Origin of the sequence: Amycolatopsis sp. NPDC006131 (assembly GCF_040614175.1) — a bacterium.
Taxonomy (GTDB): Bacteria; Actinomycetota; Actinomycetes; order Mycobacteriales; family Pseudonocardiaceae; genus Amycolatopsis_E; species Amycolatopsis_E tucumanensis.
Genome location: NZ_JBEXTX010000051.1, coordinates 1 through 51,782, shown reverse-complemented (window position 1 = coordinate 51,782; position 51,782 = coordinate 1). Strand labels below are relative to the sequence as shown.

The window sequence follows — 51,782 nt, the reverse complement described above, 5'->3', positions numbered from 1 at the left end:
AAGCCACCCAACGGGGCAAGAACCCATCAGCCACACCCCATCGCCCTGGGCATCCAGAACATCCCGTCCTGAACATCAACAATCTTATGGAGAACCCATGACCCAAAGCGCCATCCGAACAGGCGCGGCACTCAACAACGTGTCGGCCGGGTACGCACGACAAGTCGTCCTGCACGAGGTCTCCGCGGTCTTCCCCGCGGGCGCCGTCACCGCCCTGGTGGGCGCCAACGGCTCCGGCAAGTCGACCGCACTGAGCGTGCTGGCCGGGATCGTCCGGCCCGCCGCGGGCAGTGTCGAGCGGCCCGCCGGGCGCGCGGCGCTCGTGGTGCAGCACGACGCGGTGCCCGCGCTGCTGCCGGTGACCGTGCGGGAGACCGTCGAGATGGGGCGCTGGGCCGGCCACCCCTGGCGGCGGCTGTCGCGGCATGACCGGGCGGTCGCGGAGCGGTGCCTGACGAGGCTCGGCCTGGATCAAATCGCCGGTCGCCGGCTGTCCGCGCTCTCCGGCGGGCAGCGGCAGCGCGCCCTGGTCGCTCAGGCGCTCGCGCAGGAGACGGACCTTCTCCTGCTCGACGAACCCACCGCGGCGCTCGACGTGCCTGCCCGGGAGACGATTTCCCGGACACTGCGCGAGGTCGCCGACAGCGGTGTGACGGTCGTGCATGCCACGCACGACCTCACCGAGGCCCGAGCCGCCGACCACTGCGTGCTCCTGCGACAGGGGCGGGTTCTCGCCGAAGGGCCCCCGGAAACCGTCCTCAGCCAGGACAATCTGCTCGACGCGTGGCACTGACGACCAGGAAGGAGCAGCCATGAATCCCGAGGCAGCAGCCGGGGTCTTCACCGCGGCCAGATCGGAGTTCGCCGCCTGGTCAGGCCGCCTGTGGCGGCCGCTCGGCGAGATCCTCACCGCGCTGGCGCGGCCACGGCCGGGCGACCGCGTGCTCGACGCCTGCTGCGGCGCCGGCGCCTCCGCCATTCCGGCCGCCCGCGCGGTCGGACCCGACGGCGTGGTCGACGCGATCGACGTCGCCGAAGGGCTGCTCGACGAGGGGCGCCGGGAGGCGGCCGCTCACGGGCTGAGCAACCTGCGCTTCACGGCCGCCGACGTCCTCGCCTGGCCGCACGACGGCTACGACGTCGTGCAGAGCTCGTTCGGCGTGTTCTTCTTCCCGGACATGGACGCGGGCAGCCGCCGCCTCGCCGGGCTGCTCAAGCCCGGCGGCCGGTTCGCGGTGAGCACCTGGCGGGCCGACGGCATGTCCCGCATCGTCCCGATCGGACGCGCCGCCGCGCTGCCGGACCACCCGGAACTGGCGGACGCGCCGCCGCGGCCCAACCACAGCGCCCGCGTCGACACGGCGGACAAGCTCGCCGGCTGGCTGTCGTCGATCGGCCTGCGGGACGTCGAGGTGCGGGAGGTCGCCTACGTGCAGCCGCTGCACCCGGAGGACGCCTGGACGTTCTACCTCGGCTCGGCGATGCGCGGCTTCGTCACCGGCCTGCCCCCCGACGCGCTCGACCGGGTCCGCGCCCGCTTCTTCGACGGGCTGCGCGAAGCCGGGCTCGACACACTCGACGCGGGCACGCTGATCGGTGTCGGACGCCGGCCCTAAACCCCATCGCCGTCATCCCATCCGGTGAATCCGGGCCGAGACCCGTCCCAGGAGTGTTGAACTGTGTTCACACTGTCCGCGGAGGTGGGTGGCGTGGCGGACCGGGCCGAGGTGGAGATCCGGACGGCGGTCGTGGACGACGAGGTCGTGCGCGTGCACGTCTCCGGGGAGGTGGACCTGCTGACGGTCCCGTCGCTGGCCGAGGCGCTGGCCGCGGCCGGGCGGCTCTCGCCCCGGCTCATCGAGGTCGACCTGTCCGCTGTGGACTTCCTGTCGGTGTCCGGCGCCGCCGAGCTGGCCCAGACCGCGGCGCGGATCCCGGTCCAAGTCGGACCGGCCAGCCACGCCTCCAGGGTGGTGCTCGCCGCCGCGGGACTGGACCACCTGCTCGCCTGACAGGACTGTGCCGGTGACAGGACAGTGCCGGCCCCCCGAAGAGGGCCGGCACTCGAAGTGTGGTCCGGATCAGTACCAGTGTGCCCTGCCGCCGACCTTCCGGCCGGTGCCACCGAGGATCGCCAGTGCCGCACCCACGACCAGGAGCACGATCCCGATCGTCCAGATGATGTTGATGCCGGTCAGCAGACCGACGATGAGCAGGATGACGCCAAGAACGATCATGGCAACTCTTTCTGCCTGCAGGACGGGCCGCGCCGCCGGTCCTGCTCCGATGGGGACCGGCCAGCGATACCCGGACGGGTGATCGCGCAAACCCGGTACGCCCCGGTACGAGGCGAAGTTGCTGCGTCGCGACCACACCGTTGCGCCACGTAGACCAAGAGCGTTTGCGAACCGGTCAGTACCCTTCCGCTCCGCCGTTGCGGCGGGGGTCCGCACAGGACCGCAGCGACCCGCCGTCCAGCGTGACGCCCTCGAAGTTGCCGGTCAGCGAATGCCACGGCCCGAGATCACGCAGCCACAGCCCGCGTTCGGCGCAGCGGCGCCGGAACTCGCGGTCCACGCCGGGCGCGAACCCGTGCTCCAGCGTCACGCCCGGCAACCACCCGGCGGCCGGTTCGTGCGGCCGCACCCCGAAGCGCGGCGCCGCCACCGACTCCTCGATGGACATCCCGAAGTCCAGGAGGTTCACCAGGTTCTGCAGCACGCACGCCACCAGCGACACCGACGGCGACCCGGACGCGATGACCGGCACGCCGTCCCGCAGCACCAGGTTGGGCGCCAGGTAGACGGTGGCCCGCTCCCCCGGCCACGGCATGCCGCGCTGGAAGAACGACCCGCCGCCGGAGAGCTGGAACCCCTCCGCGAACAGCCCGTTCACCCACGGCGAGGCCATGTGGGAGTGCGTGACCGAGGCGATGTTGCGCTGCTCGTCCACCACGGTGACGTGGATCGTCCCGGGCACCGGCGTCGGCACGGACGGCGGCAGCGCGCCGAGCCGGTCCATCCGCCGGGCCGCGAAGTCCTTGGACAGCAGCGTTTCCACGTCGGCGGCGGCCGTGCGCGGTGGCGCGTAATACACCTCGTTGTGCACGGCGACCAGCAGGTCCAGCGTGTCCACGCAAGAGTGCGCGGGGCCCGGCAGGTCCACCAGCTCCAGCATGTTGAGCGCCTCGATGAGCTGGCACCCGCCGTCGTCCGGCGGCGCGGACGCCACGACCTCCACGTCCCGGTAGGTGCCACGCAGCGGCTCGGACCACTGCGCCTCGTACGCGGCGAAGTCCTCGGTCGTGATGGCCCCGCCGCCGCGGGCGCACTCGGCGGCGAAGGCCCGCGCGAAATCGCCCAGGTAGTAGTCCAGGTCCTCGTCCCGCAGCCGTTCCAGCGTGCGCGCGACCCGGTCCTGCCGCAGGGTGCCGCCGGGCGCGATCAGGGTGCCGCCCGGCAGGAACGCCTCCCGCGCCTGCTCGTGACACCCGAGTTCGGCGCGGTGCGCGTACATCTCGCCCAACAGGTAGGGGTTGACCGCGAACCCGTCCCGCGCGAGCTGGACGGCGTCCCGCAGCAGCCGATCCCGGGACAGCCTGCCGAACCGGTCATGCGCGGCGCGGAAGGCAGGCCACCAGCCGGGGACGGGGACGCCCCGGCCGGTGGTCAGGTCGGCCCCGGTGAACCCGGGCAGCGGCGCGAGGGGGGCGGCGACGTTGCCGTTGAGGTAGCTCGCCTCGCCGCTCGCGCCGTCCCAGTGCAGCATCTCCAGGCCGCCGGTCAGCGCCGTCATGTGTGGTTCGACCACCAGCTGGGTGGCCGCTGCCGCGAGCGCCGCGTCGGCGGCCGTGCCGCCGTCGCGGAGCACGTCGAGCCCGGCCCGCACCGCGAGCGGGTGCGAGGTGACCACCATGCCGCGCTCGGCCTCCACCGGCTCCTTCGGGCCGTAGGCGGCCGAGCGAGCCAGTTCGTCCGCAGTGCGGGCGTCCATCAGGCCTCCGCCAGCGACTTGCGGCGCTGCTCGTCGACCGCGGCGGGCATCGCGAACAGGGCGACCAGGATCGAGACGGCGCAGATCGCCGTCATGTACCAGCCGAACGCGGCGTTGGTGCCGGTGAGGTCGAACAGCCACACCGCGATCAGGCCCGCGGTCGAGCCCAGCGCGGTGGTGCCGATGTTGTAGTTCAGCGCCGACGCGCTGGCCCGCACCTCGGCCGGGAAACTCATCACGTAGGCCGTCGTCAGCGGTGCGCCGACGAAGTTGTTGATGAAGGTGAACGCGACCACCGCGACCACCGCCAGCCACAGCGAGCCGGACCCGATGGCGAGGAACGTCGGCACGGTCAGCACGACGAACAGGCCGTAGCCGACGACGAGCGGGATCCGCGCGCCGTGCTTGTCGGCGAGCTTGCCGCCCCAGATCGCCGGGATCGGGCCGATCGCGTACGTCAGCAGGGAGGCGAGCAACGCGTTGTTCTCGGCGAAACCGGCCTTCACCATCGCGGTGACGAAGTAGGCCTGGATGACGAACGAGCCGACCCGCTGCCCGGCGCCGAGGCCGATCGCCCGCAGCATCGCGCCCCAGTGCTCGCGCACGGCGGTGCGGAACGGCGTCTGCTTGACCTTGTTCTGCTCGGCCAGCTCCGCCATTTCCTTGAACTGGGGGGTTTCCTCGACGTGACGGCGGATGTAGATGCCGACCAGCGCCATCGGGATCGACAGCAGGAACGGGATGCGCCAGCCCCAGTCGTTGAACGCCTGCGCCGGCATCACCGAGATCACCAGGTAGGACACCAGGGTGGCGAGCAGCGGACCGACCGAAGTGGACGCCACGGACAGCCCGGCGAGGTAGTTGCGCCGGTTGCCGCGCTCGTGCTCGAAGATGAAGTTGGCGGCCGTGGTGTACTCCACGCTCGCCCCGATGCCCTGCAGGACCCGGCAGAACAACAGGATCATCGGCGCCGCGATCCCGATCGCCGCGTAGGTCGGCAGCAGCCCGATGCCCGCGGTGCCGACGCTCATCACCGCGATCGTCAGCAGCAGCACGAACCGGCGGCCCTTGATGTCGGCCAGCGGTCCCAGCACGATCGCCGCCAGCGGCCGCAGCGCGTAGGACAGCACCACGCCCGCGTAGGTCGACAGCAGCGCGGCGGTCGCGTTGCCCTCCGGGAAGAACTGGCGGGAGATGATCACGGCCAGCGTGCCGTAGAGGCCGAAGTCGTAGTACTCGACGACGTTGCCGAGCATCGCGGACATGATCACCTTGCGCCGCGAGCGCAGGTCCGTCGAGGCGGGCGCGGACGCCCGCGTGTCGTGGTCGGTCAACGGATCTCCTTGCGGGGGTTCAGGGCCGGAAGCGGTCCGGCCGGAAGGGCTCCAGCATCGGGTGGGGCTCGCCGGTGCGGATCTCGCCTGCCAGCAGCTCTCCGGCGATCAGGCCGAGCGTGGCGCCGGAGTGGGTGAAGGCGACGTGGCACCGCGGCACGGCGGACAGCTCGCCGAACACCGGCTCGCCGTCGCCGGGGATGGGCTTGCGTCCGAGCTTCCAGGACGCGGCGGTCAGCGTGACCCCGCCGTCCAGGAGCGCGGAGGCCTCGGCGGCGAGTTCCTTGACCACCGACTCGTCGATCGAGCACGTGCCGTCGGCCGCCTCGGTGATCCGGTCCTCGTACCAGTGGTGGTCCAGGGCGAACGTGCCGCCCGGGTTGGGCCGCAGCGCGACGCGCGGGGTGTTCAGCACGGACTTGACGCCGGTCTCGGCGGGTTCGGTGAGCACGAGCATCGACAGCGGGGACGCGTCCGGGATGGTCACGCCCAGCTCCGCGACGACGGCCGGGGTGGCGGCGCCGCAGGCCACCACGACGGCGTCGCCCTCGAACCGCTGTCCGCCCGCGGTGGTCACCCCGGTGGCCACTCCCCCGGCGGTCGTGACGCTCGCCCGGCCTGCGCCGGTGACGATCTCGCCACCGAGCGCGGTGAACTCCGCGGCCAGGTGCTCGATCAGGTGCGGCAGGGACACCCAGCCCTCGCCCGGGTTGTGCACGGCCACCTCGGGGAACGCGGCCGGGTCGAGGCCCGGGTGGCTCGACACCAGCTTGGAGTCGTAGCCGTGCGCGACCTCAGCGCGGTGCCGGTCCCGCATCGCGTCCTCGTCGAGGCTCCAGTGCAGGCCGCCGTCGAAGCGGAGCCACTCGCGGGCGGGGTCCTGCGCGGAGAGCGTCCGGTAGCGGTCGATGCCGGCCATCCGCAGCGCGTGGTAGGCCGCCGAGCGGGTTCCGGCGGAGTTGAGCCAGGACAGCGACCGGCCGGAGGCGCCGTCGGCCAGCTCGCCCTCGGTCACCAGCGTCACCGCCACGCCGTCGCGCTGCAGGTGCGTGGCCGTGGAGACGCCGAGAACGCCCCCGCCCACCACGACGACGTGCTTGCCTGCGGTCATCGGGAAAGATCCCCCTTCTGGGCGTGTGCCCGTTCGATGATGCGAAGGACGTCCACCGCGTCGCGCGGATCGACCGGTGGTTCGCCGCCGGTGGCGATCGCGGTGGCGAGCAGCCGGTAGAACTCGCCGTAGTCCCCGGGTTCCGGCTCGACCCGGCGGGTGTCGCCGCGGACGCCGAGCGTGCCCCAGTTGTCCCGCGGCTCGTGCCCGAACCCGTCGTCGCCGGGCCGGGCGCCGTTCTTCAGCGCGTCCTCCTGCGGGTCCAGGCCGTGTTTCGTGTAGCCGGCCCGGTCGCCGAGGACGTGGAACCGCGGGCCGGGCAGCGCGGCGAGACCGGTCATGAACAGCCGGGACCGGGTGCCGTTTTCGTGGGCCAGCACCAGGAACGTGTCGTCGTCGCCGTCGCCCGCGCCGCGGCGGAGGACGTCGGCGTGCACGTGCGCGACCGGGCCGAACAACTGGATCGCCTGGTCGATCAGGTGGGTGCCGAGGTCGTACAGGATGCCGCCGCCCACGGCCGGGCCCGCGTGCGCCTTCCAGTCGCGTGGCCCCTGCGGCTTCCACCACTCGAACCGGGACTCGAAGGTGTGCACCCGGCCCAGATCACCGTCGTCGATCAGGCGCCGCAGGGTCCGGAAGTCGCCGTCCCAGCGGCGGTTCTGGAACACCGTGAGCACGCGGCCGGCGAGGTCGGCCTGCTCGATCAGCGCCTCGCCCTGCTCGCTGGTCACCGCGAACGGCTTGTCCACCACCACGTGCAGGCCGTGGCCGAGCGCCTCCGCGGCGAGGCCGGCGTGTGTCGCGGGCGGGGTGCCGATCACGACCAGGTCGAGCTCGTGCGCGAACAGCTCGCCGGGGGTCGCCAGGACCGTCGCGTGTGGATACTCGGCGCGGGCTTGTGCTGCGCGCTCCGGGTTTCCGGTGACGATGTAGTCGAGCGAGTATTTCTCGTCGGCGGCGAGGAACGGAGCGTGGAAGATCCGCCCGGACACCCCGAAGCCGATCACGGCGGTGCGGATCACGACTCCACCCCGTACACGGTGCGGGCGCGCTCGGCGGAGATCCGGCCTTCGGCGACGTCCCGGCGCACCTGGTCCGGGTCACGCTCGGACGGCGGCCCGTAGCCGCCCGCCCCGGCGGTCCGGATCGACACGCGGTCGCCGGGCTGCAGGCGGGTGTAGCCGTGCTCGACCGGTTGCGCCCCTTCGGAGAGCTCGACCCCGGCGCTCGCGCCCGGCCCGCCGCCGAACAGGCCCCACGGCTGCGAGCGCTGCCGCGAGGTGTCCAGCCAGAAGTGCACGTCGGACTCCTCGACGCGGACCGTGCGCCGGATGCCCATGCCGCCGCGGGTGCGGCCGTCGCCGCCGGAGTCGTCGATCAGCGCGTACTCCTCGACCACCAGCGGGTACTCGGTCTCCAGGGCCTCCACCGGCAGGTTGCTGGTGTTGGTCATGTGCACCTGCACGCCGTCCATGCCGTCCTTGCCCAGCCGCGCGCCGCAGCCGCCGCCGATCGTCTCCAGGTAGACGAAGTAGCGGCCGGTGCGGCTGTCCACCCCGGAGAAGTGCACGCCGGTGTTGGCGCCATTGCTCGCCGCGGTCACGGTCTCCGGCACCGCATCGGCGAGTGCACCGTGGATCAGGTCGACCACGCGCTGGCAGGTCTCGCTGCGGCCGTTGACGGCGGCGGGTTCGGCGCAGTTGAGCACCGATCCACGCGGGGCGTTGATCGTGACCGGCCGGTGCAGGCCGGCGTTCGGGATGATGTCCGGGTCCACCAGCGTCTTGAGCGAGTAGTAGACCGCCGCGTACAGCGCGGTCCATACGACGTTGACGCTGGCCCGGACCTGCGGCGGCGCCGTGAAGTCGAACGTGACCTCGTCCCCGTGCACGGTGACGGTGACGCCCAGGTCGAGCTCCTCGTCCAGCTCGGGGCAGTCGAAGCGGTCCGCGAAGGTGTAGGTGCCGTCGGGAACCCTCGCGATGGCCGCGCGGGTGCGGCGCTCGGTGTAGTCGAGCAGCGCCGCGGCCGCCGCCACGAGCGTGTCGCGGCCGTACCGCGCGGCCAGCTCGGTGTAGCGGGTGACGGCGAGCCGGTTCGCGGCGATCTGGGCGCGCAGGTCCGCGCGGCGCTCGTGCGGCACCTGGCAGTTGAGCAGGATCAGCTCGAACAGGTCGTTCTGCAGCTCGCCCCGGCGCATCAGCCGCACCGGCGGGATGCGCAGGCCCTCCTGGAAGATGTGCGCGTGGCCGCGGTCGCCGAAGTCGGCGTGGTGGGCCAGGTTCGCCACCCACGCGGTGATCTCGCCGTCCAAGAACACCGGCGACACCAGCACGATGTCGGGCAGGTGCGAACCGCCGCCGGTGAACGGGTCGTTGCCGATGAAGGTGTCGCCCTCCTCGATCGTCCCGGCCGGGTAGCGGCGGGTGATCTCGTCGACGATGCCCATCAGCGAGCCCAGGTGCAGCGGCGAGCCGCCCTCGTCCTGGGCGAGCATCCGGCCCGCGGCGTCGAACAGCGACGCGGTGCAGTCGCGGCGTTCCTTGATGTTGGTCGAGTAGGCCGCGCGCACCAGCGTCTCGCCCATTTCCTCCACAATGGACGACAGCGCGGAGCCGATCACCTCGACCAGCACGGGGTCCTGCATGGTCTTCCCTTCCGTGTGGGTCATCGGCCCACCGTCACGACGAGGTTGCGCAGCTCGTCGACGACGGCGACGTCGCCGGGGAGCAGCAGCGTGGTGGTGTCCATCTGCTCGACGACCGCGGGGCCGTCGATGCGGTGGCCGGGTTCGAGGAGCCTGCGGTCGTACACCGGGCATTCGGTGAACCCGCCGCTTTCGGGCAGGTAGACCTCACGGGTGGCGCGGATCGCGACGCTCGCGTCGGCGTCGCCGAGCGGGGCGCGGTGCAGCTCGGCGCGGGACACCTCGCCGATCGCCCGCAGGCGGAAGGTGACCACCTGGACGGCGTCCTCGGCCGAGGAGTAGCCGTACATCCGCTCGTGCTCGGCGGCGAACCGCTTGGTCAGCTGCGCGACGGTGTCCGCGGTGATCACTCCCTCCGGGACGGGCACCGGCAGCTCGTGGTTCTGGCCCGCGTACCGCATTTCGGCGAACCGCTCGACGCGGCGGCGCTCGGCGGGGACGTTCTCCTCCGCCAGCCAGGCCGTCGCTTCGGCCTCCAGTTCGGCGAACACGCCGGCGACGGTGGTTTCGTCGGGCGGCGAGATGCGGGTGCGCAGGAAGTCGGCGCGGATGTCGGTCATCAGCAGGCCCGCGGCGCACTGCGCGCCCGGTGTCTCCGGCACCAGCACGGTGCGCATGCCCAGCTCGCGGGCCAGGCGCACCGCGTGCAGCGGGCCGGCGCCGCCGAAGGGCACCAGGACGTAGTCGCGCGGGTCGTAACCACGCTGCACGGAGATGACGCGGATGGCGCGGGCCATGTTGGCGGTGATGACGCGCACGATGCCCTGCGCCGCGTCGAGCACGTCCATCCCCAGTGGACCGGCCACTGTGGACACCGCTGCGCGGGCCGCCCCGGCGTCGATCTTCATCTGCCCGTCCAGCAGGTACTCCGGGTTGAGGACCCGCAGCACCACGTTGGCGTCGGTGACGGTCGGCTCGGTGCCGCGGCCGTAACACGCCGGGCCCGGATCGGCGCCCGCGCTGCCCGGGCCGACCTTCAGCGCGCCGCCCGCGTCGATCCACGCGATCGAGCCGCCACCGGCGCCGACGGTGTGGATGTCCAGCATCGGCGCGCGCACCGGCCTGCCGTCGATCTCGGTGCCGCTGGAGGACTTGGGCACGCCGTCCTGGACGAGCGAGACGTCGGAGGAGGTGCCGCCCACGTCGAAGGTGATGATGTCCGGGTAGCCTGCCGCGCGGGCGATCTCGGCCGCGCCGACCACGCCGGTGCTGGGTCCGGAGAGGACCATGCGGGAGGGCATCCGCTCGGCGGTCTCGAACGGGATGATGCCGCCGTTGGACTGCGTGACGTGCGGGGTGGCGCGCAGGCCGAGCTCGCCCAGCCGGGTGCGCAGTTTCGCGAGGTAACGGGCGACCACCGGGCCGAGGTAGGCGTTGACGACCACTGTGGACAGACGCTCGTACTCGCGGAACTCCGGCAGCACCGCCGAGGACACCGAGACGTGCACGCCGGGCAGTTCCTCGGCGAGGATGCGCTCGGCGGTCCGCTCGTGGCCGGGGTCGACGAAGCTGTAGAGGAAGCAGACGGCGACCGCTTCCACGTTCTGCTCACGCAGCTCGCGGGCGAGCGCGCGGACCTGCTCCTCGTCGAGGGGGCGCTCCACCCGGCCGTCGTGGCGGACCCGCTCGTCCACCTCGAGCCGCAGGTCGCGCGGCACCAGGGCGGCCGGCTTGTCGGCCTGCAGGTCGTAGAGCGACGGACGACGGCCGCGCCCCAGTTCCAGCAGGTCGCGGAAGCCGGCGGTGGTGAGCAGGCCGGTGCGCGCGCCGCGCTCGGTGAGCAGCGCGTTGGTGCCGACCGTGGTGCCGTGGGCGAAGTACCCGACGTCGCCGAGGTCGCGTCCGCCGATCTCGTCGAGCAGCTGGGACACGCCCGTCACGATCGCCCGGCCGGGGTCGTCCGGGGTGCTGGACACCTTGCGCACGTAGAGGCGCCCGGTCTGCTCGTCGAGGGCGCAGACGTCGGTGAACGTGCCACCGGTGTCGACGCCGATCCGAAGTGTCATGTGCTGGGCCTCGCTTGAGTGAGAACCTTCTCAGTACCTGTTGGGTGAGAACCTTCTCAGTCGGTAGTAGTCTCAGTCAAGACTTGATTCGCTGACGGCTCGTTACCGGGGGAGGCGCGCAGGTGACCACGCACGGAGCCTCGCTGATCGACGTGGCCCGCGCGGCCGGGGTGTCCACGGCGACCGCAGGGCGCGCGCTCGGCGGGTACGGGCAGGTCAGCGAGCGGACCCGGGAGCGGGTGCTGGCCGCGGCGGCCGAGCTGGGGTACCGGCCGAACGGGCTGGCGCGCAGCATGGTCACCGGCAGCACGCAGACGATCGGCGTCGTGGTGACGGACGTGGCGAACCCGTTCTTCGCCACCGCGTTGCGCGGGATCACCGACGTGACGTCGCCTGCCGGGTTCGAGGTGCTGCTGGCCAACACCGGTGGCGTGCTGGAAGCCGAGCAGCGGGCGGTCAGCGTGATGTCGGAGAAGCGGGTGGACGGCGTGATCGTCGCGGCGGCGCGACCGGGCGAGGGGGCGCACCTGCGGCGGGCGATGGACGCCGGGGTGCCGGTCGTGCTCATCGACCGGCAGGTCAGCGGGGTGCCGGAGGCCGACAGCATCACCGTGGACAACGACCACGCGGCGGCGGAGGCCGTCGGGCACCTGACGGAGCTGGGGCACCGGCGGATCGGGGTGATCACGGAGGCCGGGGACCAGCTGGCGCGGGTGCGCACGGGCAACCGGCGGCGCGGGCTGTTCCCGAGCGCGGTGCGGCTGCGGGGGTACGTGAGTGCGCTGGAGGCGGCGGGGTTGCCGGTGGACGCCGGGCTGGTGGCTTCGGCGCGGTACGACCGCGAGTCGGCCTACGACGCGATGAACCGGCTGCTGGACCTGCCGGAGCCGCCGACGGCCGTGTTGTGCACCGACAACGTGCTCGCGTCGGGCGCCTACCGGGCGGCGCAGGACCGCGGCCTGCGGATGCCGACGCAGCTGTCGCTGATCGGCTTCGACGACGAGCCGTGGACGACGCTGGTGCGGCCCGAGCTGACGATCGTGGAGCAGCCGACGTACGACCTGGGCGCCCGCGCCGGACGGCAACTGCTGGACCGCATCACGGACGGCAATGCGCCCCGGCGGCCGCAGCACATCCAGCTCCGGGCGAAGCTGGTCGCGCGCGGGTCGACGGTGCCGCAGTAGCGTTTCGCCACCCCGCTCCGCCGCCTCGCCGCGGATCGCGCACGCCTCCCGCCCGGTCACGCCCGGCAGCCCCGCATCCAGCTCCCGGCGAAGCTGGACGCGCACGGGTCGACCGAGCCGCAGTGGCCTTTCGCCACCCCGATTCGCCGCCTCGCTCCCGGGACCGCACACGTCCCGCCCGGTCACGCCCGCCGCCCCCCAGCGCATCCAGCTCCCGGCGAAGCTGGACGCGCACGGCTCGACCTAGCCGCAGTAGTCGCGCGGACTTCTCGGGGCTCGGCAGCGCGGGCAACGCTCCGGTCGCGGAGCCCGGGTGGCCGCGCCGCAGCCGCTCCCGACCAGTGGCGCGCCGGGGAGCGGCTTGTGAGCCAGCGTGGGTCAGGCCTCTTCGCCGGGGCCGCTCGGGGTGCGGTCCTCCGGCAGGGAGTTGTCCTCCTCACCGAGGCCCTCGTCCTGTTCGGTGGCGGGGCGGGCTTCCTCGTCCAGGTCTTCGCGGCGGGGGTCGGTCATCGTGGTCTCCTAACGTCCGAAGCGGCCCATGATGGTGCCGGTGCTGAGCACGTGCCCCTCGATGGCGGCGCGCACGTCCTGGCCGGTGGCGTCCTCACCGAGGCCGAGCTTGCGGTCCACCGCGTACAGCCGGAAGAAGTACCGGTGCGGCTCGTCCCCCACTGGCGGGCGCGGGCCGCCCCAGCCGCGCTCCCCGAAGTCGTTGCGGCCCTCCACACCGGAGTCCAGGCCGGTCGATGTCGGCGCGATGCCGGTGACCACCCAGTGGGTGAACGTTCCCGTGGGCGCGTCCGGGTCCTCGCACAGCAGCACGAGTTCCGCGGCGCCGTCGGGAATGCGCAGCCACTCCAGCGACGGCCGCTCGTTGCCGCCCTCGTAGGAGTACTGCTCGGGGATCAACGTGTTGTCGCTGAAGGAACTGGTGCGCAGCTCGAGCCCGCCGGCGAGCGGTCGCGGCGGCTCGCCGAGACCCGGGTCGCCCCGGCTCGTGCCGCGGTCGCCGGCCGGTCCGGCCGCGCGCTCTGGGTCCGGCATGGTGCCTCCTCGGGAGATCGGTCGCACCAGCCGACATACCCACTGGCCCGGCGGGTACCCACCGCGGCATGAACCCCGAACGACACCAGGCCCAGGACGACACCGAGGAGAACGCGGACAGCCGCACCTCGATCGCCGAGAGCACCGGCGAACCGTTCGAGCCGCCGCAGCCGGGCAAGACCGCCGTGTCGCGCAGCACCGAGGAGGCCGACACGACCGGCACCGTCGGGCAGGCCGAATACCCCCGGGACACCGAAGGCGGTTAGCACCGGCCGGGGCAAGGCACGCAGAACGCACGTTCTCGCCCCCAGCCCAGGGGGCAGAACCCCGGGGGTCACCCACTGGGCGCGCGTGCCACCCGCAAGGGCATGCTCCGCGCGGCTGAGCCGGCTCACCCCGCCGCCCGCCGCTCAGGAAACTGCCGCTCCGGAAGCGGAAACCCGCGCCGGTCAGTCGCGGTCCCGGCCGTGCCCGCGGCCGGGGCGGTGCTCACCGCGGTCGTCGTCGTGGCGGTCTCCCCGGTCGTCACCGGCGCGTGGGGGCTCGGCGGCGGGCGTCGGGGTGGGTGACGGTGGCGGCGGGGGCGGCGGCGTGCTCGTCTCGCTGGACAGCACGGCGTCGCTGTCGATCAGGGGGGCCGGGGCGGCCGGGATGAGCCCGAGCTGGTGCGTCTCGGTGACCACACGGCCGTCCTCGAAGGTGTACGCGATCGTCACCGACACGGTGTTGTCGGCGACTACAGCGGGTGGCGTGGTGACCGTCAGGGCCGTGATGCCCGCCCAGCGAGCGCGGTAGGCGTCCTGGCCCTGCGCCTGCATCTTCGGGCCGAGGCGGGTCCACGCGTTGTCCGGCCGGGCGGGCAGCAACGCGTAGTACTCGCGCACCGCCCCGGTGATCGCGGCGGCGTCGAGCGCCGCGGGCGGCGGGGCCGGCGCCGGGGCCGGTGGGTCGGGCGTGAGCTGCGTGAACAGGATGACGACCGCCAGCACCGCGAGCAACGCGCCCGCGACGGGCAGCAGGAACCGGCGCTTCGACGCGACGAGCCCGGCGACCCGCTTGTTCAGCCGTGTCCCGGCTCCGGCCGCCCCAGCCACCGGAGTGTTCAGCCGCGTCCCAGCGGCAACCGGCGCGTTCACTCGCGTGCCAGCGGCAACCGGCGCGTTCACCCGCGTCCCGGCACCGCCCGGCCCGGCAACCGGCGCCACCGGCACGGTCAGCGAAGACGGCGTCACCACCGGTTGCGTCCGCGCCCGCGCCGGGTTCAGCGTGCGCGGCGGCACCGGCTGCCCGTCGGCGACCGCCTGCAGCGCGGTCACCACCTGCACGGTGCTGGGCCGCTGGGCGGGGTCGGGCCGCAGCATCGCCATCAGCACCGGGGCGAGCGGGCCGGCGTACTGCGGTTCCGGCACCTCCCCGGCGGCGACGCGGTGCAGCAACGCGATCGGGTTCTCGTCGTCCCCGAAGGGCGGCACGCCCTCGACCGCGTCGTAGAGCGTGGCGCCCAGCGAGAACACGTCGGAGTCGGGCGTCGGCTCCTCGCCGCGGGCGATCTCCGGCGCGAGGAACATCGGCGTCCCGGAGACCAGGCCGCCCTGCGTCAGCGCCGAGTCGCCGGTCGCGCGCGAGATGCCGAAGTCCGCGATCTTGACCGTGCCGTCGTCGGCGACGAGCAGGTTGCCCGGTTTGACGTCGCGGTGCACGATCCCGGCCGCGTGGGCGGCGGCCAGCGCGCCGGCGGCCTGCAGCCCGATCCGCGCGACGGCCTCCGGCGTGAGCAGCCCCTGCTCGGCGACGACCTCGGCGAGGCTGCGGGACGGCACGTACTCCATCACCAGCACGGGCTGGCCGTTGTGCTCGGCGACGTCGTGCACGGTGACCACGTTGGGGTGGCGCAGCCGGGCGGCGTTGCGGCCTTCGCGCAGGATCCGCTGCCGCGCATGCTCGCTCTGCGCCGGGCCCGGCCACAGCTGCTTGACCGCGACCTGGCGCTCCAGACGCTCGTCACGAGCCAGCCAGACGACGCCTGTGCCGCCGGCCCCGACACGGCTCTCCAGCCGATACCGCCCGGCGAGGAGGTTGCCGGCGCCGTCCACGGTCAGTCCGTCCGTAGTCGTCACCCGGTCAGGTTACGGACCGGCCTGCTCCGGGACGAGAGCGGGCAGCCGCCACACCATCAACGCCGACCACACCACGTGCGTCACCAGCGGCGCCAGCACCCCGCCGCCCGACCGCCGCTGCCACGCGAACACCGTCCCCATCACGGCGGACGCCGCGACCAGCGCGGGGTTGCGGGTGGCGGTGGTGGTCAGGACGTACACGGCCGTCGACCCGGTCGCGCCCAGCGCGTTGTAGACCGGGCCGCGGAAGAAGAGCTCCTCGGCCGCGCCGTTGGCCAGCGTCGTGAGCAGCACGGCGCCGCCGTTGCCCGCGGTCGCGTAGCGCAGCACGCGCCGCAGCGCCCGCCGCAGCACCGGGATCCGCCGGGCCACCTCGGCACCGGCGCGGAACACCGCGAACGCGCCGACGCCGCAAGCAACCGGCCCGGCGCCGATCCGGCCGGCGGGCGTCCGGTCGAGCAGGCTCCCGGCGGCCCAGACCCCCGCCACCGCCGCGGTCGAGCGGACGAACTCCCGCGAACCCGGTTTCCGCGTCAAGGAGTACCCCAGCAGCCCGGCCCCAGCCGCCGTGACCAGCCCCAGCGCGGTCTTCACGCCCCGGCCCGCTCCCGCAACGCGGCCGCCACCGCGGCGTCGAAGCCCATCGGCTCGAACGGCACCACCTCACGCAGGCTGTGGTCCCGCACCACGACCTCGTTGATCATCGAGTCGACCAGCGACCGGCCGGTGCGGGCGTCCACGTCGGTGACCAGCGACAGCCACAGCGACGACAGCCTCGGCGACAGCAGCGGCACCGGCACGATGACCCGGAACCGGCCCTCGATCCCGGCGACGCGCTTCAGCATCTCGCCGTAGGCCAGGACGTCCGGGCCGCCTGCTTCGAAGACCCGCCCCGGCGGCACGTCCAGCAGCGCGACCAGGTAGCGGACGACGTCGGCCAGCGCGATCGGCTGGGTGCGCGTGCCGACCCACCGCGGGGTGACCATCGCGGGCAGGTGCTCGACCAGCTGGCGCGTGATCTCCCAGGAGATCCCGCCGTGGCCGATGACGATCCCGGCGCGCAGCACGGTCACCGGCACGCCCGCCTCCCCCAGCAGGCCCTCCACCTCGCGGCGGCTGCGCAAGTGCGGGGACAGGTCGTCGGCGTCGTCGCCGAGCCCGCCGAGGTAGACGATCCGGGACAGGCCGGCGTCCGCGGCGGCGCGGGCGAAGTTGCGCGCGGCGCGGGCGTCGCGGCGTTCGAAGTCCGGCTCGCCCAGCGAGTGCACCAGGTAGTAGGCCGCGGCGGCGCCGGCCAGTGCTTCGCGAACGGAACCGGCGTCGTGCACGTCGCCGTGGACCGGTTCGCCCGCCCCGGCGTAGTCGTCCGGGCGCCGGGTCATCGCGACGACGTCGTGGCCGGCTTCGACGAGCGCCGGGCACAACCGCCGTCCCACGAACCCGGACGCCCCCGCCACAGCCACCCGCATCGGCCGTCCTCCACGCTATCTTAGCGATGATATTCTTACGGTAGAAATGTTTTGAGGGGGATCCTATGCCGAAGCGCGACAAGCCGCAGCCGGACGCGGTCGATCTGATGCTCGCGGAGTGGCGCCGCGAGGCGCCGGAGATCGACGCGTCGCCGCTGGCGGTGTTCGGGCGGCTGCACCGCGCCTTCGACGGGTACACCGTGCAGCTCAACCGGGTGTTCGGGCGGTACGGGGTCAACATCTCCGCGTTCGGCATCCTGGCCGCGCTGCGGCGCGTGGGCGCACCGTACCGCCGGACGGCGGGCGAGCTGGCGGACGCGAACCTGCTCACCACGGGCGGTATCACGCAGCGGGTCGACAAGCTGGAGGCCGCCGGACTGGTCTACCGCGAGCGCGACGCCACCGACCGCCGCATCGTCTACATCGGACTCACCGACGAGGGCCTCGCGCTGACCGACAAGGTCGCGGAGGTCCACTTCGCCAACGAGAACCGGATGCTGGCGGGCCTGACGAAGACCGAGCGGACGCAGCTGGCGCAGCTGCTGAGCCGTCTGGAGCATTCGATCCGGCTGGCCGAGATGGCCGACCGCGCCGAATCCGAGGGGAACCGTTCCGGGCGCCGGTGAGTCGGACCGGGGAACGATCATCCCCCCGGAAGGCTGCCTGATGACCGACCCCGTGCCGAACCTCGGCAACGACGCCACGGCGACCCTGTTCGACGCGATCGACTTCGCGGTCGAAAACGCGGAAACGACCGAGTCCGGGTTCGTGCCCTTCGTGCTCGCCGTGATGCCTGACGGCGAGAAGGTCGCGACGCGCTACGTCGACTCCGAGGAGTACTTCACCGTCGAGGGCAGCGTCGCGCTGGCCCGCCAGGACCTCGCCGCGGCCGACCCGGTCCCCCGCCACGTCGCGCTGGCCTGGGACGGTTTCCTGACCCTGGACGAGGACCGGACCGAGGCCGTGTTCGTCGACGCCTACGAGCAGGGCAGGCCGGAGGGCGTGCGGTTCGCGCAGCGCTACTACCGCACCAGCGGCGGCCTGGAGATGATCGGGAACCCGTTGCTGCTCGGCCACCGCCCCGAGCCGATGCTGCCCCACCCGGCCGGACCCGGGCAGGCAGGCGACGGACGGGTCGCCGCGATCGCCCGGATCCAGGCCATGGTGGACGAGCGGAAGCGGCGCTAGCTGTTGTGACTCGTGAGGTTGTGGACGGCGTGCCGGGTTGATTGTGGGGAGGGCCTCCGGGCGGAGTGGGTGTTGCGACGCATCCACTACCAGCCCTGGAGGTCCTCGATGGGTCACGCTAACGGCATCACCGTGCTGCGAATCCTGACCGACAACGCCCTGGTCTACCGCCGAGGCACCTGCTGGGCCGCGGTCTGCACCGCCCTCGGGCTCCGCCGCCGCTACATCAAACCCGGCTGCCCCTGGACCAACGGCAAAGCCGAACGCTTCCACCGCACCCTGCTCACCGAATTCGCCTACGCCCAGCCCCGGACCCCCAACACCCACCGCCTGGCAACCTTGCCCACCGGGGTCCAGCACTACAACACTGAACGCCCACACTCCGCCCTGACAGGCTACCCACCCATCACCCGACTGCACTGACCCTCCACAACCTGCCAGGTCACAACACCTAGCCCGCCCAGGGCAGGGGCGCCTCGTCGAGGCCCCAGTACACGCTCTTCTGCCGCAGGTACCCGAGGATCCCCTCGCGGCCCTTGTCGACGCCCAGCCCGCTCTCCTTCCTGCCGGAGAACGGCGTCGAGATGCTGAACTGCTTGTACGTGTTGATCCACACCGTCCCGGCCTCGATCCGCCGCGCGAGGCGCCACGCGCGGCGGTAGTCGGCGGTCCAGATGCCGCACGCCAGGCCGTACACGGTGTCGTTCGCCTGCGCCACCAGGTCCTCTTCGTCGCGGTAGGGCAGCAGCACGCCGACCGGGCCGAAGATCTCCTCCTGGCACGTCTTCGACGAGTTCGACAGCCCCTCCAGCAGGGTCGGCGGGTAGTACGCGCCCGCCGACGGCGGCACCTCTCCCCCGCACAGCACCCGCGCCCCCTCCTCGCGCGCGCGGTCCACCAGCGCGGCCACCCGGTCGCGGTGCGCGAACGTCGCCAGCGGCGCCACCTGCGTGTCCGCCGCCGTGCCCGGGCCCATGCGCAGCCGGGACGCGCCCGCCACCAGCAGGTCCCGGAACTCGGCGTACCGCGACTCCGGCAGGAAGATGCGCGACCCGGCGATGCAGCTCTGGCCGCTGGAGGAGAAGATCCCGTACAGGATCCCGGCCACCGCCTGCTCGGCCGCCGCGTCCGGGCACACGATCGTCGGCGACTTGCCGCCCAGTTCCATCGTCACCGGCATGACCTTCTCCGCCGCGATCCGCCCGATCGCCCGCCCGGTCGACGTGCCCCCGGTGAAGGCGACCTTCCCGACCGCGGGATGCCGCACGATCGCGTCCCCCACCACCGAACCCGGGCCCGGCAGCACGGACAGCAACCGCGCCGGCACACCGGCCTCCAGCACCAGCCAGGCCAGCGCCAGCGACACCAGCGGCGTCGCCTCGGCCGGTTTGAGCAGCACACCGTTGCCCGCCGCGAGCGCGGGCGCGATCTTCTGCGCGTCGCTGGCGATCGGCGAGTTCCACGGGGTGATCGCGCCGACCACCCCGACCGGCTCGTACACCGACATCGTCAGCCACGGCCCGCGCTGCGGGGTCAGCGCGGTCTCCATCGTCTCCAGCGCCGCCGCGTAGAACCGGAACGTCGCCGCCGCGCTCGCCACCAGCGCGCGCGTCTCGCGCAGCGCCTTGCCGGTGTTGCGGGTCTGCAGCAGGGCCAGCGACTCCGCGTCCCGCTCGATCAGGTCGCCGACCCGGGTCAGGACCCGGGCCCGTTCGTGTGGGAGCAACGCCGCCCACTCGGCCACCCAGGCCGCGCTGGCCGCCTCGTCGACGTCCCTGACGGACGCGCCGTGCACGACCGCGATCGGCTCACCGGTCGCCGGGTCCACGCACTCCAGCGGCGCGCCACCGCCGCGCCGCCACCGCCCGGCCACCAGGATCTCGTCCGCGGGCACTGTCATCGAGCCACCTCCACAGGCCGTCCAGAATCGGGAGAATAACTTAGCTCTAAGCTAATTGGAAGCCGTTGACGCCATCGAAACCAACCTCCAGAAAACTTAGAGCTAAGGGTTGTCGTCGCCCGGGTCGCGGTGCTACAAACTCTTCCCAAGTTCCCTTAGAGCTAAGACATCCAAGGAGATCCCGTGACGACGACGCAAGCCGGCCTCGAGGAACTGATCGACTCCTGCATCGCCACCCGTGAATCCCGCTACGAGGACTGGGACACGCTCGGCTTCCAGGCCAAGGCGGGCGAGCAGTTCCGCCGCGCGCAGGTCCGCTACATCGGCTCCGGCGCCACCGGCAACCACGACACCGACAACCGCATTCTGCCCTCGGAGCACTTCACGTTCTCCAACATGCGGCTGCCCGCCGGCGCGATCGGCCCCGAGCACACCCACCACGACGTGGAGGAGGTCTTCTTCGTCCTGGAAGGCACCCTCGAAGTCACCGTGCACGACGTCGAGGACGGCACCAAGACCGCCAGCCGCGTGCTGGGCTACCGCGACCTGATCCGCGTCCCGGCCGGCGTGCCGCGCAGCCTGCGCAACATCGGCGACACCGACGCCCTGTTCGCGGTGATCATCGGCGCCCAGAAGCCGCAGCTGCCGACCTACCCGCCGACCTCGCCGATGCACGGCGTGACCCGCGACTGAAGCCATGACCCGGACGGTACGAGTTCACCAGAGCACCTGGCTGGCCGACGGGGTCGTGCGCGTCGAGCTGCGCGACCCCGCCGGGGCGGCCCTGCCGGCGTGGGAGCCGGGCGCGCACCTGTCGCTGCACCTGCCCAACGGGCTGGTCCGGGAGTACTCGCTGTGCGGCGACCCGGCGGACGGGCACAGCTGGACCGTGGCCGTCCTGCGCGAGCCGTCCTCCCGCGGCGGCAGCGCCTGGGTGCACGAGCGCCTCACCCCGGGCACGCTGATCGAGGTCGACGGGCCACGCAACAACTTCGCCCTCGAAGACGCGCCCCGGCACCTGCTGATCGCGGGCGGCATCGGCATCACTCCCCTGCTGGCGATGGCGAACCACCTGGAGCAGCGGGGTTCCGACTGGTCCATGCTCTACTGTGGACGCTCCCGGTCGAGCATGGCCTTCCTGGCCGACCTGCCCGCGGACCGGGTGCGCGTGCACGCCGACGACGAGCGCGGCGGACCGCCTGACCTGGCGGCCGAGCTGGCTGAACTCCGGCCGGGCACGCTCGTCTACTGCTGCGGCCCGGAACCGCTCATCGTCGCCGTCGAGGCCGCGCTGCCGGACGCCTCGATGCTGCGGGTGGAGCGGTTCCGCGCACCGGAACCCAAAGCCACCGGGCCGGACCACGGCTTCGACGTGGTGTGCGGCGGGTCGGGGCGCCGGGTTCCGGTTCCCGCCGGGGTGTCCATCTTGGACGCTCTCGCCGGGGCCGGGGTGTCCGTGCCCAACTCCTGCCGGGAAGGGGTGTGCGGCACCTGCGAGACCAAGGTGCTCGCCGGCGAGCCCGAGCACCGCGACTTCCTGCTGAGCGACGACGAGAAGGCGGCCGGCGGCACGATGCTGATCTGCGTGTCGCGCAGCCGGTCGGCCGAGCTCGTCCTGGACGTGGAGGACTGAGGACATGCCTTCCAGCTACGAGAACGCGTTCGGCGACGAACTCGAGGCGATCTACGGCCGCGGCGTGCACGACCTGCCCGGTGTCGTGGCCGCCCTCAACTCCTCCGGGGTGCGCCCCGCGGGCGGCGAGGACTGGACCGAGTCGTCGTTCACCGCCGAACTGGCCCGCCTGAGCGGAACGGAGAGCTAGACGTGAACCCCTTGCACACCCCCGAAGGTCTGCTGACGTTCGGGCTGCGGGACCGCTGGTACCCGCTGTGCCCGTCCGGGCACGTGCGTCCCGGTGAGCTGGTCCGGATCGAGCGCGCGGGCGAGCAGCTACTGCTGTGGCGCGACGGCGCCGGAGTCGTGCACGTCCAGGAGGACCGCTGCCCGCACCGCGCCGCCCGGCTGTCGCAGGGCGTGCACATGGGCGACCGGGTGGCCTGCAACTACCACGGCGTGCAGGTCGACGCCGAGGGCACGGTGGTGTCCGTGCCGGGCAGCCCGGGCTGCGCCCTGGAAGGCCGCCGCGTGCTGCGGACGTTCCCGGCGGAGGAGCACGCCGGAGCGGTCTTCGCCTGGTTCGGCCTCGACGAGTCGGCGCCACCGGCGCCGCTGGAGGTGCCGGAGCCGATCGCGGGCGGAGAGTGGTCGGAGTTCCTCTGCTACGTCGAGTGGGACGCGCCCTACCTGTACTCGCTGGACAACCTGCTCGACCCGATGCACGGCGCGTTCCTGCACCGCAACAGCCACACGATGTTCGCGGGCAAGCGCGAGGCGGTCTTCCAGATCCGCGCGACCGACAACGGTTTCGTGTTCGAGAAGACCGATCAGCGCGGCGTGAACTTCGACTGGGTCGAGCTGACCCACGGCGGCGCTGACTGGGTCACCCTCGACATCCCGTACCCGGACACCGCCGGCCCGGGCGGGCCGTTCACGATCGTCGCCGGGCTGTGCGCGATCTCGGCGAACCGGCACGCCGGGTTCTTCTGGCGCTGCCGCAAGGTGTCCGGCTGGGAGCGGGACAGCTGGCGCTTCCTCTACCGCAACCGGCTGGAGGCCCGGCACTACGCGGTGCTGGAGCAGGACCGCGAGATGGCCGAGGCGATGCCCGCCGACGCCTGGGACCGGGAGAACCTCTACCAGCACGACATCGCGCTCGTCCGGATGCGCCGCCTGCTGAAGGCGGAGGCCGCGAAACAGGCGGCCCGCCTGACCGAGCCCGCGACCGCAGCGCCGGTCCCGGTCGCCTGAACCCCTTGGAGGACACCATGTCCGAACCCGTCGTCCGGTTGCGGGCGCTGCGGTCGGTGACCCTGCGCTCCACCGCGTGCGCCGACGCGGGCGAGTTCTACCGCGAGGTGTGGGGCCTGCGGCAGGTCGAGCAGGACACCGGCGCGGTGTGGCTGCGCGGCACCAGCAGCGAGCACCACGTGCTGCAGTTGCAGCAGGCCGAGCAGAACGCGCTCGGCAAGGTGGCCTTCGCGGTGGCCACGCCACGCGAGATCGACGAGGCCGCGACACGCCTGGTCGCGCAGGGCATCCCGTTGGTCACCGAGCCCGGCAAGCTGGACCAGGTCGGCGGCGGCTACGGGCTGCGCTTCGCCGATCCGGAGGGACGGCTGATCGAGTTGTCCGCGGACGTGTTCGCCGTGACCCCGGACGATCCGGACGGCCACCCCGCGGTGCCGCGGAAACTCGCGCACGTCGTGCTCAACACCGCCGACATCGACGCGGCTTGCGAGTTCTACACCCGCGTGCTCGGCATGCGGATCTCCGACTGGTCGGAGCACCAGATGGCGTTCCTGCGCTGCAACGCCGACCACCACGTGATCGCGTTCAACCAGGCGCCGTTCGCGTCGGTCAACCACGTCGCCTACGAGATGGCCTCGATCGACCACTTCATGCGTGGCATCGGGCGGCTGCGGCACAACGGGATCACCCCGCTGTGGGGTCCGGGGCGGCACGGGCCGGGCAGCAACACGTTCGGCTACTTCGCCGACCCGGCCGGACTGGTGTGCGAGTACACGTCCGAGGTCGAGCAGGTCGTGGAGGACGCGTGGCTGTGCCGGGTGTGGCGGCGCACGCCCGAGCTGTCCGACCTGTGGGGCACCGCGGGCCCGCCGTCGAAGGACGTCCGCACCCACATGGCGGGCGTGCCCGACCCCGGCTACACGGCTTGGTGGCGGGGATGAGGGCCGGGGTGATCGGCGCGGGCTCGATCGGCGGCGTGGTCGCCCGCGCCCTGCGCGACGGAACCGTGCCGGGTGCGACGCTCGCCGGTGTCGTGGACCCGGCGGGTGCGGCGGACCTGCCGCTGGTGTCGCTGGACGAGCTGCTGTCCACTTCGGACCTGATCGTCGAGGCGGCCGGGCAGCGAGCACTGGCGGAGGTCGGGCCGCAGGTGCTGGCCGCCGGGCGGGACCTGCTGGTCGTGTCGGTCGGCGCGCTGGCCGACGACGCCCTGCTGGACAAGCTGCTGTCCGCGGGCCCCGGTGAGCTGCACCTGTCGACCGGCGCGATCGGCGGCCTGGATCTGCTGCGGGCGGCGGCCCGGATGGCGCCGCTGTCCCGGGTCACCATCGAGACCACGAAACTCGCCGCGAACCTGGTGCAGCCGTGGATGTCCGACGAGGAGGCCGCGCGGCTGCGGACCACGGCCGAGCCGGTCGAGCTGATGCGCGGCCCGGCACGCGAGGTGACGGCGGCGTTCCCGAAGTCGGCGAACGTGGCTGCCTCGGTGGCGCTGGCCGTGGGCGACTGGGACGTGGTCGAGGCGGCAGTGATCGCCGACCCGGCCGCCGAGCTGACCTCGCACGTCATCAGCGCGGACGGGCCGGCCGGGTCGTACCGGTTCGAGATCCGCAACCGGCCCTCGCCGCGGACGCCGACGAGCAGCGAGGTCGTGCCGCACGCGGTGCTCGCCGCGATCGCCGCGCTGGCGGAGCCGCGGGTGGTGTTCCGGTGACCCCCGTGTTGCTGCTGCACGGCATCGGCGGGTCCAGCGCGTCCTTCGAGTCGCAAGTGGACGTCCTGGCGGAGCGGCACCGGGTGGTGGCCTGGGACGCGCCCGGGTACGGGGACTCGCCGGACCCGGAACGCGCCGACATCGCCTGGTACGCCGAGCAGGCGGCGCGGATCTTCGACGAACCCGCCCACGTGGTGGGGGTGTCGTGGGGCGGGGTGATCGCGACCCGGCTCGCGCTGGAGCACCCCGTGCTGTCGCTGACCCTGGCCGACTCCACGCGCGGCTCCGGCACCAGCGCGGAGGCCGCCGCCCGGATGCGGGCGCGGGTGGACGAGCTGGCCGAAGTGGGTGCCGCGGAGTTCGCGCGACGGCGGGCACCGCGCCTGAGCTCCGATCCGGCGACCCGCGCCAAGGTCGAGGCGACGATGGCCCGGGTGCGCCTGGCCGGGTACCGCGCGGCCGCGGAGTCGATGGCCACCACCGACCACGGTCCGCTGCTGGGCCGGATCAGCGTGCCGACGCTGGTGGTCGTGGGCGCCGACGACCAGGTCACCGGCGTCGAGGAGAGCCGGCTGCTGGCGCGGGAGATCCCCGGAGCGCGGCTGCGGGTGATCGGCGGCGGGCACGCGGCCAACCAGGAGTGCCCCGGCGAGTTCAACGAGGTCCTGCTGAAGTTTTTGTCCGAGGTGGAGGCCGCGCGATGCGCCTGATCGTGGTGACCGGCGCCGGGCGCGGGCTCGGCTGGGCGATCGCCGACGCCCTCGGCGCGTCCGGGGCGCAGGTCGTGGTCGCCGAACGCGACCCGGAGCGCGCCGCCCGCGGGGTGGCGCAGCTCGAAGAGCGCGGGCGGACCGTGCACCGCATCGACACCGACGTCGCCGATCCCGATTCGGTGGCGCGGCTGGCGGAACAGGTCGCGAAGATCGGGCCGCTGCACGGTCTGGTCAACAACGCGGCGATGGCCGACGGCGTGGGCGGCAAGCACTTCGCCGACCTGGAGGTGGAGGCGTGGGACCGGCTGATGACGGTCAACGCGCGCGGCCCGTGGCTGGTCGCCCGCGCCCTGTACCCGCAGCTCGCGGCCACCGGCGGGCGGATCGTGAACATCGCCTCCGACGTCGCGTTGTTCGGGCCGCCCCGGCTGGTGCACTACGTGTCCTCGAAGGGCGCGGTGATCGCGATGACCCGCGCGATGGCCCGCGACGCCGGGCCGGACGGGGTGACGGTGAACGCGGTCGCGCCCGGCCTGACCGAGGTCGAGGCGACCGAGCGCGTGCCGCGCGAACGGCACCAGCTCTACGCGAACGGGCGGGCGCTGACCCGGGCGCAGCAACCGGGTGACGTGGTGGGCGCGGTGGAGTTCCTGCTCTCCGACGCCGCCTCGTTCATCACCGGGCAAACGTTGGTCGTCGACGGCGGATTCGTCTGCCACTAGGAGTTTTCATGGACCTGGGACTTTCCGGGCGGGCGGTCGTGGTGACCGGCGCCAGTTCCGGTGTCGGGCTGGCGACCGCCGCGATGCTGCTCGCCGAGGGCGCGCACGTCGCCGCGTGCGCGCGGGACGGCGTGCGGCTGGAGAAGGCACTCGCCGACTTGCCCCGCGCGGCCGGCGCGCGGCTGCACACCGCGGCGTGTGACGTCCTCGACGCCGGCGACGTGCGCCGGTTCGTCACCGGCGCCGGTGAGGAGTTCGGCGGGCTGGACGGCGTGGTCAACAACGCCGGGCGCTCGCTGATGGCGCGGCTGGCCGAGACCAGCGACGAGCAGTGGTGCGACGAGCTGCACCTGAAGATCTTCTCGGTGCTGCACGTCGTCCGCGCCGCGCAGCCGTGGCTGCGGCCGGGCGCGGCGGTGGTCAACGTCAACGCGATCCTGTCCCGCCAGCCCGAGCCGAAGCTCGCCGCGACGTCGGCGGCGCGGGCGGCGCTGCTGAACCTGTCCAAGACGCTGGCCGCCGAGCTGGCGCCGGAGGTGCGGGTCAACTCGGTGTGCCTCGGCCTGGTGGACACCGGGCAGTGGCGGCGCCGGTACGAGCAGTCCGGCACCGAGCTGTCCTGGGCGGAGTGGACGTCGGAGCTCGCCGCGGACCGGGGCATCCCGCTCGGCCGGCTCGGCACCGCCGAGGAGGTCGCCTTCCCGATAGTGGCACTGCTGTCGCCACGCGCTTCGTACGTGACCGGTTCCGCCCTCGACGTCGGTGGCGGCGTCGCCCGATACGTCTGAGGAGACACTCGTGACACACGGCAACGGCGGGGACCTGCTCGCCCAGATCCTGATCGACAACGGCGTCGACACCGCGTTCGGCATCGTGAGCGTGCACAACCTGCCGCTGGTGGAGGCGATCGCGGCGCGGCTGCGGTTCGTGCCGGTCCGGCACGAGGCGGCGGCGGTCAACGCGGCCGACGGGTACGCCCGAGCCCGCGGCGGGCTCGGGGTCGCGATCACCAGCACCGGCACCGGCGCGGGCAACGCGGCCGGCTCGCTCGTGGAGGCGCTGACCGCGGGCAGCCGGGTGCTGCACGTGACCGGACAGATCGACTCGCCCTACCTCGGCCAGGGGCGCGGGGTCATCCACGAGACCCGCGACCAGCTGGGCATGCTCACCGCGGTGTCCAAGCACGCCGCGACCATTTCTTCGGTGGCCGAGGCGGAGGACGTGCTGCGGCAGGCGGTGCGGGCGGCCGTGTCCCTCCCATGTGGACCGTCCAGTGTGGAGTGGCCGATCGATCTGCAGTACGCGCGCCACGACGTGGTGGCTCGCGCTCCGGAGATTCCGGCGCCGGTGCCGCCGCCGGACGAGGACGCGCTGGCCCGGGCCGCCGAGTTGATCGCCTCGGCGCGGCGCCCGGCGATCTGGGCCGGCGGCGGCGCGGTGGACGCGCGGGACGAGGTGCGGGAGCTGGCCGAGCGGCTTCAGGCGCCGGTGTTCACGAGCAACTCCGGGCGGGGCACGCTGCCCGAGGACCACCCGCTGGTGGTCGGCAACTTCGCCACTGCCGCGGAGGACCTGCTGGCCGGGGCGGATCTGCTGATCTCGGTCGGGACGCACTTCCGGTCCAACGAGACCAAGCACTACCACCTGGCGCTGCCCGCGCGGCACATCCAGATCGACGTCGACCCCGCCGCCCTGGGCCGGGTGCACCCGGCGACGGTCGGGATCGCCGGGGAGGCCGGGGTGGTGCTCCGACGGCTGCGGGGCGGGTCCGGCGATCCGGAGTGGCGGGCGCGGGCGGTGGCGACGCGGTCCGCCGTGCGGTCGCGGCTGCGTGAGGCGATCGGCCCCTACGGAGAGATCTGCGACGCGATGCGTGCGGGGTTGCCGCGGGAGTCGGTGATCGCCCGGGACGTGACGATCCCGTCCAGCCAGTGGGGCAACCGGCTGCTGGACATCTTCGACCCGCGGACCAACCTGTTCCCGGTCGGCGGCGGGATCGGGCAGGGCCTGGCGACGGGCATCGGGGCGGCGCTGTCCGGCCGCGACGCACCGACGCTGGTGATGGCCGGGGACGGCGGGCTGGCCGTGCACCTGGGCGAGCTGGGCACGCTGGCGCAGGAGAAGCCGTGGCTGGTGCTGGTGGTCTTCAACGACGGCGGGTACGGGGTGCTGCGGAACATGCAGGACCACCACGGCGGTGCGCGGGCCGGGGTGGACCTGTACACGCCGGACTTCTCGCGGCTGGCGCAGTCGCTGGACCTGCCGTACCAGCTGGTGAGCAAGCCGTCGCTGTTCGCGGAGGCGCTGGAGAAGGCGGTCGCGCAGCACGGCCCGTCCGTGATCGAGGTCGACGTGACCGCGCTGGACCCGGCGCCGCGCCCGTTCGTCCCGCCGGTGCCCGTCCCCAGGGAGGACTGATGACCGTCCCGATGGGGCCGCCGAGGCGACCAATCGAGCGGAATGCCCCCGCGGCCACGCACTCCACTCCCGCCGACGGCGGCCCGCGGCACGGCCCCGCGCCGGCCGGCCGCGCCCCCGACAGCACTCGCATCCCCGGGACGGCGGCCTCACCGCCCCCGCGCCGGGTCATCGCCAAGGGCGCTGCCCCCACCCGCGCACGGCACACCCCACCACCCACAACCCCCGACCCAGCCCCACGCCAAGCCACCACCAAGCGCCCTGTCCCCACCCCCACCCGCGCACGGCACACCCCACCACCCACGACCCGCGACCGAGCCCCACGCGAGGCCACCACCGAACCCGACCCCGACGGGGCGCGGCCCGCAGCCCCCGGCCCGGTCCCCTGTCACCCGGCCGCAACCCCACTCCCGGTCCCAGCCCTGGAGCGCCCATGACCGTCCCGGCGACCAGCTACCACCACGGACACGCCCCTGCCAACCGGCGCCGCCGCGTTCTCAAGACCGCGGCTCCCCTGCTCGTGCGCTACCCCGCCGCTCCCGTTCGCGCGGCGGTGATCGTCCTGCACGACGAACGGGGGCTCACCGCCGAAGCCGAGGACGCCTGCCGAGTGCTCGCCGAGTGCGGCTACCTCGCCGTCGCGCCGCTGCTCTACTACGACACCGGCGGGCGGGTCTTCCCGCGCGGCAACTTCGCCGCCCTCGAGCCCGACGACCTCGCCGCCGACGTGGCCGGCGCGCTGGACCACCTGAGCCGCCGGGCGGGGGTTCCGGCGACCGCCTTCATCGGGCTCGGCCAGGGCGCCCACCTCGCGGCCTGGGCCGCCGCCGCGCACGGGCTGCCCGCCGCCGGCGTCGGCCCGCGCGAGGGGCCCTGGCCGGACCTCCCCGAGCTGCCGGTGCTCGCCGCGAACCTGGGCGGGTCCTGGCTGTCCCTGTGTGACGAAGCCGACGCCTGGGACGAAGCAGTGCGATTCCTCGATTCAGCCCGCACACTATTGCCCGACGAGGAGACCGAATGAGCATCGACGCCACACCCGCAATGACGCAGGGTGACATCGCCACGCGGCTGGAACGGCTGCCGATGTCGCGCTGGCAGATCAGCGTCCGCCTGCTGATCGGCATCGTGACCTTCTTCGAGGCGTTCGACCAGCTGCTGATCGCCTACACACTGCCGGTGCTCTCCCGCGAGTGGGGCCTGTCGGCGGCCACCAGCACCGCGGCGCTGACCATCGGCTCGATCGGGATGCTGGTCGGCGCGCTGGTCTCCGGCTGGGCCGCCGACCGGATCGGCCGGGTCCGGGTCATCGCGATCTGCGTCGCGGTCAGCGCACTGTGCAGCGCAGGCATGGCGGCCTGCGACTCGCTCACCCCGTTCCTCGTCCTGCGGTTCGTGCAGGGCCTCGCGATCGGCGGTGAGGTGCCGACCGCGGCCGCCTACATCAGCGAGATCACCCGCGCCCACAAGCGCGGCCGGTTCGTGCTGCTCTACGAGGTGGTGTTCCCCGCCGGCCTGGCGGTGAGCGCGCTGGTCGCGGCGTGGCTGATCCCGCTGTGGGGCTGGCGCTCGCTGTACCTGCTGGCCGCCGTCCCCGGCCTGATGGCGTTCGTGATCCTGCGCAAGGTGCCGGAGTCGCCGCGCTGGCTCGCCTCCCGCGGCAAGTACGACAAGGCCGCCGCGGCGATGGCGACGATGGAGACGAAGGTCCAGCGCGCCACCGGCGAGCCGCTGCCCGCGCCCGCCGCCGCGGTTCCGGTCACCGCCCCGCAGCAGCGCGGCAACGCCCTGCGCGACCTGTTCGCCGGCCGCTACCGCCGCCGCACGCTGACCGTGTGGACGATCTGGTTCGTCGGCTACCTCGCCAACTACGGCATCACGTCGTGGCTGCCGACCATCTACCGCGGCGTGTTCCACCTGCCGCTGGGCCAGGCGCTCTGGTACAGCACCGCGACCTCGGCGGCCGGCCTGGTCGGCTGCGTGCTGGCGGCGCTGGTGATCGACCGGATCGGGCGCCGGGTGGTGCTGGCCGCCGGGCTCGGCGCGACCACCGCGATGCTGGTGGTGCTGGGCGCGCTCGGCGCCGGGTCGCCGGTGCAGCTGCTGGTGTGGTCGTCGCTGGCGGCCGTGTTCAACTTCGCCGTGAACATCAGCCTGTACCTGTACACGCCCGAGCTGTACCCGACGCGCAGCCGCGCGCTGGGCTGCAGCCTCGGCGGCGTGATGAACCGGCTGGGCCTGATCCTCGGGCCGATCCTGGTCGGCGCGGTCTACGCCGGCGGCACCGCGCTGGGCTCGGTGTTCCTGCTGATCAGCGGGATCACACTGGTCGGCGCGATCGTGGCCGCGGTGTTCGCCGAGGAGACCCGCGGCCGCACGCTGGAGGAGATCGCGCCCTGACTGGCGATGGGGTGCCGGGTTCGCCCGGCACCCCGCCGCGGCGCGGTTTTCACGCTAGGTTCGGCCCATGGCCAAGGGCGAGGCGGTGGAGCTGGAGGCCGGGAACCACACGGTGCGGATCTCGAACCCGCAGCGGGTCTACTTCCCGGCGCGGGGCGAGACGAAGCTGGACCTGGCGCGGTATTACCTGTCCGTCGGCGACGGGATCGTGCGCGCGCTGCGGGAGCGGCCGTGCATGCTGCACCGGTTCCCGTCCGGGGTGAGCGGCGACAAGGTGCACCAGAAACGCGTGCCGGCCGGGGCGCCGCCGTGGCTGGAGACGGTGCGCGTGCACTTCCCGCGCTACAACCGGCACGCCGACGAGTTGTGCGTGACCGAGGTGGCGCACGTGATCTGGGCGGTGCAGATGAGCACCGTGGAGTTCCACCCGTGGAACTCGCGGCGCGCGGACACCGAGAAGCCCGACGAGTGGCGCATCGACCTCGACCCCGGCCCGGAGGCCGACTTCGCGCGGGTGCGGCGGGTGGCGCACGTCGCGCACGAGGTGCTCGACGAGCTGGGCGCGACCGGGTGGCCCAAGACGTCCGGCGGCAGCGGCCTGCACATCTACGTGCGGATCGAGCCGCGGTGGGGGTTCAGCGAGGTGCGGCGGGCGGCGCTGGCGTTCGCGCGTGAGGTGGAGCGCCGCGCACCCGACGACGTGACGACGACGTGGTGGCGCAAGGACCGCGACCCGGCGCTGGTGTTCGTCGACTACAACCAGAACGCTCGCGACCACACGATCGCGAGCGCGTACTCGGTGCGGGGCGTGCCCGAGGCGACGGTGTCGACGCCGATCGCGTGGGACGAGGTGGACGACGTCGAACCGGGCGACTGCACGATCGCGACGGTCCCCGCCCGGTTCGCGAAGCTCGGCGACCTGCACGCGGGCATCGACGACACCGCCTACTCGCTGGAGACGCTGCTGGAGTGGGCGGACCGCGACGGCCTGGAGTGACCAGGGTCGGCACGCGGGTTTTCGCGGCGGTTCGGCGCGGAAGCCCGCGACAGCCTCGGACTGACCGCAACCGGACAAGCGAACGCCTCCGCACCAGCCCACGCCGCACCACCACCGCCACGCCACCAGCCGCCCCAGCCGGGCCTGACCGCAACCGGACAGGCGGTACGCCCACCCCCCAGCACCCGGTACAAATCTGGGGAGCGAGAGGGGCGCACGATGAACAACCGGGCACTGGCCGCGCGTGCCGAGGCCGCCGGGCTGGGGCGGCTGGTCCGCGTGCACCGGCCGTTCCGGGAACCGGTCGCGGGCGCGATGCTCGCCGGCATCGGCGTCGTCCCGGCCGGGATCGCCGCCTTCTACCTCGTCCTCAACGACTCGCCGGCCTGGCGGTGGGTCGTCCTCGGCTACGCGGCGCTGCTGTGGGCGACGGCGGCCTGGTCGTGGTGGGGCCCGGTGCCCGGCGGCCGGTGCTGGTTCGCCTCCGCCGAGCGCGGCCTCCTGATCTGGCCGCAGGGCGAGGAGCCGATAGCGGTGCGGTGGGAGCGGCTCGCCGCCGACGGGACGGAACTCGTCTGGGACACCGGCTCGCGGCGGGTCGGGACCGTGTGGGCCCGCACCGAACTGCTGCGCACCGCCCGGACCGGGCGCCCGTACCCGCCCGCGCGAACGCCCCGGCTCGCCATCGCCGCTCTGTCCGTGGCGCTGTCGGCCGTGGTCGTGTGGTTCACCGCGGTGTCGCTGGCGCTGGAACTCGCCTTCGGTGAGCAGCCGAGGGAGATCACCGACCTGGCCCGCCTGTGCACGGGCGGCGCGCCGTTCGGCCAGGCGCCCGCCTACACCGGCCCCGGCCCGCACGCCGTGGCCGTGTACGAGGGCTCCGGCTTCCCCGAGTACCTGCAGGGTTTCGCGGAGACGGACCAGAACTGGCCGCCCGCCGACGAGGTGCAGCTGGTCGGGTGCAGCCGCCTGATCGGCCAGGCCCAGCCGGCCGCGATCCGCACGTGCGAGTACGAGGACGGCTCCTCCCTGGTCACCTACCAGGGCCGCTGGGCGGTCACGGTGTTCGAGGCGCGCACCGGCCGCCGGGTCGCGGAGTTCACCGTCGACGGCGCCCCCTCCCGGAGTGACTGCCAGCCCACCATCCTCGTGCCCTCCGGCAGCCGGGGCAACGACGACACCGACTACTCGGCCCCCGAGGACGCCGCCTTCGCCGCGCACCTGACTCCGCTGGTGCACGCCGAATAAGGATCGCCCGGCCGGGTAATCCAAGCGCTCACCGACCGGAAGGACCGGAGATGAGCACCGACGACAAGGCCCAGAACAAGGCCGAAGAGCTCAAGGGCAAGGCGAAGGAAGGCCTGGGCAAGGCCACCGGCAACGAGCAGTGGGAAGCCGAGGGCAAGGGCGACCAGGGCAAGGCCGACGTCAAGCAGGCGGGCGAGAAGGTCAAGGACGCGGCGAAGGACGTGTTCGACCGCTGACCTCGGTGGCACCCGCCACAACCGGCTGTACGCATGGCGGTCGATGAGTTCAGCATGCGTACATGAGACTCGACGAGGAGATCCGCGCGCCACGGTTCGAGCGTCCGCCGAAACCGGTCGCCGGGCCGCGGCGCGTGCGCCGGGACCTCACCGGCACCACCCTGACCAACGGCGTGATCGGCCTGGTGTTCTCCGCGACCGGGCCGATCGCGGTCATCCTCGCCGTCGGGGTGCAGGGCGGCCTGACCCCGGCGCAGCTCGCGTCGTGGATCTTCGGCGTGTTCTTCCTCAACGGCATCCTCACGGTGCTCGCGTCGTGGCTGTACCGGCGGCCGCTGGCGTTCTTCTGGACCATCCCCGGCACGGTCGTCGTCGGCGGGTCGCTGACCCACCTGACCTGGCCCGAGGTGCTAGGCGCGTTCGTGGTCACCGCGTTGCTGATCCTGGTGATCGGCCTGACCGGCTGGGTCCGCGCGGTGATGGCCGCGCTGCCGATGCCGATCGTCATGGCGATGGTCGCCGGGGTGTTCCTGAAGTTCGGGCTCGACCTGGTGACCGCACTCGGCGTGGACCCGGTCGTCGCGGTCCCGATGGTCGTGGTGTTCGTGCTGCTCAGCGCCCTGCCCGCGGCCGGGCGGCGGCTGCCGCCGATCCTCGGGGCGTTGCTGGCGGGCGCGGTCGCCGTGGCGGTGTCGGGCCGCTTCACCCTCGCCGGTTCCGGCTGGCTCGCCGAGCCGTTGCTGCAGGCGCCCCGGTTCACCTGGCCCGCGCTGCTGGAACTGGTCGTGCCGCTGGCCGTGACGGTCCTGGTGGTGCAGAACGGCCAGGGCGTCGCCGTCCTGAAACAGGCCGGGCACGAGCCGCCCACCAACGTCGTGACCGTCCTGTGTGGACTTTGGTCGCTGCCCGCCGCGGCGGTGGGCGCGGTGTCGACGTGCCTGACCGGGCCGACGAACGCACTGCTGGTCGCCTCGGGCGAGCGGGACCGCCAGTACACGGCGGCCCTCGTGTGCGGGGCGGGAGCGGTGGTGACCGGCCTGTTCGCGCCGGCCTTCGTGCGCCTGATGCTGGCGACGCCGCCCGCGTTCATCGCGGTCCTGGGCGGGCTGGCGATGCTGCGGGCGCTGCAGAGCGCGTTCGTCACGGCCTTCCGCACCCGCTTCACGCTCGGCGCGCTGGTGGCGTTCCTGGTGACCGTGTCCGGCGTGCAGCCGTTGAACATCAGCTCCGCGTTCTGGGGCCTGGTCGCCGGGCTGGCGGTGTCGTTCCTGCTGGAGCGCGGCGACTTCCGCTCATGACCGCCGCCGGGCGGCCAGCTCCGCGCGCGAGCGGATGCCGAGCTTGGCGTAGATCCGGGTCAGGTGGTACTGCACCGTCTTGGTGGACAGGAACAACTCGGCCGCGACCTCCCGGTTGGACAGTCCGCTCGCGACCAGCTGGGACACCGCCTCCTCCTGCGGGGTCAGCTCGTCGAACCCGCGGCCGCGCGGCACGTGCACGCCACCGGCCTTCAGCTCGCGGTCGCAGCGGGCCACGTACGTCGAGGCGCCCAGCGCGGTGAACGCGTCCCGCGCGGAGCTGATCACCGCGTCGGCCTCGCGGCGCTTGCCGGCCCGGCGCAGGATCTGCCCGTAGGCGAAGTTCACCCGCGCCAGGTCGTAGCGCAACGGCAGGTCCTCCAGCAGTTCCAGCGCCTCGTCGAACGCCGCGCGGGCCCCGTCGACGTCGCCCTGCGTGCCGAGCAGCCGTCCCCGCGCCGCAGCGAGCCGGGCGCGGGCCGAGACGCGCCCGCGTTCCGCGGCGAGGCGTTCGTGTGGCGCCAGGAACGCGTCCGCGTCCGCGGTCTTGCCCTCCAGCACCAGCGCGTGCGCGTACATGTCCGCCCACGGCCACAACCCCGGTTCGTCGATGCTGCCGCCCGCCCACGGCATCGTCAGCGGCCGCAACGCCCGCAGCACCCCGGCCGCGTCCGCGCGCGCCTCCGCGACGTGCGCCCGCGCCAGGCACGAGGGCACCCGCATGATCTCGTAGTCCTGCGGCCCGGCGTCGGCGCGGCGCAACGCCTCCTCGGCGCGTTCCCAATCGCCCCGCAGCGCGTGCACCGCCACCGCCGTCCACGCCAGCAGCGGCCCGGCCAGCACGATCCCGGAGCGGTCCAGCAACGGCTCCGCCTCCGCGACCGTGCGCAGCGCGTCGTCCCACTCCCCCGTCAGGAACTGCGCCCGCGCCAGCCAGCCGCGCGCCCACAACGAAATCCGGGTCGAACCGCCGAGGAACGTCGTGGGCACCGAGATCTCCAGGTCCACCCGCGCCTCGTCGATCGCGTCGACCATCAGGTTCAGCCAGCCCCGGCCCATCTGGATGCGCTGCGCCTGCGCGCCGTGCTGCACCCGTTCGGCCAGCTCCGCGTACCCGGCGAGCGCCTCGTCCGGCCGCCCGCTGCCGGCCAGGCCCAGCCCGCGGATCGCCGCCGCCTCCACTGCCGCCGGGGCGTCGGCGGGCACCAGCGAGATCGCCCGGTCCGCCCACCGCACCAGGTCCTCGGCGCGGCACCGCGACAGCGAATGCAGCACGTAGCGCTGGCAGATCAGCGCCGCGACGTCCGGCTCCCGTCCGGTGTTGACCAGGTTCCATGCCCGGCCCAGCCGGGTTTCCGCCTCGGCGGCGCGGCCACGCACGATCGCCAGGTAGCCCAGGACGGCGTTGCGCAGCGGTGTTTCCCGGAGGCTCTCCACCTCCGGCACCAGCGCCGCGGCGGCGAAGGCGTCCCCGGCGCCGATCAGCGCGTCCACCGCGCGGGTGAGGCGGCTTTCCCGCTTCAGCCGGTCGTCGGTGAGGCGGCTGGCGTCGGACAGCAGCGAGGCCGCCACGCCCCACGCGCCCTCGGCGGCCCGTTCCGCGGCCAGCTCGTCGAGCCGGTCGGCGACGGCCGCGTCCGGCACCGGGGACGCGGCGACCAGCAGGTGCATGCGGCGGACCGGGTCCTCGATGAGGTCCGCGGCCCGGCGGTGGGCGTCCGCGGCGGCGGCCGGGCCCATCGCGGCGAGCACCGCTGCCCGCACCATCGGGTCCGGCGGCCCGGCTTCGGTGAGGCCGTGCGGGGCGAACTCGGCCAGCCCCGCGGCGCAGGCCTCGTCGAGCAGGGGCAGCACGTCGCCGTCGACCCCGGCCAGCGACGCCGCGTCCCGCACCGCGGTGCCCGGTCCGAGGACCGCGACGGCCTCGACGAGCCGGCGCGCCTCGGGCGAGCAGGACGCCAGACCCTCGCGCACGCGCGCGGCGACGGCGGCGGGCGCGGGCAGGTCCGGGTCGAACCGCGCCCACGTCGACCGCGGCACCTCGGCGAGCAACTGCACGACGTGGCGCGGGATGCCGCCGGTGTGCCGCCAGAGCCGCTCGGCCATCGACGGGTGCAGCAGAATTCCGTGCGCGGCGGCCAGTTCGCCGGTCTCCGGCGCGGTGAGCGGTTCCAGGCGCACCGTCGTGGTGGCGGCCCGGTGCAGCAGTTCGAGCGCCGCCGCGGGCACCCGGTGGTCGCCGCTCACGCAGGTGGCGACGACGAGCGGCCGGGCGTCGCGGTCGTGCCGGACCGTGGAAACCAGTGTGCGCAACGACTCCAGGTCCGCCCACTGCGCATCGTCCACAATCACCACACCGTCGGCACCGCCGAGCTGGGCGAGCACGCCACCGGCGCGGCCGGTCTCCCACGGCGCCCCGGCCGCGCGCCGCACGCCGTCGCAGCGGGCGGCGAACTCGTCGGCCAGCGCCGTCCTCCCCACCCCGGCCGGGCCGGTGACCAGCACGAACGCCGGCGCCGCCACGCTCTCCAGTGCGGCGAGCGCGGCGGCGCGGGCGATCAGCTGCGGGCGACGGTGGACCACATGGTCACTCTAGGCGGGCTCCGGCGCGACGGCGGCCACCGGAACCTCGGCGTGCTGTGCTCGCGGCACCAGCGCGGTGACCAGCGCCGCGGCGAGCGCCACCCCGGCGAAGATGTAGAACGCCGTGGTCCCGCCGAGCCCGGCGCCGACCAGCAGGCCGCCGATCACCGGGCCCACGATCCCGCCGAGCCGTCCGAAGCCGGCGCACCACGCCACGCCCGCGGCCCGCGCCCGCGTCGGGTAGTAGTTGGACACCAGCCCGTAGATCAGCACCTGGGTGCCGATGGTGCCGACCCCGGCCACGGCGACCGCGAGCAGCAGCGCGCCCAGCGGCAGGTCCAGCGGCAGCAGCGCGAGCGTGAGTGCGGCGAGCACGAACGTGGTGACCACGACCCGCTTCGCGCCGGCCCGGTCCGCCCACAGCGAGGCGAGCATGCCGCCGATGATCGCGCCGAGGTTGAGGACCAGCAGGAAGGTCAGCGAGTAGCTCTTGCCGTACCCGTTGTCCGCCATGATCTTCGGCAGCCACGTGTTGAGCCCGTAGGTCAGCAGCAGCCCGGCGAAGCTCATCAGCCCGAGCAGCGCGGTCGGCCAGGCCAGCGCGCGGGTCGCCAGCGCCGGGAATCCCACGCGGTCGGTCACCGGCGGCTCGGCGACCAGCGGCACCCCGGTCCGCTCCGACACCGCCCGTGCCTCGGCCACCCGGCCGCGGGCGGCGAGCCACTTCGCCGACTCCGGCAGCTTGACGACAGCCAGCGGCAGGACCAGCACGATCGGCAGCGCGCCGACCCAGAACAGCCCGCGCCAGCCGACGGCGTCGGCCAGCACGATCGCCAGCAGCGACGCGAGCACACCACCGGCGGGGACTCCGCTGTAGACGATCGCGTTGAGCCGGTTGCGCCGCCCGGCGGGCGCGAATTCGGCCACCAGCGCGCCCACCGTCGCCACGAGCGCGCCCACGCCGATGCCGGTGAAGAACCGGCCGAAGCCGAACGCGGTGACGTTCTGGGTGAGGGCGGTCAGCCCCATGCCGATCGAGAACCAGGCCAGGTTGACCAGCATGATCTTGCGGCGGCCGATCCAGTCGCCGAGGCTGCCCGCGGCCAGCGCCCCGACGAGCACGCCGATCAGGGCGTAGCTGCCCAGCGCCCCGGCCTGGCCCGCGCTGATGTGGCCGAGTTGCGTGGGATCGGCGAGCAGGGTGGGCAGGACGGTGCCGTAGACGACCAGGTCGTACCCGTCGAAGACGAGGGCGATCGTCGACAGGGCGACCACCCAGGACACGGTGCGCCGGCGCTTCGTTGCGACGGTGTCGGACATGATGGCTCCCGGTGTGGGGTGGGGAGGGCAACGGCGGCCCCGGGCGGGGCGGCCGGGTTCAGCCGAGGTCGCCCCCGGCCACCGGCAGGACGGTGCCGGTGATGTAGGAGGCCTCGTCGGAGGCCAGGAACGTGATCGCGGCGGCCTGCTCGTCGAGCGTGCCGTATCGCTTCATCAGCGAGGAGTTCACGGTCTGGTCGATGTGCGCCTGGAACCAGGCGCGCTCCTGCTCGGTTTCCAGCGCCGATCCGCCGCGGCTGATGCGGCGGGGCGGTGCCTCGGTGCCGCCGGGCGCGGTCGCGACAACCCGGATCCCGGCGTCGGCGTACTCCAGCGCGAGCGAGGCCGTGATGGCGTTGATGCCGCCCTTGGCCGCCGAGTACGGGATGCGGTGGATGCCGCGGGTGGCGGCCGAGGAGACGTTGACGATCACGCCCTGACCCCGCGCGGCCATCGACGGCAGCGCGGCCCGGCACGAGTACAGGGTGGTCATCAGCGACCGGCGGATCTCGGCGTCGATCTGGTCCGGGGTGAACTCGGTGAACGGCTTGAACCAGATCGCACCGCCGACGTTGTTGACCAGCGCGTCGATGCGCCCGTACCGGGCCAGCGCGGCCTCGACCACCGCCTGCGCGCCCGCCCAGGTCTCCAGGTCGGCCAGCACCGGCAGCGCCTCGCCCGTCAGCTCGTCCGCCACGTCCTTCACCAGGTCGGCGCGGTCGGCGAGGACGACCGTGCCGCCCTCCGCGCTGATCCGCCGCGCCACCCGCTCCCCGATGCCCTGCGCGGCGCCGGTGACCACGACGACCTTGCCGTCGAACCGGCCGGGGCTGACGAACCGCGGCCGCCGCGCGGCCTTCTTGTCGTCCATCGCACGGCGCATGGTGGTCTTCGAGCGTTCGGCGTGCTCGGCGACCAGGCGGCGCGCGGCAGTCCGGTCCCCCGCCTCGAACGCGGCCACGATGTCCAGGTGATCCTGCGTGCAACGGGGGTGGCACCAGGTGGCGTCGCGCAGGGTTTCGGTCATGTGCCCCTTGACGCCGAGCGCGTGGTAGGCCTGCAGGAGGTGCTCGTTGCCGGTCAGGGTGAACAGGTAGTCGTGGAAGGCCGCGTTGGTTTCGGTGTAGGCGGCGGCGTCGAGGAACCGGTCACCGTCCACATAGGGCACAGTGGCCTCGGCGAGCAGGCGGTACCCGGCGAGCTGCTGCGAGGACAGGCGGCCGATCGTGATCTCCACCGCGCCCAGCTCCAGGGCCTGGCGGGCCTCGAACACGGCGTCCGACTCGTGCACCGACGGGTGCTCCTCGCCGATCTCGTACCGCCCGGGTTCGGTGAGCGGGGCGATTTCGGCCTGCGGCAGCATCTCCTGCCCGGCGATGGCGCGGGAGGCCGTTGGCCGCACTGGCTCACCGGGGTCGAGCGTGCCACCGGTGCCGCCGGGCCAGATGACCTGCCCGGCGATTGCCCGCCGGGCCTGGCCTTCGTCGGGGATCGCGCCGCCGCGCAGCGGCGCGAGCTCCGCGGGCGGGAAGATCGCCTGCCCGGCGACGGTCCGGCTCGCCCCCGCGCGCTCCGGCGAAGGGGACGCGGATACCGGAACGGCGGGGGCTTCCGGCGCCGGGGGCGCCGGGGTCTGGACGGCGGCGGGGCGAGGCGGGGCGGTGGCCGCAGTCACGGCAGCGGCCGGTGCGGCGCCCGCCACGTCGGCACCACCCACCGGGGCGGCCGTCGTCTCCCCCGCGGGGGCGGAGAGCGCGAACTTCTCGTAGTAGAAGCCCGTCGGCTGCACACCGGCGTCGGTGAAGTGCTTGCGCACCGCCTCGACCATCGGCGGCGGGCCGCACAGGTACACGGCGACGTCGCCGCCGTGCAGGTGCTCGTCGCGGATCAAGCTGGTCACATAACCCTTGTTCGGGGCGCTGGAGTCCGGGTCGGCGACGCAGTAGTCCCACGTCAGCCCCTCCACCTCGGCGGCCAGCGAGGCGAGCGTGTCCAGCTCGACCAGGTCGTCGTCGGTGCTGACGCCGTACACCAGGTGCGCCGGCCGCGACGACCCGCAGGCCCGCATCGCCCGCAGGATCGACAGGATCGGCGCCAGCCCGGTGCCGCCGGCCAGCAACAGCACCGGACGGCCGGTCTCGCGCAAGAAGAAGCTGCCGTTCGGGCCGGTGAAGCGCAGCTCGTCGCCGGGTGCGGCCCGCTCGGTCAGGTAGTCCGACATGAGGCCGCCCGGCGTGAGCTTCACCAGGAACGTCAGCTCCTTGTCGTCCGGCGCGTTGCTGAACGAGTACGAGCGCGTCTGGCCCGTGCCGGGGACCTCGATGTTGACGTACTGGCCGGGCAGGAACGCGAGCTTGTCGCGGTCCGGCGTCTCCAGCGTGAGCGCGACCGTGGTGGGCGACAACCGATCCAGCGCGGTCAGCGTCGCCGGATAGGTCGCCGCCTGGGTTTTCGCGACCGCTGACGTGCTGGCGATCTGCAGCACCAGGTCGGAGCGCGGCTTCATGCTGCACGGCAGCACATAACCCCGGGACGCCTCGTCCGGGGACAACGCGTCGTCGATGTAGGTGCCGCCGTCGTAGTCGCCGGACTCGCAGAACGCCTTGCACGTCCCGCACGCCCCGTCGCGGCAGTCCAGCGGGATGTTGATGCGCTGCCGGTAGGACGCGTCGGCGACGGTTTGGTCCGGCTCGCACTTGATGAAGCGGGTGACACCGTCCTCGAAGGACAGTGCGACCTGGAAAGCCATGACGCCTCCCTCAGATGTGGTAGACGTCGACGACGTGGTGGATGTAGTCGTTCTTGAGGATCACCGTCTTGCGGCGGATCAGGGGTGACTCGCCGGAGAAGTCGATCGTGTAGAACGACGTGCCGTAGTACGGGTCGACGGTCTTGTAGCGGAAGTACATGGTGTGCCAGTTGAACCGCACGTCCACGATGTCGCCGCGGCGCTCGATCAGCTCCACGTTCGTGATGTTGTGGCTGGTGCGTGGCTCCGGGATCGACGTGGCGCTGGAGCGCTCGGTGCGGATCCGGAACACCCGGTCCTCCAGCCCGCCCTTGTTCGGGTAGTAGATGAGCGAGATCTGGCTCTGCGGGTCCTCGGTCAGCAGGTCGTCGTCGCCCCACGAGGGCATCCAGAACACCACGTCGTCGGCGTAGCAGTCGAGCCACTTCTCGAACTCGCGGTCGTCGAGGTAGCGCGCCTCGCGGTAGAGGAACTGCTCGATGTCGGTCTGCGTGATGGTCTTGGTCGCGCTGGTCATTCCGCCGCTCCGATCGCCTTGCGGAGGGTGTCCCGCCAGTAGCCGTGCTGCACCGGGTACAGGCCCTCGTCCTCGTTCTTCTGCCCCGCCGAGATGACGCCCTTCATGTCCAGCGCCAGCGCGACCTCGTCCGGGCCGGTGAGCCAGTGCTCGGCGCCGCGGCTCATGTCGTTCCACGGCGCCGCGGTGGCGCGGAAGGTGAGCTGACAGGAGCGGAACTCCTCCAGGTCGTCCGGGGTGGCCATGCCGGAGGCGTTGAAGAAGTCCTCGTACTGCCGGATCCGCCAGGCGCGGGCCTGCGCGCTCTCCCCCTTCGGCGCGATGCAGTAGATCGTCACCTCGGTCTTGTCCGGCGCGATCGGCCGGAAGTGCCGGATCTGGGTGGAGAACTGGTCCATCAGGTACACGTTGGGGTACAGGCACAGGTTGCGCGACCCCTTGACCATGAACTCGCCCTTGGCGTCGCCGAACTGCTCCTTCAGCTCGTCCATCCGGTTCCACAGTGGACGGTCCTGCGGGTTGGCCGCCCACGTCCACAGGCACAGGTGCCCGTGCGGGAACGACCAGTAGCCGCCGCCGGACTTGCCCCAGCTGCCCGCGTCGAGGGTCTTGGTGTCGTTCTTGGACTCGCCGGTGTTGCGCCGGGCGGTGGTGGCCGCGTAGTTCCAGTGCGTCGCGGTGACGTGGTAACCGTCCGCGCCGTTTTCGGCCTGCACCTTCCAGTTGCCGTCGTAGGTGTAGGTGGACGAGCCGCGCAGCACCTCCAGCCCCTCCGGGGACTGGTCCACCAGCATGTCGATGATCTTCGTGGTGTCGCCGAGGTGCTCCTCCAGCGGCAGCACGTCGGCGTTGAGGCTGCCGAACAGGAACCCGCGGTAGCTGTCGAACCGGGCGACGCGGGTCATGTCGTGCGAGCCGCCGGTGTTGAACGAGGGCGGGTAGCCGGCGCCGTCGGGGTCCTTGACCTTGAGCAGCTTGCCGTCGTTGCGGAAGGTCCAGCCGTGGAACGGGCAGGTCAGCGTCATCCGGTTGTCGGTCTTGCGGCGGCAGACCATCGCGCCCCGGTGCGCGCACGCGTTGATCAGGCAGTGCAGCTCGCCGCCGGAGTCGCGGGTGATCACCACCGGCTGGCGTCCGATGTAGGTGGTGAAGTAGTCGCCCGGGTCCGGGATCTGGCTCTCGTGCGCCAGGTAGATCCAGTTGCCCTCGAAGATGTGCTTCATCTCGAGTTCGAAGATCTCCTCGTCGGTGAAGATCCGGCGGTTCGCCCGGTAGATCCCGGCGTCGCGGTCCTCCACGACGGCGTCGGCGAGCACCTCCGACACGTGGTCCAGGGTCTCGGTCATGGAAACCTCCAACGGCCTCAGCGGCACTGCTCGGCTTCGGTGTTCCCCCGACCATGACAAGCGGTGGCCCCAGTCACACCGGGCGATTACCTAGTCCTGACCCAGGGTGCTATTAATCGATGACATCGATCAATCGAGACTGAATCGCTCCTTGTCTTGACTCAATATCCGTACCTACGGTGAATGAATCCACGACGACGAGGAGCGGGAAGGAGGCCGGCGATGGAGCTGCGTCACCTGCGGTACTTCACCGCCGTGGCCGAAACCTGCCACTTCGGGAAGGCCGCCGAGCGCCTGCACATGGCGCAGCCGGCCCTGTCGCACGCGATCCGGCAGCTGGAGGCCGAACTGGGCGCGCCCCTGTTCACGCGCACGACCCGGCAGGTCCGGCTCACCCCGGCGGGTGAGTTCCTGCTGGGTGAGGCGCAGCGGGTGCTGGACACGGTCGAGGACAGCGTCCGCGGGGTGCGCCGCATCGCCGACGGCCGCCTCGGCCTGGTGCGGGTCGGGTTCACCGGCACCTCGGCCTTCTCGCACCTGCCGCGCATCGCCCGCGCGGTCAAGCGGGACCTGCCCGGCGTCGCCGTCGAGGTGCACGCCGACCTGCTCACGCCGGCCCAGTGCGACGGGCTGCGCAACGGCGACCTGGACCTGGCCGTGCTGCGCCCGCCCGCGCAGGGCGAGGACATCGACCTGCACACGCTGGAGGTCGAGCCGCTGATCCTCGCCGTGCCCGCCGACCACCGGCTCGCGGTCGAGCCCGTCGTGTCGGTGGCCGACCTGCGCACCGAGGGGTTCATCAGCTACGCCGCCAAGGACTCCGTGGTCAACGACGCCGTCATGCGCAGCTGCCAGGCCGCCGGCTTCAGCCCGCACCGCGAGCACGAAGCGGCCGGCACGGCGGTGCTGCTCGCGCTGGTGGCCGGCGGGCTCGGCATCGCGGTGCTGCCCGCGTCGGCCCGCGCGCTGCCGCTGGCCGGGGTCGTGTTCCGCGACCTCGCCGACGCCGGCACGGTCGAGCTCGCGCTCGCCTGGCGCCGCGACAACGACTCCCCGCTCGTCCGGTCGGTCCTCGAGGTGCTCGAGGCCGCACTCGCCCCCCAACGACACGAGGTCAGCCGATGAAGATCACGCGGGTGGAGGCGATCCCGTTCGCCATCCCGTACCGCAAACCGCTCAAGTTCGCCTCCGGCGAGGTGCACGTGGCCGAGCACGTGCTGGTGCGGGTGCACACCGACGACGGGGTCGTCGGCGTGGCGGAGGCGCCGCCGCGGCCGTTCACCTACGGCGAGACGCAGGCCGGGATCATCGCGGTGATCGAGAAGATCTTCGCGCCGCAGGTGGTCGGCCTGACCCTGCTCGAACGCGAGACGATGGCGTCCCGGCTGGCCCGCACCGTCGGCAACCCGGCCGCGAAGGCCGCCATCGACATGGCGGTGTGGGACGCGCTGGGCCGCACGCTGGACGTGCAGGTCACCGAGCTGCTCGGCGGCTACACCGACCGGATGCGCGTGTCGCACATGCTCGGGTTCGACGAGCCGGCCGCGATGGTCGCCGAGGCGCAGCGCATGCGCGACGAGCACGGCATCACCACGTTCAAGGTCAAGGTCGGGCGGCGCCCGGTCGCGCTGGACACCGCCGTCGTGCGGGCCCTGCGCGAGGGCATGGGCGACGACGTGGAGCTGTACGTCGACGGCAACCGGGGCTGGACCGCCTCGGAGTCGGCGATGGCGATGAAGGAGATGACCGACCTCGGCCTGCTGTTCGCCGAAGAGCTGTGCCCGGCCGACGACGTGCTGGGCCGCCGCTGGCTGGTGTCGCAGCTGGACGTGCCGTTCATCGCCGACGAGTCGGCCGTCACCCCGGCCGACGTGACCCGCGAGATCCTGGCCGGCTCGGCCACCGCGATCAGCATCAAGACCGCGCGGACCGGTTTCACCCACTCGCAGCGCGTGCACCACCTCGCCGAGGGGCTCGGGCTGGAAGTCGTGATGGGCAACCAGATCGACGGCCAGATCGGTTCCGCGTGCACTGTCGCGTTCGGAGCGTCCTACGCGCTCACGTCGCGGCGGGCCGGGGAGCTGTCCAACTTCCTCGACATGAGCGACGACCTGCTCACCGAACCGCTGGAGATCCACGACGGCGAGCTGCACATCCGTCCCGGCGCCGGGCTCGGCATCGAGATCGACCCGGCCAAGCTCGACCGCTACCGCCAGGACCGCTGAACTCCCCCGGATATCAAGGAATCAAGGAGGATCCCATGACCGCCACCCACCACGCTCCCGCGGCCGCCGAGTCCGGCGCCAGTGCCACCGCGCGGTTCAAGAGCGACAAGTTCGCCGCCGTCGCCGACACCCCGAAGGAGCGGGTGTCGCTGCTGGCCCGTGAGGTGCTCTCGGCCGTGCACGAGACCATCCGCAAGCACAAGGTCACCTACGACGAGTACAACGCGCTGAAGGCGTGGCTGATCCAGGTCGGCGAGGACGGCGAGTGGCCGCTGTTCCTGGACGTGTGGGTCGAGCACGTGGTCGAGGAGGTCGCCACCTCGCACCGCAAGGGCAACAAGGGCACCATCGAGGGCCCGTATTACGTGCCCGGCGCGCCGGAGCAGGGCTCGCGCGGGTCGGTGCCGATGCGTGAGGGCGAGGGCGGCACGCCGCTGGTGTGGACGGGCCGCGTGACCTCCGTTGACGGCAGCCCGCTGAAGGACGCGAAGGTCGAACTGTGGCACGCCGACGCCGACGGGCTGTACTCGCAGTTCGCGCCCGGCATCCCGGAGTGGAACCTGCGCGGCACCTTCTCGGTCGAGGAGGACGGCTCGTTCGAGATCCACACCGTGCGGCCCGCGCCGTACCAGATCCCGACCGACGGCGCGTGCGGCAAGCTGATCGCGGCGGCGGGCTGGCACGCGTGGCGCCCGGCGCACCTGCACGTCAAGGTGTCCGCCCCGGGCCACGAGCTGCTGACCGCGCAGCTGTACTTCCCCGGCGACGAGCACAACGACGACGACATCGCCTCGGCGGTCAAGCCGGAACTGGTCCTGGACCCGAAGCCGTCCGACGGCGGCGAGACGGTGACCTACGACTTCGTGCTCGACCCGGCTTGATTCTTACTGGAGGACTCACCCATGTTGTTCCACGTCCGGATGGATGTGCGGCTGCCGTCCGATATGGACCCGTCGGTGCGGACCGACATCGTGGCCCGGGAGAAGGCGTACAGCCAGAAGCTGCAACGGGAAGGGAAGTGGCCGCACCTGTGGCGCATCGTGGGTGAGTACTCGAACATCTCCATCTTCGACGTGGAGTCGAACGATGAACTGCACGAGTTGCTGTCGGGGTTGCCGTTGTTCCCGTACATGGACATTCGGGTGATGGCGTTGGCTACGCATCCGTCGAAGGTCCAGGACTGACCGTCACGCCCGGTGGGGCGCTCGTCAGCGCCCCACCACGTGTTCCGCCGCCGCGAGCACCGCTCCGTACTGCGTCGCCACCAGCTGCCGGATCGGGATCGTCCGGTACTCGCCGAGCAGCGCGTCTCCGGCGACCCACTCCGCGTGCCTCGCCGCGACCCGCTCCCTGGCCGCCCGCACCGCCGGCCGCGTGTTGCCCACCGCCAGCTCGCCGTCCAGGGCCCGCAACAGAATTCCGCCGTAGCGCAACCGGAAACTGTGCGTCGCCTCGGCGAGGGACGACACCTCGGCCACCGTGGCCGGCCGGTCGGCCTCCGGGGAGGTGCTGCGCGAACGCGCGCTGCGCGCTGCCGACGCCATCATCGTCGCGAAGGACCGGCTCGCCCGCCAGAACGGCGAGTCCTGCACCATCAGCGCCCCGGACACCGCCTCGATCGTGTCCGCCATCAGTGACGACAGGTCCGCCAGCGCCCGGGCGTGCGCGGCCAGCGCCGACGCGTACCCGGTGCCCGCCGGACCGTCGTCGTCCGCCGTGTCGGACGTCCAGTACGGCAGCTCCGTGACCAGCGTGAGCGCGCCGTACCGGCCGGCGTAGGACGCCGTGTTGTCGCCCGCCGAACTCGTCCACGGCTCGCCGAGCCCGGTCACGTAGTCGTAGGCCCGGCTGATCGACGTGCCCTGGAAGATCGCGTCGTCGAGCCGCGTGATGTAGGGCGCCTCCGGCTCGCCGCGGTCCAGCGGCAGCCCGACGTGCGCGGGCAGCGCCTGCAGCGCCCGGTGCAGCGGCGGTTCGGCGCGGTTGAGGTAGTAGTAGACGCCGCCCAGCTCGCTGTTGTGCAGCGAGCACACCAGGTCCGGCCGGTCGGAGTCGATGAGCCGCATCAGCGCCTGCGTCTCCGGCAGCGCCGCGTCGAAGTAGGCGTCCTTGTAGTCCAGCGGGAACGTCCACTCCACCTGGTCCGGCCCGGCAGGCCGGTAGAAGTGCCGCGCGTAGTGCTCCCGCGTGAACGGGCCGGCCAGCCAGCCCTCGTTGAGCCGCAGGCCGTCCGGGTCGATGCACGCGATGATCCGCCACCGGTGCCGCAGCCGCGCCCGCAGCCCTGGGTCGGCGCACAACCGCGCGGCCAGGTGCAGCGCGGTGAGCCCGCCGATCGGCTCGTTGGGGTGCGGCAGCCCGAACACCAGCGCCGTCGGATCACCGGGCTCGCCGTCGATCGTCAGGCACAGCAGCGGCTCGCCATGCCGGGAGGTGCCGACCCGCTGCAACGTCGTGATCTCCGGGTATCCCGCCGCCAGCGTGCGCAACCCGCGTTCCAGTTCGTCGACGCCCGCGAACGCCGGGTAGTCCCCTACGTCGTCGATCTCCTTGACCAGCCATTCCGGCAGCGCCACGGGCCCCCTCCTCGTCCGTCGTTCCGTGCTCGGTCCAGTTCACCCGAATGTGTCGCGGCGGGCGAGGGCCGACCAGGCGAAACGAGTGGAGCGTCACGTGGCACCGAGGTCGCCGGCCACCTGGTCCAGCTTCGCGCGGATGCGGGCGACCGCGTCCGCGCCGAGCGGGAGCCGCAACGGCGCGTCCGCGGCCCCGGCCACCGCGACGATCGCCGCCGCCGCGTCGCCCGGGTCGCCCGGCGGGTCACCATCGTCGTCGGTGTAGTCGGGTGCGGCGTACGCGTCGATCTTCTGCGCGACCTGGGCCGACGCGCCGCTGAAACCCGTGCCGAACACCCCCGGCTCGACGATGGTGACCCGCACCCCGAACGGCGCCAGCTCTTCGCGCAAAGCTTCGTGCAGCGCCTCGACGGCGAACTTGCTCGCCGCGTACACCCCGAACCCGGCGCCGGCCGAGAAGCCGCCCATCGAGCTGATCGCCAGCAGGTGCCCGCTCCGCTGGGCACGCATCACCGGCAGCACGGCGCGGGTCACCGCCAGCACCCCGAACACGTTGGTGTCGAACAGGGTTCGCGCTTCCGCCGGTGACGTCTCCTCCACCGCGCCGAACAACCCGCGGCCCGCGTTGTTCACCAGGACGTCGATCCGGCCGAACCGCTCGACGGCGCGCTCGGTCGCCGCGCGGGCCGCCTCCTCGTCGGTGACGTCCAGCGGCAGCACGAGCAACCGCTCCCCGGTGAGCCCGACGCGCTCCGGACGCCGTGCCGTGGCGACCACGGCGTCCCCCGCGGCGAGCGCCTGCCGGGCGATCGCGGTGCCGAAACCACCGGACGCGCCCGTGATCACCCAGGTCTTCATGGTGCCCCCAGAAAGTAGACTGAGTTGATTTCTCGCCTCAGTATACCTTTGGCTCTCCCCTGCTCGACGATGAGCTTGCTGGCCAGCTCGAGCGGGACAGGACGGTCCGGCGCCTATCGGGGGCCGATCCACGGTCCACAGGTCTTCCACACCTCGCCCGACTACGGCGGGGACACCGCCACGCCTTCGGACTGCGCGCCGGTCGCGTGCAGGACGCCGGTCGGGATGTCGACGACCGACATCGCGTTCGCGCCGGTGGCGGCCACGTAGAGGAAGGTGTGGTCCGGTGCCGCGGCCAGGCCTTCCGGCTGGTCGCCGACCGGGATGGTCGCCGTGACGTGCGTTCCCTGCAGCTGGGTGACGGTGTCCGAACCGCTGTTGGACACCTGGACGGTGCCGCCGGCGGTTGTGACGCCGATCGGCGCGTCGCCGACGGGCCGGTGTTCGCGACGTAGGCGACGCCGTCCGGGGTCACGGCGACGCCGGCGGGGTACCGGCCGACCGGGACGGTGCCGGTGACCATCACGACGGTCACGGCGTCGGCCCCGTTGGCGGTCACGAGCAGGGGTGAGCGCGTGATCACCGTGACCGTGTTGTCGCCGTAGTTGGCCAGGTTGCGCGAACCGGTGTTCGTGGCGAACACCTTGATCCGCGGCGGGTACGCCACCGCGCGCACGGCGCCGCCCACGCCGCACCTCGCCGGGAGTGGACGCGCGGGTGGTGGCGCCGCGCACCGAGCACGGCATCTGAGCGGCTGCGTCCCGGCCCGCCACCGAACCCACACCAAATCGGCTGCCACGACCCCGCCGGGCGCGCAACCAACCCCACCTAACCCCGCTCCGCCTCCGCGATGCGTCGCGCGGCGGCCGCCTGCTCGAACGGCGTGTCGCCGTGCGCACGGCGGTCCCCGAGGGTGGCGAACAGCTCCGCGACCGTCGCCGAGTCGTGGTGCGACGCGTGTTCGGCCAGGTCCGGCGCCACCGACCCGAGGATCTGCCGGAACCGGATCTCCGCGAGCGGGCCGAGCCGGTCGTAGATCTGCACGAACACCCGCTGCGCCCGCGCCCGGTCCCAGCCCGCCGGCAGCAGTTCGGCGGGCAGGTCCGGGTCGGTCTCCGGGAAGTGCCGCCAGTCCACGCGCAGCTCGGTCCGCATCCGCAGCGCCTGCTTCGGCCCGATGAGCCCGTCGTCGAGGCTCTGCAGCATCGGCTCGTACCGGTCGGCGAACTCGCGGTACTCCTTCGCCAGCGGCTCCAGGTCGAACGCGGCGACCGGGCTGACCGGCCCGCCCGGCACCTCGGTCGACCGCAGCACCGTCGCCGTCGTGATGCCCAGCTCGCGCAGCACCTCCAGGGCCTGTCCGCCCAGGTCGTGCGGCGACACCCACACCCCGTCGTACAGCGCGGCGAAGCGCAGGACCCGCAGCCGCGAGCGCAGGTTGTTGCGCAACGTCCGGTCCTGTTCGGGGACGGAGAACGCGACGACCGTCCAGCGGCCGTCCCACTTCGGGGCGGTCGAGCCGAACGTCAGCATGCGGTGCGTGCGCTCGACGATCACCTCCGACGTGCGCGGCGGGATCCCGTACGCGGTCGTCCGGCCCTGCCGGGACGCCGTGAGCAGCCCGCGCGCCGCCAGCCGCCGCATCGCCGCGCGGGCGCCGTCGGCCGTGACGTCGAAGTCCGCCAGCAGCCGGACCAGCGCGGTCGCCGGCACGTGCTCGTCCCGCCAGTACCAGAAGTCACCCAGCAGCGACGTGAGCAGCAGCTGCGGTTCGGCGCCGTTCTGCGGGCGGGGCAACGCGTCCCCCGGTTTCTTCGCGGTCACCGGCCCAGTCTCGCACAGGTCTTGAAATAGGCGACAGCTCGTGCGACGCTCGTCCTCAACTTCGACAGCAACCTTCTCCGATCGCCTGGCAAGGCCCAACGCAGGGAGAAACACGCCATGCGCCTCACCCTCCGCCGTCCCCTCGTCCTCGCGGTGGCCGCCGTCCTGGCCGTCACCGGCTGCGGCCAGGCCTCGTCCGGCTCGGGTCCCGGCCCGGGCGCCGCCACCGTGCCCGCCCTGCACGACGCCCTGCCGCAGCAGGTCAAGGACTCCGGCGTGATCAGATTCGCCGGGGACTCGCACCCGCCGTACCGGACCGTCGGCGCCGACGGCACCAGTGTCACCGGCATCGACAAGGATTTCCAGGACGCGCTCGGCCGGGTCCTCGGCGTCCGCACCCAGACCGTGGTGGTCAGCAACCTCCCGGCCGCACTGCAGGGCATGCTCAGCGGCCGCTACGAGGCCTTCAACGGCCCGGTCAAGGCCACCGCCGAACGCGAGCAGCAGTTCGACTCGATCACCTGGATGACCACCCGCACCTCCTACGTCGTGCCCGCGGGCTCCACCGCCGGCATCAAGACGGTGGACGACCTGTGCGGCAAGCGGGTCGCGGTGGTCAGCGCGAGCATCGTCGAGGAGCAGCTGAACAAGCTCTCCCAGTACTGCACCGGCGCCGGCCGCGCGCCCACCACCACGATCGGCCTGGCCGACACCAACGCGACGATGCTGGCCGCCCAGTCCGGCCGCGCGGACGCCGCCGGGATGACCCAGGCCGCGGCCATCGACGTCACCACCGCGCAGAAGGGCGCCTTCACCTACGTCACGCAGACCGAGGCGCAGGGCGCGACCGCCGACAACCTCGCGCTGCTCGTGCCCAAGACCAGCGGCCTCGGCCCGGTGCTGCGCGACGCGTTCCAGGCACTGTTCGACAGCGGTGAGTACCGCCAGATCATGCAGAAGTGGGGACTGACCGACGTGACGGTCGAGAAACCGCTGCTCAACGTCGCCACGTCCCGCTGACCACGGAGTCTCAATGATCGTGTCAAGCAGCTGTAGGGCTGATGGGCGGCGGTGAGTGGTGGAATTCGCGGCCGTCGCGCAGCAGTGCCCAGATGACGT

General features: G+C 72.8%; 51 protein-coding genes. 29 read left to right on the top strand and 22 right to left on the bottom strand.

Annotated features, from left to right (window positions below; all coding sequences use genetic code 11):
* Positions 1 to 97 precede the first annotated feature (97 nt).
* From aztA to ABZ215_RS24470, 3 genes are all read left to right on the top strand, one after another.
* Positions 98 to 793, top strand: coding sequence for a zinc ABC transporter ATP-binding protein AztA (gene aztA, locus ABZ215_RS24480; RefSeq protein ID WP_354951838.1), 696 nt, complete (start codon positions 98 to 100; stop codon positions 791 to 793).
* Positions 794 to 812: 19 nt separating this feature from the next.
* Positions 813 to 1,616, top strand: a complete 804-nt coding sequence (locus ABZ215_RS24475; RefSeq protein WP_020422903.1) for a class I SAM-dependent methyltransferase — start codon at positions 813 to 815, stop codon at positions 1,614 to 1,616.
* 63 nt (positions 1,617 to 1,679) lie between these two features.
* Positions 1,680 to 2,012, top strand: a complete 333-nt coding sequence (locus tag ABZ215_RS24470) for an STAS domain-containing protein (protein WP_354708948.1) — start codon at positions 1,680 to 1,682, stop codon at positions 2,010 to 2,012.
* Between the two features lie 69 nt (positions 2,013 to 2,081).
* Here ABZ215_RS24470 and ABZ215_RS24465 read toward each other — a convergent pair whose 3' ends face one another.
* From ABZ215_RS24465 to ABZ215_RS24435, 7 genes are all read right to left on the bottom strand, one after another.
* Positions 2,082 to 2,237: a DUF6131 family protein gene (locus ABZ215_RS24465; protein WP_020422901.1), complete on the bottom strand. Its 156-nt coding sequence runs from the start codon at positions 2,235 to 2,237 to the stop codon at positions 2,082 to 2,084.
* Positions 2,238 to 2,412: 175 nt separating this feature from the next.
* On the bottom strand, positions 2,413 to 3,993 hold the full coding sequence (locus tag ABZ215_RS24460; protein ID WP_354951836.1) for a gamma-glutamyltransferase: 1,581 nt from the start codon (positions 3,991 to 3,993) through the stop codon (positions 2,413 to 2,415).
* Positions 3,993 to 5,327 carry an MFS transporter gene (locus ABZ215_RS24455; RefSeq protein WP_354708946.1) on the bottom strand — a complete coding sequence of 445 codons (1,335 nt, stop codon included), beginning with the start codon at positions 5,325 to 5,327 and terminating at the stop codon, positions 3,993 to 3,995. Before ABZ215_RS24455 ends, ABZ215_RS24460 begins: the two co-directional genes overlap by 1 nt.
* Before the next feature lie 19 nt (positions 5,328 to 5,346).
* A complete protein-coding gene (locus tag ABZ215_RS24450; RefSeq protein WP_354951834.1) occupies positions 5,347 to 6,438 on the bottom strand; it encodes an FAD-binding oxidoreductase in 1,092 nt (363 codons plus the stop codon).
* Entirely contained in the window at positions 6,435 to 7,460 is a 1,026-nt protein-coding gene (locus ABZ215_RS24445) for a Gfo/Idh/MocA family oxidoreductase (RefSeq protein WP_354951832.1), read from the bottom strand. Before ABZ215_RS24445 ends, ABZ215_RS24450 begins: the two co-directional genes overlap by 4 nt.
* Positions 7,457 to 9,109 (bottom strand): hydantoinase B/oxoprolinase family protein, encoded by a 1,653-nt coding sequence (locus ABZ215_RS24440; protein WP_354951830.1) that lies wholly within the window; start codon positions 9,107 to 9,109, stop codon positions 7,457 to 7,459. The genes ABZ215_RS24445 and ABZ215_RS24440 overlap by 4 nt, the downstream gene beginning before the upstream one ends.
* Positions 9,106 to 11,151 (bottom strand): hydantoinase/oxoprolinase family protein, encoded by a 2,046-nt coding sequence (locus ABZ215_RS24435; protein WP_354708940.1) that lies wholly within the window; start codon positions 11,149 to 11,151, stop codon positions 9,106 to 9,108. Before ABZ215_RS24435 ends, ABZ215_RS24440 begins: the two co-directional genes overlap by 4 nt.
* Positions 11,152 to 11,273: 122 nt before the next feature.
* Between ABZ215_RS24435 and ABZ215_RS24430 the strand changes: the two genes are divergently transcribed.
* On the top strand, positions 11,274 to 12,335 hold the full coding sequence (locus ABZ215_RS24430; protein WP_020422894.1) for a LacI family DNA-binding transcriptional regulator: 1,062 nt from the start codon (positions 11,274 to 11,276) through the stop codon (positions 12,333 to 12,335).
* A gap of 378 nt (positions 12,336 to 12,713) precedes the next feature.
* On the opposite strand, the gene ABZ215_RS24425 is transcribed toward ABZ215_RS24430, so the two are convergent.
* Together ABZ215_RS24425 and ABZ215_RS24420 are read right to left on the bottom strand one after the other, a co-directional pair.
* Positions 12,714 to 12,845 (bottom strand): hypothetical protein, encoded by a 132-nt coding sequence (locus tag ABZ215_RS24425; protein WP_017981498.1) that lies wholly within the window; start codon positions 12,843 to 12,845, stop codon positions 12,714 to 12,716.
* 9 nt (positions 12,846 to 12,854) lie between these two features.
* Positions 12,855 to 13,379, bottom strand: a complete 525-nt coding sequence (locus ABZ215_RS24420; protein ID WP_354951827.1) for a YbhB/YbcL family Raf kinase inhibitor-like protein — start codon at positions 13,377 to 13,379, stop codon at positions 12,855 to 12,857.
* A gap of 68 nt (positions 13,380 to 13,447) precedes the next feature.
* Between ABZ215_RS24420 and ABZ215_RS24415 the strand changes: the two genes are divergently transcribed.
* Positions 13,448 to 13,645: a hypothetical protein gene (locus tag ABZ215_RS24415; RefSeq protein ID WP_020418968.1), complete on the top strand. Its 198-nt coding sequence runs from the start codon at positions 13,448 to 13,450 to the stop codon at positions 13,643 to 13,645.
* A gap of 183 nt (positions 13,646 to 13,828) precedes the next feature.
* Here the strand turns inward: ABZ215_RS24415 and ABZ215_RS24410 are convergent, their stop codons facing one another.
* Genes ABZ215_RS24410 through ABZ215_RS24400 form a run of 3 tightly spaced genes read right to left on the bottom strand, consistent with a single transcriptional unit; the run spans position 13,829 to position 16,965 of the window.
* Complete coding sequence (locus ABZ215_RS24410; RefSeq protein ID WP_354951825.1) at positions 13,829 to 15,496, bottom strand: protein kinase; 1,668 nt, start codon at positions 15,494 to 15,496, stop codon at positions 13,829 to 13,831.
* A 9-nt stretch (positions 15,497 to 15,505) separates the two neighbouring features.
* Positions 15,506 to 16,090, bottom strand: coding sequence for a CPBP family intramembrane glutamic endopeptidase (locus tag ABZ215_RS24405; protein WP_354951823.1), 585 nt, complete (start codon positions 16,088 to 16,090; stop codon positions 15,506 to 15,508).
* Positions 16,087 to 16,965, bottom strand: coding sequence for an NAD(P)H-binding protein (locus ABZ215_RS24400; RefSeq protein ID WP_354951821.1), 879 nt, complete (start codon positions 16,963 to 16,965; stop codon positions 16,087 to 16,089). The genes ABZ215_RS24405 and ABZ215_RS24400 overlap by 4 nt, the downstream gene beginning before the upstream one ends.
* 65 nt (positions 16,966 to 17,030) lie before the next feature.
* On the opposite strand from ABZ215_RS24400, the gene ABZ215_RS24395 reads away from it, so the two are divergent.
* The 3 genes from ABZ215_RS24395 to ABZ215_RS24385 all read left to right on the top strand — a co-directional run bounded on the left by ABZ215_RS24395 (position 17,031) and on the right by ABZ215_RS24385 (position 18,576).
* Entirely contained in the window at positions 17,031 to 17,591 is a 561-nt protein-coding gene (locus tag ABZ215_RS24395) for a MarR family transcriptional regulator (protein ID WP_354951819.1), read from the top strand.
* Between the two features lie 40 nt (positions 17,592 to 17,631).
* Positions 17,632 to 18,153 (top strand): hypothetical protein, encoded by a 522-nt coding sequence (locus ABZ215_RS24390; RefSeq protein ID WP_354951817.1) that lies wholly within the window; start codon positions 17,632 to 17,634, stop codon positions 18,151 to 18,153.
* 108 nt (positions 18,154 to 18,261) lie between these two features.
* Positions 18,262 to 18,576: an integrase core domain-containing protein gene (locus ABZ215_RS24385; RefSeq protein ID WP_354951815.1), complete on the top strand. Its 315-nt coding sequence runs from the start codon at positions 18,262 to 18,264 to the stop codon at positions 18,574 to 18,576.
* Between the two features lie 28 nt (positions 18,577 to 18,604).
* Here the strand turns inward: ABZ215_RS24385 and ABZ215_RS24380 are convergent, their stop codons facing one another.
* On the bottom strand, positions 18,605 to 20,053 hold the full coding sequence (locus tag ABZ215_RS24380; RefSeq protein ID WP_354951813.1) for an aldehyde dehydrogenase: 1,449 nt from the start codon (positions 20,051 to 20,053) through the stop codon (positions 18,605 to 18,607).
* 183 nt (positions 20,054 to 20,236) lie between these two features.
* Here ABZ215_RS24380 and ABZ215_RS24375 point away from each other — a divergent pair, with 183 nt between their 5' ends.
* The 16 genes from ABZ215_RS24375 to ABZ215_RS24300 all read left to right on the top strand — a co-directional run bounded on the left by ABZ215_RS24375 (position 20,237) and on the right by ABZ215_RS24300 (position 34,665).
* Complete coding sequence (locus ABZ215_RS24375; protein ID WP_020418960.1) at positions 20,237 to 20,746, top strand: cupin domain-containing protein; 510 nt, start codon at positions 20,237 to 20,239, stop codon at positions 20,744 to 20,746.
* Positions 20,747 to 20,750: 4 nt separating this feature from the next.
* The gene (locus tag ABZ215_RS24370) at positions 20,751 to 21,686 is read left to right on the top strand and encodes a PDR/VanB family oxidoreductase (protein WP_354951811.1); all 936 of its coding nucleotides are present in this window, start codon (positions 20,751 to 20,753) and stop codon (positions 21,684 to 21,686) included.
* 4 nt (positions 21,687 to 21,690) lie between these two features.
* Positions 21,691 to 21,876 carry a recombinase-like helix-turn-helix domain-containing protein gene (locus ABZ215_RS24365; protein ID WP_020418958.1) on the top strand — a complete coding sequence of 62 codons (186 nt, stop codon included), beginning with the start codon at positions 21,691 to 21,693 and terminating at the stop codon, positions 21,874 to 21,876.
* Positions 21,877 to 21,878: 2 nt separating this feature from the next.
* Positions 21,879 to 22,922, top strand: a complete 1,044-nt coding sequence (locus tag ABZ215_RS24360; protein ID WP_354951809.1) for a Rieske 2Fe-2S domain-containing protein — start codon at positions 21,879 to 21,881, stop codon at positions 22,920 to 22,922.
* A gap of 17 nt (positions 22,923 to 22,939) precedes the next feature.
* Positions 22,940 to 23,863, top strand: coding sequence for a VOC family protein (locus ABZ215_RS24355; RefSeq protein ID WP_354951808.1), 924 nt, complete (start codon positions 22,940 to 22,942; stop codon positions 23,861 to 23,863).
* Positions 23,860 to 24,636 (top strand): aspartate dehydrogenase domain-containing protein, encoded by a 777-nt coding sequence (locus ABZ215_RS24350; RefSeq protein ID WP_354951807.1) that lies wholly within the window; start codon positions 23,860 to 23,862, stop codon positions 24,634 to 24,636. The genes ABZ215_RS24355 and ABZ215_RS24350 overlap by 4 nt, the downstream gene beginning before the upstream one ends.
* Positions 24,633 to 25,346 carry an alpha/beta hydrolase gene (locus ABZ215_RS24345; protein WP_354951806.1) on the top strand — a complete coding sequence of 238 codons (714 nt, stop codon included), beginning with the start codon at positions 24,633 to 24,635 and terminating at the stop codon, positions 25,344 to 25,346. Before ABZ215_RS24350 ends, ABZ215_RS24345 begins: the two co-directional genes overlap by 4 nt.
* Positions 25,337 to 26,071 (top strand): SDR family oxidoreductase, encoded by a 735-nt coding sequence (locus ABZ215_RS24340; protein WP_020418953.1) that lies wholly within the window; start codon positions 25,337 to 25,339, stop codon positions 26,069 to 26,071. The genes ABZ215_RS24345 and ABZ215_RS24340 overlap by 10 nt, the downstream gene beginning before the upstream one ends.
* A gap of 8 nt (positions 26,072 to 26,079) precedes the next feature.
* Positions 26,080 to 26,859 (top strand): SDR family oxidoreductase, encoded by a 780-nt coding sequence (locus ABZ215_RS24335; RefSeq protein ID WP_354951805.1) that lies wholly within the window; start codon positions 26,080 to 26,082, stop codon positions 26,857 to 26,859.
* Between the two features lie 10 nt (positions 26,860 to 26,869).
* The gene (locus tag ABZ215_RS24330) at positions 26,870 to 28,489 is read left to right on the top strand and encodes a thiamine pyrophosphate-binding protein (RefSeq protein ID WP_354951804.1); all 1,620 of its coding nucleotides are present in this window, start codon (positions 26,870 to 26,872) and stop codon (positions 28,487 to 28,489) included.
* 433 nt (positions 28,490 to 28,922) lie between these two features.
* Positions 28,923 to 29,510: a dienelactone hydrolase family protein gene (locus ABZ215_RS24325; protein ID WP_354951802.1), complete on the top strand. Its 588-nt coding sequence runs from the start codon at positions 28,923 to 28,925 to the stop codon at positions 29,508 to 29,510.
* The gene (locus ABZ215_RS24320; protein ID WP_354951801.1) at positions 29,507 to 30,886 is read left to right on the top strand and encodes an MFS transporter; all 1,380 of its coding nucleotides are present in this window, start codon (positions 29,507 to 29,509) and stop codon (positions 30,884 to 30,886) included. Before ABZ215_RS24325 ends, ABZ215_RS24320 begins: the two co-directional genes overlap by 4 nt.
* Before the next feature lie 67 nt (positions 30,887 to 30,953).
* Entirely contained in the window at positions 30,954 to 31,883 is a 930-nt protein-coding gene (gene ligD, locus ABZ215_RS24315; protein WP_020418948.1) for a non-homologous end-joining DNA ligase, read from the top strand.
* Between the two features lie 219 nt (positions 31,884 to 32,102).
* Positions 32,103 to 33,131, top strand: coding sequence for a hypothetical protein (locus ABZ215_RS24310; protein WP_354951799.1), 1,029 nt, complete (start codon positions 32,103 to 32,105; stop codon positions 33,129 to 33,131).
* A gap of 50 nt (positions 33,132 to 33,181) precedes the next feature.
* Complete coding sequence (locus ABZ215_RS24305; RefSeq protein ID WP_020418946.1) at positions 33,182 to 33,367, top strand: CsbD family protein; 186 nt, start codon at positions 33,182 to 33,184, stop codon at positions 33,365 to 33,367.
* Positions 33,368 to 33,429: 62 nt separating this feature from the next.
* On the top strand, positions 33,430 to 34,665 hold the full coding sequence (locus tag ABZ215_RS24300) for a benzoate/H(+) symporter BenE family transporter (RefSeq protein ID WP_354951797.1): 1,236 nt from the start codon (positions 33,430 to 33,432) through the stop codon (positions 34,663 to 34,665).
* On the opposite strand, the gene ABZ215_RS24295 is transcribed toward ABZ215_RS24300, so the two are convergent.
* From ABZ215_RS24295 to benA, 5 genes are read right to left on the bottom strand one after another with little or no spacing between them, the layout of a single operon-like run.
* A complete protein-coding gene (locus ABZ215_RS24295; protein ID WP_354951795.1) occupies positions 34,660 to 37,248 on the bottom strand; it encodes a LuxR C-terminal-related transcriptional regulator in 2,589 nt (862 codons plus the stop codon). The two genes, ABZ215_RS24300 and ABZ215_RS24295, sit on opposite strands and share 6 nt — an antisense overlap.
* Positions 37,249 to 37,257: 9 nt before the next feature.
* The gene (locus tag ABZ215_RS24290) at positions 37,258 to 38,568 is read right to left on the bottom strand and encodes an MFS transporter (RefSeq protein ID WP_354951793.1); all 1,311 of its coding nucleotides are present in this window, start codon (positions 38,566 to 38,568) and stop codon (positions 37,258 to 37,260) included.
* 58 nt (positions 38,569 to 38,626) lie between these two features.
* Positions 38,627 to 41,317, bottom strand: a complete 2,691-nt coding sequence (gene benC / locus ABZ215_RS24285; RefSeq protein WP_354951791.1) for a benzoate 1,2-dioxygenase electron transfer component BenC — start codon at positions 41,315 to 41,317, stop codon at positions 38,627 to 38,629.
* 10 nt (positions 41,318 to 41,327) lie between these two features.
* Complete coding sequence (benB, locus tag ABZ215_RS24280; protein ID WP_020418941.1) at positions 41,328 to 41,834, bottom strand: benzoate 1,2-dioxygenase small subunit; 507 nt, start codon at positions 41,832 to 41,834, stop codon at positions 41,328 to 41,330.
* Complete coding sequence (gene benA / locus ABZ215_RS24275) at positions 41,831 to 43,180, bottom strand: benzoate 1,2-dioxygenase large subunit (protein WP_354951789.1); 1,350 nt, start codon at positions 43,178 to 43,180, stop codon at positions 41,831 to 41,833. The genes benB and benA overlap by 4 nt, the downstream gene beginning before the upstream one ends.
* A 222-nt stretch (positions 43,181 to 43,402) precedes the next feature.
* On the opposite strand from benA, the gene ABZ215_RS24270 reads away from it, so the two are divergent.
* From ABZ215_RS24270 to catC, 4 genes are read left to right on the top strand one after another with little or no spacing between them, the layout of a single operon-like run.
* On the top strand, positions 43,403 to 44,305 hold the full coding sequence (locus ABZ215_RS24270; RefSeq protein ID WP_354708905.1) for a LysR substrate-binding domain-containing protein: 903 nt from the start codon (positions 43,403 to 43,405) through the stop codon (positions 44,303 to 44,305).
* Entirely contained in the window at positions 44,302 to 45,405 is a 1,104-nt protein-coding gene (locus ABZ215_RS24265) for an enolase C-terminal domain-like protein (RefSeq protein WP_354951787.1), read from the top strand. The genes ABZ215_RS24270 and ABZ215_RS24265 overlap by 4 nt, the downstream gene beginning before the upstream one ends.
* A 35-nt stretch (positions 45,406 to 45,440) precedes the next feature.
* A complete protein-coding gene (catA, locus tag ABZ215_RS24260) occupies positions 45,441 to 46,286 on the top strand; it encodes a catechol 1,2-dioxygenase (RefSeq protein ID WP_237338596.1) in 846 nt (281 codons plus the stop codon).
* A gap of 21 nt (positions 46,287 to 46,307) precedes the next feature.
* Entirely contained in the window at positions 46,308 to 46,589 is a 282-nt protein-coding gene (gene catC, locus ABZ215_RS24255; protein ID WP_354951785.1) for a muconolactone Delta-isomerase, read from the top strand.
* Positions 46,590 to 46,613: 24 nt separating this feature from the next.
* Here the strand turns inward: catC and ABZ215_RS24250 are convergent, their stop codons facing one another.
* From ABZ215_RS24250 to ABZ215_RS24235, 4 genes are all read right to left on the bottom strand, one after another.
* The gene (locus ABZ215_RS24250) at positions 46,614 to 47,981 is read right to left on the bottom strand and encodes a M14 family zinc carboxypeptidase (RefSeq protein WP_354951783.1); all 1,368 of its coding nucleotides are present in this window, start codon (positions 47,979 to 47,981) and stop codon (positions 46,614 to 46,616) included.
* A 93-nt stretch (positions 47,982 to 48,074) separates the two neighbouring features.
* Entirely contained in the window at positions 48,075 to 48,839 is a 765-nt protein-coding gene (locus tag ABZ215_RS24245) for an SDR family oxidoreductase (protein ID WP_354951781.1), read from the bottom strand.
* Positions 48,840 to 49,000: 161 nt separating this feature from the next.
* Positions 49,001 to 49,225 carry a hypothetical protein gene (locus ABZ215_RS24240; protein ID WP_354951779.1) on the bottom strand — a complete coding sequence of 75 codons (225 nt, stop codon included), beginning with the start codon at positions 49,223 to 49,225 and terminating at the stop codon, positions 49,001 to 49,003.
* 442 nt (positions 49,226 to 49,667) lie between these two features.
* Positions 49,668 to 50,663, bottom strand: coding sequence for a PaaX family transcriptional regulator C-terminal domain-containing protein (locus ABZ215_RS24235; protein WP_020418932.1), 996 nt, complete (start codon positions 50,661 to 50,663; stop codon positions 49,668 to 49,670).
* A 117-nt stretch (positions 50,664 to 50,780) separates the two neighbouring features.
* On the opposite strand from ABZ215_RS24235, the gene ABZ215_RS24230 reads away from it, so the two are divergent.
* The gene (locus tag ABZ215_RS24230; RefSeq protein ID WP_354708896.1) at positions 50,781 to 51,683 is read left to right on the top strand and encodes a transporter substrate-binding domain-containing protein; all 903 of its coding nucleotides are present in this window, start codon (positions 50,781 to 50,783) and stop codon (positions 51,681 to 51,683) included.
* Positions 51,684 to 51,782: the final 99 nt, after the last annotated feature.

Bases quoted from the DNA above. Each gene is read 5' to 3' on its own strand.
- aztA (WP_354951838.1), top strand. From the start codon at position 98: ATGACCCAAAGCGCCATCCGAACAGGCGCGGCACTCAACAACGTGTCG.
- ABZ215_RS24475 (WP_020422903.1), top strand. From the start codon at position 813: ATGAATCCCGAGGCAGCAGCCGGGGTCTTCACCGCGGCCAGATCGGAG.
- ABZ215_RS24465 (WP_020422901.1), bottom strand. From the start codon at position 2,237: ATGATCGTTCTTGGCGTCATCCTGCTCATCGTCGGTCTGCTGACCGGC.
- ABZ215_RS24460 (WP_354951836.1), bottom strand. From the start codon at position 3,993: ATGGACGCCCGCACTGCGGACGAACTGGCTCGCTCGGCCGCCTACGGC.
- ABZ215_RS24450 (WP_354951834.1), bottom strand. From the start codon at position 6,438: ATGACCGCAGGCAAGCACGTCGTCGTGGTGGGCGGGGGCGTTCTCGGC.
- ABZ215_RS24440 (WP_354951830.1), bottom strand. From the start codon at position 9,109: ATGACCCACACGGAAGGGAAGACCATGCAGGACCCCGTGCTGGTCGAG.
- ABZ215_RS24435 (WP_354708940.1), bottom strand. From the start codon at position 11,151: ATGACACTTCGGATCGGCGTCGACACCGGTGGCACGTTCACCGACGTC.
- ABZ215_RS24425 (WP_017981498.1), bottom strand. From the start codon at position 12,845: ATGACCGACCCCCGCCGCGAAGACCTGGACGAGGAAGCCCGCCCCGCC.
- ABZ215_RS24420 (WP_354951827.1), bottom strand. From the start codon at position 13,379: ATGCCGGACCCAGAGCGCGCGGCCGGACCGGCCGGCGACCGCGGCACG.
- ABZ215_RS24415 (WP_020418968.1), top strand. From the start codon at position 13,448: ATGAACCCCGAACGACACCAGGCCCAGGACGACACCGAGGAGAACGCG.
- ABZ215_RS24400 (WP_354951821.1), bottom strand. From the start codon at position 16,965: ATGCGGGTGGCTGTGGCGGGGGCGTCCGGGTTCGTGGGACGGCGGTTG.
- ABZ215_RS24395 (WP_354951819.1), top strand. From the start codon at position 17,031: ATGCCGAAGCGCGACAAGCCGCAGCCGGACGCGGTCGATCTGATGCTC.
- ABZ215_RS24390 (WP_354951817.1), top strand. From the start codon at position 17,632: ATGACCGACCCCGTGCCGAACCTCGGCAACGACGCCACGGCGACCCTG.
- ABZ215_RS24385 (WP_354951815.1), top strand. From the start codon at position 18,262: ATGGGTCACGCTAACGGCATCACCGTGCTGCGAATCCTGACCGACAAC.
- ABZ215_RS24380 (WP_354951813.1), bottom strand. From the start codon at position 20,053: ATGACAGTGCCCGCGGACGAGATCCTGGTGGCCGGGCGGTGGCGGCGC.
- ABZ215_RS24370 (WP_354951811.1), top strand. From the start codon at position 20,751: ATGACCCGGACGGTACGAGTTCACCAGAGCACCTGGCTGGCCGACGGG.
- ABZ215_RS24365 (WP_020418958.1), top strand. From the start codon at position 21,691: ATGCCTTCCAGCTACGAGAACGCGTTCGGCGACGAACTCGAGGCGATC.
- ABZ215_RS24355 (WP_354951808.1), top strand. From the start codon at position 22,940: ATGTCCGAACCCGTCGTCCGGTTGCGGGCGCTGCGGTCGGTGACCCTG.
- ABZ215_RS24350 (WP_354951807.1), top strand. From the start codon at position 23,860: ATGAGGGCCGGGGTGATCGGCGCGGGCTCGATCGGCGGCGTGGTCGCC.
- ABZ215_RS24340 (WP_020418953.1), top strand. From the start codon at position 25,337: ATGCGCCTGATCGTGGTGACCGGCGCCGGGCGCGGGCTCGGCTGGGCG.
- ABZ215_RS24335 (WP_354951805.1), top strand. From the start codon at position 26,080: ATGGACCTGGGACTTTCCGGGCGGGCGGTCGTGGTGACCGGCGCCAGT.
- ABZ215_RS24325 (WP_354951802.1), top strand. From the start codon at position 28,923: ATGACCGTCCCGGCGACCAGCTACCACCACGGACACGCCCCTGCCAAC.
- ABZ215_RS24320 (WP_354951801.1), top strand. From the start codon at position 29,507: ATGAGCATCGACGCCACACCCGCAATGACGCAGGGTGACATCGCCACG.
- ligD (WP_020418948.1), top strand. From the start codon at position 30,954: ATGGCCAAGGGCGAGGCGGTGGAGCTGGAGGCCGGGAACCACACGGTG.
- ABZ215_RS24310 (WP_354951799.1), top strand. From the start codon at position 32,103: ATGAACAACCGGGCACTGGCCGCGCGTGCCGAGGCCGCCGGGCTGGGG.
- ABZ215_RS24305 (WP_020418946.1), top strand. From the start codon at position 33,182: ATGAGCACCGACGACAAGGCCCAGAACAAGGCCGAAGAGCTCAAGGGC.
- ABZ215_RS24300 (WP_354951797.1), top strand. From the start codon at position 33,430: ATGAGACTCGACGAGGAGATCCGCGCGCCACGGTTCGAGCGTCCGCCG.
- ABZ215_RS24290 (WP_354951793.1), bottom strand. From the start codon at position 38,568: ATGTCCGACACCGTCGCAACGAAGCGCCGGCGCACCGTGTCCTGGGTG.
- benC (WP_354951791.1), bottom strand. From the start codon at position 41,317: ATGGCTTTCCAGGTCGCACTGTCCTTCGAGGACGGTGTCACCCGCTTC.
- benB (WP_020418941.1), bottom strand. From the start codon at position 41,834: ATGACCAGCGCGACCAAGACCATCACGCAGACCGACATCGAGCAGTTC.
- benA (WP_354951789.1), bottom strand. From the start codon at position 43,180: ATGACCGAGACCCTGGACCACGTGTCGGAGGTGCTCGCCGACGCCGTC.
- ABZ215_RS24270 (WP_354708905.1), top strand. From the start codon at position 43,403: ATGGAGCTGCGTCACCTGCGGTACTTCACCGCCGTGGCCGAAACCTGC.
- ABZ215_RS24265 (WP_354951787.1), top strand. From the start codon at position 44,302: ATGAAGATCACGCGGGTGGAGGCGATCCCGTTCGCCATCCCGTACCGC.
- catA (WP_237338596.1), top strand. From the start codon at position 45,441: ATGACCGCCACCCACCACGCTCCCGCGGCCGCCGAGTCCGGCGCCAGT.
- catC (WP_354951785.1), top strand. From the start codon at position 46,308: ATGTTGTTCCACGTCCGGATGGATGTGCGGCTGCCGTCCGATATGGAC.
- ABZ215_RS24245 (WP_354951781.1), bottom strand. From the start codon at position 48,839: ATGAAGACCTGGGTGATCACGGGCGCGTCCGGTGGTTTCGGCACCGCG.
- ABZ215_RS24230 (WP_354708896.1), top strand. From the start codon at position 50,781: ATGCGCCTCACCCTCCGCCGTCCCCTCGTCCTCGCGGTGGCCGCCGTC.